This window comes from Bradyrhizobium liaoningense (genome assembly GCF_018130955.1).
Lineage (GTDB): Bacteria > Pseudomonadota > Alphaproteobacteria > Rhizobiales > Xanthobacteraceae > Bradyrhizobium > Bradyrhizobium liaoningense_C.
The window spans coordinates 1-43,694 of record NZ_JAFCJM010000058.1; the positions used below are offsets into that span (position 1 = coordinate 1).

At 64.6% G+C, this 43,694-nt stretch carries 40 protein-coding genes, 1 other RNA gene and 1 pseudogene; 18 read left to right on the forward strand and 24 right to left on the reverse strand.

Annotation, left to right across the window (positions count from 1 at the left end; genetic code table 11):
- The first annotated feature begins 208 nt into the window (after window positions 1-208).
- Entirely contained in the window at window positions 209-913 is a 705-nt protein-coding gene (locus JQ632_RS31220) for a type 1 glutamine amidotransferase (RefSeq protein ID WP_212406497.1), read from the forward strand.
- Here JQ632_RS31220 and JQ632_RS31225 read toward each other — a convergent pair.
- The 11 genes and pseudogenes from JQ632_RS31225 to JQ632_RS31270 form a co-directional block, all read right to left on the reverse strand.
- Window positions 910-1,377, reverse strand: a complete 468-nt coding sequence (locus JQ632_RS31225) for a nuclear transport factor 2 family protein (RefSeq protein ID WP_212406498.1) — start codon at window positions 1,375-1,377, stop codon at window positions 910-912. The two genes, JQ632_RS31220 and JQ632_RS31225, sit on opposite strands and share 4 nt — an antisense overlap.
- 78 nt (window positions 1,378-1,455) lie before the next feature.
- Complete coding sequence (gene ybgC / locus JQ632_RS31230; protein WP_249152668.1) at window positions 1,456-1,860, reverse strand: tol-pal system-associated acyl-CoA thioesterase; 405 nt, start codon at window positions 1,858-1,860, stop codon at window positions 1,456-1,458.
- 114 nt (window positions 1,861-1,974) lie between these two features.
- Window positions 1,975-2,889: a metallophosphoesterase gene (locus JQ632_RS31235; RefSeq protein WP_212406500.1), complete on the reverse strand. Its 915-nt coding sequence runs from the start codon at window positions 2,887-2,889 to the stop codon at window positions 1,975-1,977.
- A gap of 85 nt (window positions 2,890-2,974) precedes the next feature.
- Window positions 2,975-3,328: a DUF6869 domain-containing protein gene (locus tag JQ632_RS39735; RefSeq protein WP_249152663.1), complete on the reverse strand. Its 354-nt coding sequence runs from the start codon at window positions 3,326-3,328 to the stop codon at window positions 2,975-2,977.
- A 139-nt stretch (window positions 3,329-3,467) separates the two neighbouring features.
- A pseudogene (locus JQ632_RS40515) lies at window positions 3,468-3,845 on the reverse strand (DUF6869 domain-containing protein); the annotation flags it as partial.
- A gap of 112 nt (window positions 3,846-3,957) precedes the next feature.
- On the reverse strand, window positions 3,958-5,007 hold the full coding sequence (gene ruvB / locus JQ632_RS31245; RefSeq protein ID WP_212406501.1) for a Holliday junction branch migration DNA helicase RuvB: 1,050 nt from the start codon (window positions 5,005-5,007) through the stop codon (window positions 3,958-3,960).
- Window positions 5,004-5,423, reverse strand: a complete 420-nt coding sequence (locus JQ632_RS31250) for a cytidine deaminase (protein ID WP_212406502.1) — start codon at window positions 5,421-5,423, stop codon at window positions 5,004-5,006. Before JQ632_RS31250 ends, ruvB begins: the two co-directional genes overlap by 4 nt.
- A 56-nt stretch (window positions 5,424-5,479) precedes the next feature.
- On the reverse strand, window positions 5,480-6,010 hold the full coding sequence (locus tag JQ632_RS31255) for a hypothetical protein (protein WP_212406503.1): 531 nt from the start codon (window positions 6,008-6,010) through the stop codon (window positions 5,480-5,482).
- The gene (gene ruvA, locus JQ632_RS31260) at window positions 6,007-6,624 is read right to left on the reverse strand and encodes a Holliday junction branch migration protein RuvA (RefSeq protein ID WP_212406504.1); all 618 of its coding nucleotides are present in this window, start codon (window positions 6,622-6,624) and stop codon (window positions 6,007-6,009) included. Before ruvA ends, JQ632_RS31255 begins: the two co-directional genes overlap by 4 nt.
- Entirely contained in the window at window positions 6,621-7,148 is a 528-nt protein-coding gene (ruvC, locus tag JQ632_RS31265; protein WP_212406505.1) for a crossover junction endodeoxyribonuclease RuvC, read from the reverse strand. Before ruvC ends, ruvA begins: the two co-directional genes overlap by 4 nt.
- A 236-nt stretch (window positions 7,149-7,384) precedes the next feature.
- On the reverse strand, window positions 7,385-8,131 hold the full coding sequence (locus JQ632_RS31270) for a YebC/PmpR family DNA-binding transcriptional regulator (protein WP_212406506.1): 747 nt from the start codon (window positions 8,129-8,131) through the stop codon (window positions 7,385-7,387).
- A 206-nt stretch (window positions 8,132-8,337) separates the two neighbouring features.
- Here JQ632_RS31270 and JQ632_RS31275 point away from each other — a divergent pair, with 206 nt between their 5' ends.
- The 3 genes from JQ632_RS31275 (at window position 8,338) to JQ632_RS31285 (ending at window position 13,449) form a co-directional block, all read left to right on the forward strand.
- Window positions 8,338-10,080 carry a methyl-accepting chemotaxis protein gene (locus JQ632_RS31275; protein ID WP_212406507.1) on the forward strand — a complete coding sequence of 581 codons (1,743 nt, stop codon included), beginning with the start codon at window positions 8,338-8,340 and terminating at the stop codon, window positions 10,078-10,080.
- Window positions 10,081-10,229: 149 nt separating this feature from the next.
- On the forward strand, window positions 10,230-11,654 hold the full coding sequence (locus tag JQ632_RS31280; RefSeq protein ID WP_212406508.1) for a methyl-accepting chemotaxis protein: 1,425 nt from the start codon (window positions 10,230-10,232) through the stop codon (window positions 11,652-11,654).
- A gap of 229 nt (window positions 11,655-11,883) precedes the next feature.
- Window positions 11,884-13,449, forward strand: a complete 1,566-nt coding sequence (locus JQ632_RS31285) for a hypothetical protein (RefSeq protein ID WP_212406509.1) — start codon at window positions 11,884-11,886, stop codon at window positions 13,447-13,449.
- Between the two features lie 46 nt (window positions 13,450-13,495).
- On the opposite strand, the gene JQ632_RS31290 is transcribed toward JQ632_RS31285, so the two are convergent.
- Entirely contained in the window at window positions 13,496-14,419 is a 924-nt protein-coding gene (locus tag JQ632_RS31290) for a glycosyltransferase family 2 protein (protein WP_212406510.1), read from the reverse strand.
- Between the two features lie 707 nt (window positions 14,420-15,126).
- Here JQ632_RS31290 and JQ632_RS31295 point away from each other — a divergent pair.
- Both JQ632_RS31295 and JQ632_RS31300 read left to right on the forward strand, forming a co-directional pair.
- Window positions 15,127-16,809 (forward strand): PQQ-binding-like beta-propeller repeat protein, encoded by a 1,683-nt coding sequence (locus JQ632_RS31295; protein WP_249152664.1) that lies wholly within the window; start codon window positions 15,127-15,129, stop codon window positions 16,807-16,809.
- An 80-nt stretch (window positions 16,810-16,889) separates the two neighbouring features.
- Complete coding sequence (locus JQ632_RS31300) at window positions 16,890-17,471, forward strand: cytochrome c4 (RefSeq protein ID WP_249152672.1); 582 nt, start codon at window positions 16,890-16,892, stop codon at window positions 17,469-17,471.
- 17 nt (window positions 17,472-17,488) lie between these two features.
- Here the strand turns inward: JQ632_RS31300 and JQ632_RS31305 are convergent, their stop codons facing one another.
- The 6 genes from JQ632_RS31305 to JQ632_RS31330 all read right to left on the reverse strand — a co-directional run bounded on the left by JQ632_RS31305 (window position 17,489) and on the right by JQ632_RS31330 (window position 21,328).
- The gene (locus JQ632_RS31305) at window positions 17,489-18,445 is read right to left on the reverse strand and encodes an ankyrin repeat domain-containing protein (RefSeq protein WP_312015680.1); all 957 of its coding nucleotides are present in this window, start codon (window positions 18,443-18,445) and stop codon (window positions 17,489-17,491) included.
- 202 nt (window positions 18,446-18,647) lie between these two features.
- Window positions 18,648-19,472, reverse strand: a complete 825-nt coding sequence (locus JQ632_RS31310) for a TIGR00282 family metallophosphoesterase (RefSeq protein WP_212406513.1) — start codon at window positions 19,470-19,472, stop codon at window positions 18,648-18,650.
- Window positions 19,450-20,046: a 5-formyltetrahydrofolate cyclo-ligase gene (locus JQ632_RS31315; RefSeq protein ID WP_212406514.1), complete on the reverse strand. Its 597-nt coding sequence runs from the start codon at window positions 20,044-20,046 to the stop codon at window positions 19,450-19,452. The genes JQ632_RS31310 and JQ632_RS31315 overlap by 23 nt, the downstream gene beginning before the upstream one ends.
- Before the next feature lie 215 nt (window positions 20,047-20,261).
- Window positions 20,262-20,422, reverse strand: a non-coding RNA gene (ssrS, locus tag JQ632_RS31320) — 6S RNA.
- Between the two features lie 235 nt (window positions 20,423-20,657).
- Window positions 20,658-21,041, reverse strand: a complete 384-nt coding sequence (locus JQ632_RS31325) for a cell division protein ZapA (protein WP_212406515.1) — start codon at window positions 21,039-21,041, stop codon at window positions 20,658-20,660.
- A complete protein-coding gene (locus tag JQ632_RS31330) occupies window positions 21,038-21,328 on the reverse strand; it encodes a DUF4164 domain-containing protein (RefSeq protein WP_249152666.1) in 291 nt (96 codons plus the stop codon). Before JQ632_RS31330 ends, JQ632_RS31325 begins: the two co-directional genes overlap by 4 nt.
- 438 nt (window positions 21,329-21,766) lie before the next feature.
- Between JQ632_RS31330 and tkt the strand changes: the two genes are divergently transcribed.
- From tkt to JQ632_RS31370, 8 genes are all read left to right on the forward strand, one after another.
- Complete coding sequence (gene tkt, locus JQ632_RS31335; RefSeq protein ID WP_212406517.1) at window positions 21,767-23,752, forward strand: transketolase; 1,986 nt, start codon at window positions 21,767-21,769, stop codon at window positions 23,750-23,752.
- 143 nt (window positions 23,753-23,895) lie between these two features.
- A complete protein-coding gene (gap, locus tag JQ632_RS31340; protein WP_212406518.1) occupies window positions 23,896-24,903 on the forward strand; it encodes a type I glyceraldehyde-3-phosphate dehydrogenase in 1,008 nt (335 codons plus the stop codon).
- A gap of 187 nt (window positions 24,904-25,090) precedes the next feature.
- Window positions 25,091-26,287, forward strand: a complete 1,197-nt coding sequence (locus JQ632_RS31345; RefSeq protein ID WP_212406519.1) for a phosphoglycerate kinase — start codon at window positions 25,091-25,093, stop codon at window positions 26,285-26,287.
- A 38-nt stretch (window positions 26,288-26,325) separates the two neighbouring features.
- A complete protein-coding gene (fba, locus tag JQ632_RS31350; protein WP_212406520.1) occupies window positions 26,326-27,393 on the forward strand; it encodes a class II fructose-bisphosphate aldolase in 1,068 nt (355 codons plus the stop codon).
- A 259-nt stretch (window positions 27,394-27,652) separates the two neighbouring features.
- Window positions 27,653-28,678 carry a class I fructose-bisphosphate aldolase gene (locus JQ632_RS31355; RefSeq protein ID WP_212406521.1) on the forward strand — a complete coding sequence of 342 codons (1,026 nt, stop codon included), beginning with the start codon at window positions 27,653-27,655 and terminating at the stop codon, window positions 28,676-28,678.
- Between the two features lie 2 nt (window positions 28,679-28,680).
- Window positions 28,681-29,373 (forward strand): thiamine phosphate synthase, encoded by a 693-nt coding sequence (locus JQ632_RS31360; RefSeq protein WP_249152667.1) that lies wholly within the window; start codon window positions 28,681-28,683, stop codon window positions 29,371-29,373.
- Window positions 29,374-29,382: 9 nt separating this feature from the next.
- On the forward strand, window positions 29,383-30,456 hold the full coding sequence (locus tag JQ632_RS31365; RefSeq protein ID WP_212406523.1) for a tetratricopeptide repeat protein: 1,074 nt from the start codon (window positions 29,383-29,385) through the stop codon (window positions 30,454-30,456).
- 85 nt (window positions 30,457-30,541) lie between these two features.
- On the forward strand, window positions 30,542-31,336 hold the full coding sequence (locus JQ632_RS31370) for an inositol monophosphatase family protein (protein WP_212406524.1): 795 nt from the start codon (window positions 30,542-30,544) through the stop codon (window positions 31,334-31,336).
- Window positions 31,337-31,470: 134 nt separating this feature from the next.
- Here the strand turns inward: JQ632_RS31370 and JQ632_RS31375 are convergent, their stop codons facing one another.
- The 5 genes from JQ632_RS31375 to JQ632_RS31395 all read right to left on the reverse strand — a co-directional run bounded on the left by JQ632_RS31375 (window position 31,471) and on the right by JQ632_RS31395 (window position 38,572).
- A complete protein-coding gene (locus JQ632_RS31375; protein WP_212406525.1) occupies window positions 31,471-34,620 on the reverse strand; it encodes a multidrug efflux RND transporter permease subunit in 3,150 nt (1,049 codons plus the stop codon).
- 6 nt (window positions 34,621-34,626) lie between these two features.
- Window positions 34,627-35,814, reverse strand: coding sequence for an efflux RND transporter periplasmic adaptor subunit (locus tag JQ632_RS31380; RefSeq protein ID WP_212406526.1), 1,188 nt, complete (start codon window positions 35,812-35,814; stop codon window positions 34,627-34,629).
- 318 nt (window positions 35,815-36,132) lie between these two features.
- Complete coding sequence (locus tag JQ632_RS31385; RefSeq protein WP_212406527.1) at window positions 36,133-36,582, reverse strand: GNAT family N-acetyltransferase; 450 nt, start codon at window positions 36,580-36,582, stop codon at window positions 36,133-36,135.
- A gap of 140 nt (window positions 36,583-36,722) precedes the next feature.
- Complete coding sequence (locus JQ632_RS31390; protein WP_212406528.1) at window positions 36,723-37,751, reverse strand: cyclopropane-fatty-acyl-phospholipid synthase family protein; 1,029 nt, start codon at window positions 37,749-37,751, stop codon at window positions 36,723-36,725.
- Window positions 37,748-38,572, reverse strand: a complete 825-nt coding sequence (locus JQ632_RS31395) for a DUF1295 domain-containing protein (protein WP_212406529.1) — start codon at window positions 38,570-38,572, stop codon at window positions 37,748-37,750. Before JQ632_RS31395 ends, JQ632_RS31390 begins: the two co-directional genes overlap by 4 nt.
- Before the next feature lie 188 nt (window positions 38,573-38,760).
- Here JQ632_RS31395 and JQ632_RS31400 point away from each other — a divergent pair, with 188 nt between their 5' ends.
- From JQ632_RS31400 to JQ632_RS31410, 3 genes are read left to right on the forward strand one after another with little or no spacing between them, the layout of a single operon-like run.
- On the forward strand, window positions 38,761-39,774 hold the full coding sequence (locus tag JQ632_RS31400) for a flagellar motor protein MotA (RefSeq protein ID WP_212406530.1): 1,014 nt from the start codon (window positions 38,761-38,763) through the stop codon (window positions 39,772-39,774).
- Window positions 39,775-39,798: 24 nt separating this feature from the next.
- Window positions 39,799-40,827, forward strand: coding sequence for a peptidoglycan -binding protein (locus tag JQ632_RS31405; protein WP_212406531.1), 1,029 nt, complete (start codon window positions 39,799-39,801; stop codon window positions 40,825-40,827).
- Window positions 40,827-41,270 (forward strand): GNAT family N-acetyltransferase, encoded by a 444-nt coding sequence (locus JQ632_RS31410; RefSeq protein ID WP_212406532.1) that lies wholly within the window; start codon window positions 40,827-40,829, stop codon window positions 41,268-41,270. Before JQ632_RS31405 ends, JQ632_RS31410 begins: the two co-directional genes overlap by 1 nt.
- 8 nt (window positions 41,271-41,278) lie before the next feature.
- Here the strand turns inward: JQ632_RS31410 and JQ632_RS31415 are convergent, their stop codons facing one another.
- Window positions 41,279-43,129 (reverse strand): ABC transporter ATP-binding protein/permease, encoded by a 1,851-nt coding sequence (locus tag JQ632_RS31415; protein ID WP_212406533.1) that lies wholly within the window; start codon window positions 43,127-43,129, stop codon window positions 41,279-41,281.
- A gap of 202 nt (window positions 43,130-43,331) precedes the next feature.
- On the opposite strand from JQ632_RS31415, the gene rpmE reads away from it, so the two are divergent.
- Window positions 43,332-43,559 (forward strand): 50S ribosomal protein L31, encoded by a 228-nt coding sequence (rpmE, locus tag JQ632_RS31420; RefSeq protein ID WP_212406534.1) that lies wholly within the window; start codon window positions 43,332-43,334, stop codon window positions 43,557-43,559.
- Window positions 43,560-43,694 lie beyond the last annotated feature (135 nt).

Genomic DNA, 43,694 nt, shown 5'->3' on the forward strand with positions numbered 1-43,694 from the left:
GCGGCGCAAAATCAAGCGCGCCGGCTGGGACAATGCCTTCCTCATGGCAGCCCTCAGCCATATGCGATAGCCCTGCCGCAAGCGGGGCGAGGTGAAGAGACCGGGACGACAGCGAGTGCTTGGCGCATGGCCCGCCTGCGCGCCAGGGCCTTGGAGCCGAACAGCCCCAGTGCTACCTCACCGAAACTGCAGCGGGTTTCGCATCATCATGGCACGCATCACCATCATCGAGACCGGGCACGTTCCCAAAAAGTACCGCGAGCGCCACGGCTCCTTTCCGGACATGTTCGAGCGCATGGTTCGCGCCGCGGATCCCGCTGTAACGTTCGACATCGTCAGCATCCCCAACGGCGGCGCGCTACCGGACCCGGGCCGGGTCGATGCAGTTCTGATCACCGGCGCGGCCGCAGGTGTTTATGATGGCCTCGACTGGATCGCACCGCTCGAAGATTTCGTGCGAGCTGTCCATGCCAGGGGGACGCCGATGGTCGGTGTCTGCTTCGGTCATCAATTGATCGCACAGGCGCTCGGCGGCGTGGTGCGGAAATCCGAGAAAGGCTGGGGGATCGGCCGGCACGTCTATCAGGTGACGCCGGACAACGGCGTCGTCGACGGCGATCAGCTTGCGATTGCCTGCTCGCATCAGGATCAGGTGATCGAGGCTCCTGCCGGCGCGCGCACGATCCTGTCGTCCGACTTCACGCCGCATGCCGGCCTTCTCTACGACAATGGGACCACGCTCTCCGTGCAACCGCACCCGGAATTCGACGCGGACTTTGCAAACGTCTGCTGCGAACTCCGCGAAGGCAAGGCGCCCGACGACGTCGTTGCCACGGCGAAAGCGTCGCTGGCCGAGCCGCTCGACAGCGCCAAGCTCGGCGGCGTCATTACAAGGTTTCTGACGAAGGCCTAGAACGGGCTCTCGCCCAGCCCCGGCACATCCGCCGGCCGCGGGCCCGGTGCGGCCCAATGGAAACGCCGGTCCTTCTCGGCGATCGCGATGTCGTTGATCGAGGCTTCGCGGCGCTTCATCAGGCCGTGCTCGTCGAACTCCCACTGCTCGTTGCCATAGGAGCGGTACCACTGGCCGCTCGCGTCGTGCCATTCGTACTGGAAGCGGACCGCGATGCGGTTGCCGTCAAACGCCCAGAGATCCTTGATCAGGCGGTAGTCGATCTCCTTCGCCCATTTGCGCGTCAAGAATTCCACGATCGCCGCGCGGCCCTGAAACACCTCCGAGCGGTTACGCCAGCGGCTGTCCTCGGTATAGGCAAGCGACACGCGCACCGGATCGCGCGAATTCCAGGCGTCCTCGGCCATGCGGGCCTTTTGTGCGGCGGTCTCTTTCGTGAAGGGTGGAAGCGGTGGACGCGACATGGCTGGCCTCCTCGGTTGATGGCTGCGCAATCTATCGTCTGACTTTGCGGAGTCGAGAGGCTGCTCCCTATCGCCCGATCACGAAATCACATCGGCCTTCATCAGGGTGCGGATCGTTTTCGGGATCGGCTGGGCTCGACCGCCGCTGATGAAGGCGACGCGCACCTCGGCTTTCACAAGCACGTCCTCGCCGCGCCGCACCTCCTGGTTCAGCACGATGGAAGCGCCCTTCACCGCGACCGGCCAGGTGACAATGTCGAGCACGTCATCCATCCGCGCGGGCTTCAGGAAATCCAGATGCATCGAGCGCACGACGAAGGCAAAGCCGGGGGTCTCGGTCTCGGCCTGATCGAACAGCGCATGCTGCTCGGCGCCCATCAGCCGCAGATGGTTGGTGCGCCCGCGCTCCATGAAACGCAGATAATTGGCGTGATAGACGATGCCGGAAAAGTCGGTGTCCTCGTAGTAGACACGAACCTGCATGTGGTGGCGGCCGTCGCGGATCTCGCCGTCGAGATGGTCAGTCACGTCGCGCGCCTCGCTTCACGCCTCGGAAGCGCCCGTTTTGCGCAAAATCCAGCGCTTGCGCAAGCTTGGTTACGACACCGCGGGCGGTGTCCTCCCCAGTGTCACCAGCACGATTTCCGGCGGCACGCCGACGCGGACCGGCAAAATGCTGCAGCCGAGGCCGCCGGAGACGATAACGTCGCATTTCAGCCGCACATGGCCATAGGCGAGCTTGACGACGTCGCCCGGCAAGGCCGGCACCCAGCCGAGCAGGCGCACCTGGCCGCCATGGGTATGGCCGGACAATTGCAGCGCGACGCGCGAAGGCACGCGCGGCGCGATGTTCGGCTCATGCGCGAGCAAAATGACCGGCGCGTCGTCGGTGACTTTGGCGAGCGTCGCGTTGAGATCGTCGATGCCGACGCGTGGCACGGCGCGGAAGCGCCGCGCCGGCATGTAGGCGAGCTGGTCGCCGAGGCCGGCGAGCCAGAACGGACGGCCGTCTTTGGTCATGCGCACCGCGTCGTTCTCGTAGACGGGAATGCCGGCGGCTTCCAGCGCGCGATGGGCGACCGTCGCCCCCTGCCCTGCCCGCTGCACGATCTTGTCGTCCCAGTAATCGTGATTGCCCATGACGGCATGGACGCCGAGCGGCGCCTTGAGCTGCGCGAGCACAGCCGCCCATTCGTTCGCCGGGATGAAGCGCGTGACACGGCGGTGGCCGGCGACGTAATCGCCGAGCAGCACGACGATGTCGGCGTTCAGCGCATTGGTGCGCTCGACGATCCCCTCGATCCGCTCCAGCGACATCCAGGGATCGCAGGCGTGGAGATCGGCGAGCACGACGATCCTGAGGGGGAAATCGGCCGGCCATTGCCGCGGCATCGGATGATAGCGCTTGATGCGGAGCCGCATCGGCTCGACGCCGACACCATAGGCCGCAGTCGAGACGCCGAGGGCGGACAGACCGCCGATTGAGCCAAAGAATTGCCGCCGTGTGAGCATGGAAATCCGAGGGTGAAGCCCTTGTTTGATGATGCCCGATTGAAGCGGAATTAGGATGCGCTCGTGCAGTTCTTCAGCAGACAGATTACCGGCGACGAGGGCCGCCGACCAGCGCGTCCATCCGCAGCTTCAGCTCCTTCGGCGCGCGGTAGTACCAGACGTCGCCGAGCAGCTCGTGAAAGCGCCGGTTGGCGCGGGCCTCGCGCTCGATGCGGTCGATGGTCGCAAGGCTGATCACTTCCTCGAGCGGGCCGGTCGCGAGCATCGACAACAGCACCGGATTGGTCTCGATCTTCAGGATCTCGAGGATCAGGTCGATCAAGCCGTCGGGATCGTCCTCGCGCAAGTCTCGCTCGCACTCCATGAGCGCGAACAGATTGTCGTCCTGATCGCGGTCGGCCTTCGAATACTGCACGACCCAGGCGCGCGAGGTCCGCAAGCGACATCGCGGCGCAATCGAGCGGCTCGCGCGGCGTGCGCTGCGCGGCACGGTCGGCGCGCCAGGCTCCGACGTCAGCGACCTTGGCAATGCGCAACATCAGCGGCTGGTCCGGGGCGAAGTGAACGCCTCCGAGCAGCCAGCGCAGGCGTTCGCTATAGCGCGCCTCGTGCTCGATCCGGCCGATCACCTCGTCGCCATGCAGATAGAGCAGTGCATGCAAAACCTTGTCGCTGAGCTGCATCACGGTCGGCTTGTCGCTTTCGGTCCTCAGCACTTCCAGGATGAGATCGAGCGCGGTCTGTGGCCGCCGCTGCGGCAGACGGTCGAAATAGAGTCGTGTCGCCCAGATGCCGCCGGTCTGGTCGCGACGGCTGAGGCACTGCAGCGCGCACCACATCGACGCCAGCTCGGCGAGCGGCACGGAATCCAGAAACGCCTCGGTCTCGTCGGGCGTGTTCAGCTCCGGCTTGGCCGCGAGGTCTTCCAGCAGTCGTGCGTCTTGGGGCGACACCATGTCTCACACCGGGCATGCGCGAGCAGCGACCATGATCGCCGCAAGTTCGCATTAGTGCTGGAATGGAACCGGTGGGTTCAACGCGCCTGTTGGCTGCGCGTGATCCTGCGCACTAGTCGTCGCTCTCGTCGCCGCCGAACAATCCGAACTGCGCGGGATCGCGCGTCGGCTCGTTGATGCCGAGATGCTTGAAGGCATGCGACGTCAAAAGGCGGCCGCGCGGGGTGCGCTGGAGATAGCCGCACTGGATCAGATAGGGCTCGATGATGTCCTCGATCGCGTCGCGCGGCTCGGACAGCGCGGCCGCCATCGTCTCGACGCCGACGGGACCGCCGCCATAGTTGAGCGCGATGGTCGAGAGGTAGCGCCGGTCCATCGCATCTAAGCCGGCCGCGTCGACCTCGAGCGCACTCAGCGCGTGGTCGGCGATCTTGCGGTCGATGGATTCGGCGTTCGCGGCCGAGGCAAAGTCGCGCACACGGCGCAGCAGGCGGCCGGCAATGCGCGGCGTGCCGCGGGCGCGGCGGGCGATCTCGTTGGCGCCATCGGCGGTCATGCCGACACTGAGCACGCGCGCGCCGCGGGTGACGATCTTTTCCAACTCCTCGATGGTGTAGAAATTCAGCCGGATGGGGATGCCAAAACGGTCGCGCAGGGGATTGGTGAGCAGGCCCGCACGCGTGGTGGCGCCGACGAGCGTGAATTTCGACAGCTCGATCTTCACCGAGCGCGCAGCCGGGCCCTCGCCGATGATGAGGTCGAGTTGAAAATCCTCCATCGCGGGATAGAGCACCTCTTCGACCGCGGGGCTCAGGCGGTGAATTTCATCGATGAAGAGCACGTCACGCTCTTCCAGATTGGTGAGGAGGGCTGCGAGATCGCCGGCCTTGGCGATCACCGGGCCGCTCGTCGCGCGAAAGCCGACGCCGAGCTCTTTTGCAACGATCTGCGCCAGCGTGGTCTTGCCGAGACCGGGCGGGCCGACAAACAGCACGTGGTCCAGCGCCTCGCCGCGCTTGCGCGCGGCCTCGATGAAGACAGAGAGATTCTTGCGCGCCTGCTGCTGGCCGACGAAATCGGTCAGCGTCTGCGGACGCATCGCGGTGTCGCCGACATCGTCGCTGCGGCGCTCAGGCGAGACCATGCGGGAGGGCGTGTTCACTCGTTGCCCCGCTTGTACTTGTTCGGCAGCAGCTCGCCGATGGTCACGACCTTTGGCGTCTTGCCGCTGTTGGGGACGATGACGCGGGCCTTGGCGTCATAGTCGTGGATCAGCTCGCGGCAAATGCCGCAGGGCGAGACCACCGCGATCTTGCCGGGTTCGTCCGGCTTCGGATGACGCACCGCGACGATGGTTTCGATGCCGTGGTCGCCGGACTCGGTGATGGCGCGGCCGATGGCGATCGCTTCGGCGCAGACGGCGATGCGGCCGATATAGGCATCGATGTTCACGCCGGTCACGATGCGGCCGTCGCGGGTGCGCATGGCGGCGCCGACCTCCTGCCAGTCGTTGCGATAACGCTGGCTGATCGCTTCGGTCGCGGCGGCAATGAGTTCCTTGTCTTCTTTACTCAGCATGGCGGAAAATATGGTCCTTCGTCACGCTCGGGCCTGACGATGCGGGAGAGCGTTGTTCATGCGGCGATGCTACCACGATGTAGAGGTTTCGCGAGCCACCAGCACAGGCTGGCCGGAATGACCGCCAGCACGGCGAGCACGGCCGAGAGCGTCAGCGCTTGTTGCGCGGACCGGACGCCCGGCAAGATCACGGCGGACGATTCCGAGGGCACCACGAACGTGCCGAACACGACAAAGCCGGCGATGGCAATGACCGTGGCGATCCACGCCATCCAGATCATGTTGATGCCGGCATAGACCGAGGCCAGCGCGAATATCAACCCTGCTCCGATCGACGGCAGGAACGACGTGAACATCGTCGCGAGTGCAAGCAACCCGACTGCGACCGAGATCAAGGTGCGCAAGGCGTCGAGTTCGAGCAGCGCGAGAAACATTTGCAACAGCGCCGCGCCGAACGCGACAACGATCAGGGAAACCAGCGCCGCGATCGTCAGCGGTCCCACAATCGAGAAAATCAGGACGATGCCGATCGCGCGCAGGAAACGGCCGACAATGGCGCCGGCAGAATAATGGCGCGGCTCCTTCACTTCGCGAGCTCCTTCAAACCCAGGCGGATCAATTGCGCCGTCTCGGCCTTCTCGCCGGCGCTGCGCGAAGCGGCGGCAATCGCGGCCGCCGCCTGCGGCTGGCCGTAGCCGAGATTGACCAGCGCGGAGATCGCATCCGCCACAGGCCGCGGCGCGCTCTGGTCGTCGACCGCACCGGCCAGATGCACGACCGCCGGATCGACATTGGCAAAGGCCGGCGCCTTGTCCTTCAATTCGGTGACGATGCGCTCGGCAACCTTGGGGCCGACGCCGGGCGTGCGCGCCACCGCGGCCTTGTCGCGCAGCGCAATCGCGTTGGCGAGGTCGGACGGGTTGAGCGTGCCGAGCACGGCGAGCGCGACCTTTGCGCCGACACCCTGCACGGTCTGGAGCAGGCGAAACCATTCGCGCTCGGTGTCGCTACGGAAGCCGAACAGCTTGATCTGGTCCTCGCGGACGTAGGTTTCGATCGACAGCACCGCGGCCTCGCCCGGCGACGGCAGATGCTGCAGCGTGCGCGCCGAGCAGTGCACCCGATAGCCGACGCCGCCGACGTCGAGGATGACATAATCCTCGCCGTAGGAATCGATCAGGCCCTTGAGCTTGCCGATCATATTCCCACCACCTTCAGCCGCAGTGCTGCGCTCTGGCGGTGATGGGCGTGGGTGATGGCTATGGCGAGCGCGTCGGCGGCGTCCGCCGAGGGCGGCTCGGCCTTGGGCAGCAGGATTTTGAGCATCATTGCGATCTGGTTCTTGTCGGCATGGCCGGCGCCGACCACCGTCTTCTTGACCTGGTTGGGCGCATATTCGGCGACCGAGATGCCGAACATCGCGGGTGCCAGCATGGCGACGCCGCGGGCCTGCCCGAGCTTCAGCGTCGCGACGCCGTCCTTGTTCACAAAGGTCTGCTCGACGGCGGCTTCCACCGGCTTGTGAGCGGACAGCACGGCGCCGAGCCCCTCATGGATCGCGAGCAGCCGGTTCGACAGCGGCAGATCGTCTGATGGTTCCACCGAACCGCAGGCAATGTAGATCAGCCGGTTGCCGTCGGCCTCGATCACGCCCCAGCCGGTGCGGCGCAGGCCGGGGTCGATGCCGATGATGCGGACGGGGCCGCGAATCGGGAGCGCAGTCATGGGCCAGTGATAGCCGCTGGCCGGCGCGGGGGAAACAGAAACGGAACGAAAGTCCCCGGGATTGCGGTGTGCTCCTGCTTGGGCCGGGCCGCCTGCCACAAGCACAGCGTCGTACCCCGCGAAAGCGGGGTATCCAGTACGCCGCGGCTTTTCCGTATCACGGCGCCGTCTCTGGGATACTGGATCGCCCGCCTACGCGGGCGATGACAGCGGAAGGTGAGGCTAATGGACGGGCGTCAACCGCCCATCTTCGCCATCAGCGCGTCAGAGATCTCAAAATTGGCGTAGACGTTCTGGACGTCGTCGTGCTCGTTGAGCAGGTCCATCAGCTTCAACAGCTTCTCGCCGGTCTCGTCGTCGACCGACACCGTGTTCTGCGGCTTCCAGATCAGTGCGGCCTTGCGCGGCTCGCCGAACTTGGCTTCCAGCGCCTTTGCGACGTCGCGATAGCCTTCGGTCGAGGCGTAGATCTCGTGGCCGTTCTCGCCCGAGATCACGTCGTCGGCGCCGGCCTCGATCGCGGCATCCAGCACCGCGTCGTCGGAGGCGACGCTGCGGTCGTATTCGATGACGCCGGTGCGGTCGAACATGAAGGAGACCGAGCCGGTTTCGCCGAGATTGCCGCCGGACTTGGTGAAGAACGAGCGGATGTCGGAGGCGGCGCGGTTGCGGTTGTCGGTCAGCGCCTCGACGATGACGGCGACGCCGCCGGGGCCGTAACCCTCGTAGCGGATCTCGTCATAGTTCTCGCCCTCATTGCCGAGCGCCTTCTTGATGGCGCGCTCGATATTGTCCTTCGGCATGTTCTCCTGCCGCGCGGCGATCACGGCGGCGCGCAGGCGCGGGTTCATGTTGGGATCGGGCGTGCCGAGCTTGGCGGCGACGGTGATTTCCCGGGCCAGCTTGCCGAACAGCTTTGACTTCTGCGCATCCTGCCGCCCCTTGCGGTGCATGATGTTCTTGAATTGGGAATGTCCGGCCATGCGTGGTCTCTCGGGAATCGTCCGGGGTGTGGAGGTGGGAAAGCGCGGCCTTATAGGCCGCCAAGCCACCGATTTGAAAGAGGCTCTTATACTTTAAGGTAGTACCGTAGGGGCCTCCATGCCCAGATCTCAGGCACCTGTTAACCCTGATTTCATTCCGGACTGCGAAAATACTGCCGTCCCGTCTCCCGACAAGAGTTGACCTGATGGCGTTCGGAATTTTTCGGAAGCGCGTAGCGGATGAAGCTGCGTCCGCGGCACCCCCGCAGACTGCCCAGCCCGCGGTCGAACAGGCCGCCGTCCCGGAAGGCGATTCGGCCAGGGAAATTCTGGAACTGCTGGAACTCGAGCTCGGCGCCATGATCCGCCAGCTCGAGCGCGCGGCCAACTCGGTCGCCGGCGGTGCGGAAGCGACCGCGACCACGCTTGCGACCATCCGCGCGCGCACGGACGCGCTGACCGGGCGCAGCAGTGCCGCGCAGTCGACCGCCACCACCTTTGCCAATGCCGCCGACAAGTTCACCCAGTCGGCGCAGGGTATCGGCGCGCAGGTGCGCGAGGCCGGCAAGCTCGCTGACCAGGCGAGCGCGGCCGCGCAGGAGGCGCGCGCCAATGTCGACCGCTTGCGCGAATCCTCCGCGGCCATCGGCAACGTCGTCAACCTGATCGCGCAGATCGCGCGCCAGACCACACTCCTTGCTCTCAATTCCACCATTGAGGCGGCGCGCGCGGGTGCCGCCGGCAAGGGCTTTGCGGTCGTCGCCACCGAGGTCAAGGCACTGGCGGTGCAGACCCAGAGCGCGACCGAGGAGATCACCAGGAAGATCGAGACGCTGCAGAAGGACGCCGCGGGTTCCGCCGACGCGGTGCATCGCATCTCGCAGGCGATCGAGGCGATCCGCCCCGTGTTCGAGACCGTCGACGGCGCGGTCGCGGAGCAGAACGCCACCACCAGCGAGATCTCCGACAACGCCGCGACCGCCTCGCAGTTCATCGTCTCCGTCGGCGACAGCGCCGCCGAGATCGACGCTGCCACCAAGGCGGCCGAAGCGCATGGCGAGAGCGTCGCCAGCGCCGGCAAGGCCGTCACCACCTTTGCGCAAAAGCTCAAATCGCGTTGCGCCGTGCTCTTGCGGCAGACCGAGCATGACGACCGGCTCAAGACCGAGCGGCTGCCCTGCCATCTCAAGCTCGAGGTCAAGACGACGACCATGCCGGTCTACGAGATTTCGATGGACGGCGCGCTGATCGGCGGCGCGGACGCGGCGAAGCTTGTGCCGCAGGCGATGATCGATGGCACGCTCCAGGACATCGGCACCTGCCGCCTGCGCGTCACCGAGCACACCAAGGCCGGCGCACGGGCGCAGTTCGTAAACCCAAATGCCGAGCTGCGTGAAAAGATCGAGGACAAGCTCTGGTCGATCCACGAGGAGAACACCGAGCTCGTGACTCGCGCCATGGAGGCGGGCGGCGCGCTGACAAAGATCTTCGAGCAGGCAGTGGCGCGCGGCGAGGTCTCGCTCGACGACCTCTTCGACACCGCCTATGCCGAGATCGCAGGCACCAATCCGCAGCAATACCGCACCCGCTATCTCGATTGGGCCGACCGCGCGCTGCCGCCGTTCCAGGAAGCCTTTTTGGCGAAGGAGCCGCGTCTCGCTTTCTCGGCCATGGTCGACCGCAACGGCTATTTGCCGGTGCACAACAAGATCTATTCGCACCCGCAGCGGCCGGGCGATGTCGCCTGGAACACAGCCAACAGTCGCAACCGGCGCATCTTCAACGATCCGGCCGGGCTTGCTGCAGCGCGCAACACCCGCTCCTACCTGGTCCAGAGCTATGCGCGCGACATGGGCAACGGGAACACGGTGATGATGCGCGAGATCGACGTGCCGATCCGCGTGCAGGGCCGGCACTGGGGCGGATTCCGCACCGCCTACAAGCTCTGAAACACGGATCGGACCAACTAAAGTGCGATAAGCACGCTTCCGTGCACGCTCAGGCAAGACCGGCCGCACGAATCGCGCTTTAGAATCGGACAGGGAATGGAACGCCGCGCGGGCCGATCGATCGGCTCCGGCTGGAGGAAACTCGAAATATGTCCGTCGTACAACTTGCAGTATTGGACACCGGATCCAACCGGTCGTTGGCGGAACGGCTCATCGACCAGCTCGCCGACCGCATCGGCGGTCTCGGAGTCGAACTCGCCGACATTGCCGGCAACGTCCAGGAGGTTGCAAGCCGCGTTGCCAACCAGTCGGACCGGTTCCACCATTTGCAGACGACGGCCGAGACGATGGTCTCGGCCAATCGCGACATCGCCAACGCGTCGCAAGCGGTGCAATCGACCACCTCGGCCGCCGTCGGCGAGATCGTGCAGTCGCGCAGCGCCGTCGATGCCGCGGTGCAGCACATCGCCGAGCTCGTCGAAGCCGTCGGGCGGATCGAGGCCCGGCTCGGCGCCGTCGGCGCCGCGTTGTCCCAGGTCGCAAAAGTCTCCGGTTCGATCGAGGCGATTGCAAAGCAGACCAATCTGCTGGCGCTCAACGCCACCATCGAGGCGGCGCGCGCGGGGAGCGCCGGCCGGGGCTTCGCCGTGGTCGCGAGCGAGGTGAAGAGCCTTGCCGAAGGCACCCGCCAGGCCACGCAGCAGATCTCCGACACCGTTCGCGATCTCGACGGCCAGATCGGCAGTCTGATCGGCGAAAGCAGCGACGCCTCGCTGCGCGCCAAGAGCGCGGGTGAAGGCGCCCGAGAGATCAGTGGCATCATCGCGCGGGTGCAGCAGGGCATTGCGTCGGTCGGCCAGGAGATCGACGGCGTCGCTCGCGCTGCGACCTCCAATCTCGGCCATTGCGACACCGTGATCACGGAACTCAGCGAGCTCGCCAAGGGCGTCAATCTTTCCTCGCGCGATCTCAAACATGCCGACGACCGCGTCGCGAAACTGCTGGAGACCTCCGAAGGCCTGATCGCACTGATCGCCGACAGCGGCGTGGAGACCTCGGATGCGCCGCTGATCCGCGTCGTCGTCGAGACCGCCAAACGCATCTCGACCGAGTTCGAGGCCGCTATCGACCGCGGCGAGATCACGCTCGACAAGCTCATGGACCAGAATTATCGGGAAATCCCAGGCACCGATCCGAAGCAGTATCTCACCAACTACGTCGAATTCACCGACCGCGTGCTGCCGGCGATCCAGGATCCGATTCAAAAGTCCGATCCGCGCATCGTGTTCTGCGTCGCCTGGGCCAAGGGCGGCTATCTGCCGACGCACAATCCCAACTACCGCCTGCCGCAGGGCAAGGACCCGGTCTGGAATAACGCCAACTGCCGCAACCGCCGCCTGTTCTCCGATCGCGCGGTGAAGAAGGTCGCCGCCAACACAAAACCGTTCCTGCTGCAAACCTATCGCCGCGACATGGGCGGTGGACAGTTCGTGCTGATGAAGGATCTGTCCTCACCGATCGTGGTGAAGGGCAAGCACTGGGGCGCGTTTCGAATGGGGTTCCGGCAGGGCTGAGCGGTTCAGGCAGAGCCAGCGCAGCTTCGAAGCGCAGTACCCCCCAAGCGACAAGGATCTGCCCTTCTTAGCCTGGTAGACTTCCCACTCCGATCGTCGTCAGGACCCCACGCCGTATCACACTGAAGGGGAGAGGGAGACACGGCGCCTTGCCTCCGATGGTCTTGTAGGGCGTTTTGACCTAGCATGAAGCTGGGGCAGCATTCGAACTTCCCTGTGGACAGCGATCGTGCAGTCCGACCGCGAAGCTCCAGCGCGTACAACAGGCAGAACCGCCTCTCTGGGCGGCGTCGGGTCACCGTGGTCATGGGCCGCGCTGGCGTGGGCCGCGCTGCTGGTAGCGATCGTCCTATCTTTCAGGCCGGCGGTCCCGATCATCTGGGGCGACACGCCGTTCTTCGTGGAATCTGCGCTTCGCACGCTCGAGGCCGGAAGGCCGACCGTGGCGGGTGGGCGCGATCCGGGCTACCCGGCGTTCCTGGCCGGGACGTTCGCGTTCGGAGGCGATCTCGGGACGGTGGTGCGCCTGCAGCAGGCGGCGTGGGCCGTCCTGATGCTGGCGCTTGCAGCAACCGCACATGCAGCGACGCGCAGCGCCGGTGGGCTCGTGCCGATCATCCTCGTGGCAACGTACCCAGGCCTGCTGCTGTTCAGGAACGTCATCACCGCAGAGCTTCTCTTTGCGGTCTTCCTCAATCTGGCAATGGCTGGATTGCTCGTTGCCACCTGCGTCGGCAAATCGGCGCAGTGCTGCGCGGTCGCTGCCTCCGTCCTGTGCGCGGCGCTCGCAGCGTGCTTCAGATCGCAGGGAGTCCTGATCCCAATCGTCGCCGTCCTAGTGGGCACCCGCCTCGCCCGGCCAGACACGTCCGCGCGCCTTGCCGTGATTGCAGTGTCCGTCGCGGCGGCGCTGGCGCTCCTCGTCGCGGGCTCCCGGTTCGGGGCTTCCGACTCCGACCAAGCCTCCACCGTGTTCGTCCCCAAGACACTGTTCTGCAATCACCTGAACATCGTACTTGCAAGCGATGCGGCGCGACGCGAGATCGTGTCGGCGGCAGGCGACCGCGCCGACGCCACGATGGCGCGGCTTGCCGCCGACTTCGCCGCCGAGCCGGAGCGCTGGCCCGTGCTCGGGTTCTTCGGCGACGCGTGCCTGTTCGACACCGCACTGGATCGAGACGTCGCCGACGATACCGGGAATGCTGTCGGCGCGGCCGCTGCCTATCGGCGCATTTTCCTGGCCGCCGTGCGCGACCGGCCGCTAGCCTACGCAGGCAAGTTCGTCCGTCAAATGGCTTATGGGGCCTCGGTCGCATGGCCGCCCTACGGATTCGACCCTGCCATACCGGTGTCGACTGACGACGTGCCGCTTGTGTCCGAGATCATGACGCGGCACGGCCGGGCGGCTCAGCCGATCGATCTGCAAGGCGGACCAGTTCGGATCGGCCTATTGTCCGATCTTCCAAACGTCTCCACTCATCTGTTCGAGGCATTATCCACCGCCTTCGTTATTGCCATCATATTTTGGACGGTGACAGCTGTGCGGCGTCGGCGCCCCCGGTTCTTGACGCGCTCGGGTATCCTGATCGTGATGTGGGCGGCTTCGATCATGACCGCCGCCGGCGCTCACACCCTCGACATCTCGCGATATTTGGTTCCCGCAGTGCCGATGGTGGGCCTCATGCTGTCCCTTTTCGCAGTTGAACTGACCAAAACGATCGCAAGCCTGCGGAGGATCTCATTGCACCACTCGCGAACTCTCGCGCGTAGAAAATGCGAGCGCGCGTCCATATAAAGGAAAAACGTCCTTACGGGACACCGCTCAAATTGGGTGACATCTCTTATTCCGGGACGCGCAGGGCCAGATAAGCAAGCCGCCGCACCTCGCGGCGACCACGCACCACGGTGTCCAGAATCATTCCGCTGAAGAAGCTAAGGAAGGCGAGTATCATGAGTCCTGTCGAAAGGACCGCGGTGGGCAATCGCGGCACTAAGCCGGTCTGAGCATACGTGACGGCAAGAGGCAGCGCGATCGCGATCGAAACCAACCCGAACAACGCGCCAACTATACCGAAGAAGAGCATCGGCTCTTCATTTCGAAACAGGGTCAGTATGGTCAATAAGATGCGCCAGCCGTCGCGGAATGTCGAGAGCTTGGACGTCGAACCTTCCGGCCGTACTTTGTAAGGAGTCACGACCTCGGCCACCGGCATGTGCAACTCCAGAGCATGGATGCTGATCTCCGCCTCCACCTCAAAGCCTTCCGACAGGGCTGGGAAGCTCTTTACGAAGCGGCGCGAGAATACGCGATAACCCGACAGGACATCGCTGAACGAGCGACCGAAGATACGCGACAACATTCCAGTGAGGATCGCATTGCCGAGGCGATGGCCTGGCCTATACGCGGCGTTAGCAACCGAACTTCGTACCCCTACCACCATGTCCAGCTGGCACTCGAGCAACTCCCGTATCATCGTCGGAGCAGCTGAGGCGTCATACGTCGCGTCGCCGTCGGCCATCACATAGACATCGGCATCGATGTCTGCAAACATCCGGCGGACGACGTTACCCTTTCCTGGCGTCAGTTCGGTTCGAACTATCGCGCCGGCCGCGCGAGCTACATTCACAGTGCTATCAGTCGAATTGTTATCGAAGACATAAATGACAGCGTCAGGCAAAGCCGCACGAAATGCCGTTACCGTGGTGCCAACGGCCGCCTCTTCATTGCGACAAGGAAGGATTACTGCCACGCTCCGTTGCTTCATGGCCCGACCATAAGGCCTGCAGTATGCACTCGAACCGACGGTAAACCGAAGCTCCTGTGGGTCAATGCAGGCATCACCACCCAACTCGGGTTGAACGCTGCTTCGTCGCGTGCTTGCCATCCGGCTCGATTTTTTTTCAGCCGAAGATTAGAGGACGCGATACAGTAACACTGGCGACTATACTGGGTTCAGCATACTTAACGGGGACACGTCTGTCCGGCCCAGGAGTACGCTGTGGCCCAGCTTACCTCTGGGCTCTATCCCGTCAGTGAGTGCCGAACGCGCCCCGGCACCTAAGCTTGATATCGGAACCCGTGCGGCGATGGTGACGCGGTGCTCGCCGGAGCGCTCAACGGTAACCCGATCGTCCGCTGCATTATGCCAGTGACTATGACCTAAGAGCGATTGCTAGTTGCCGACATTTCTCTGATCGGTAGCGCATGCTTGTCTGCATCTGTGTCCTGTCGAAATGCATGCGGCATTGCCGCACTCGCGCAGCGAATCAGTCCTGCAACGCATGCAGATTTCGCAGCCGCGAACGCCAAAGGCTTGAGCGCCCGCAGCGCGCGCCCCGATTGCTTTCTGCTTGTCATATAGCTTTCGCAAGATCAGAATTCAGGACCACCGGTGTGCATGAGTGCCGGCTCTATTAATTCGAATAATATGGGGCTGAAGCCATGAATAGATATTCTATTGCATTCGCCACGTTGTTCGGCCTGAGCTGCACGCTCGCAGCATCAAGTCATGCGCAAGAAGTCACGAAGCAGGATCAATGGTCGCCTCCGCGCGAGGCGAAGATTTCTCCAATCACTCAAGAGCAGCTCAACGCAGCAGACAAGAGCGCAACGAACTTTCTGCTGACCAACGGCAATTACGCTCAGACGCGCTTTCACCCAGCAAAGCAGATCAACCGCGACAATGTGAAAAACCTGCACGTCGCCTGGATCTTCCAGACCGAGGTCAAGGAATCGTTGGAAACGTCGCCCATTGTGATCGATGGCGTGATGTACGTGACAACATCATTCAGCCATGTCTACGCGATCGACGCCAAGACGGGCGAACAGCTCTGGCACTATAGCCACAAGATGGGGCCCGTAACGACGTACTGCTGCGGCCCCAATAATCGCGGTGTCCAGGTTCTCGGTGACAAGGTTTACCTCGCCACGCTGGACTCCAAGCTGGTGGCATTGAATGCAAGGACCGGCGATGTCGTCTGGACCACCGATATCGCCGATCCCGAACTCGGCTACAGCGAGACGATGGCGCCGACGGTCGTCAAGGACAAGGTCTTGATCGGCACCAACGGCGGCGAATACGGCATCCGCGGCTTTGTCAGGGCCTATGATGCGAAGAGCGGCAAGCTGGTCTGGAATTTCGACACCATCCCGGAAAATTCAGTCGGCGTCTGGGCAACCAAGGACGCTACTGGGCGTGACATGCATCGGGACATCCAGGCCGAGAAAGACCAACTCGCCAAGATCGGCGACCCCTACAAGAGGCTGGGCGGCGGTGTCTGGCAAAATCCCGCTGTCGATCTCGCCACCAACCGGATCTATTTCGTGGTCGGCAATCCATCTCCCGATCTCGACGGCACGCCGCGCCCCGGCGACAACCTCTACACCGACTCGCTGGTAGCGCTTGACTTGGAGACCGGAAAATTTGTCTGCCACCTTCAGTATATTGCCCACGACGTCTGGGATCTCGATGCCGTGAGCCCGCCGGTGCTGGTGGATGTGAAGGACAAGAGCGGCAAGACCATTCCGGGCGTGATCCATGCCGGCAAGACCGGTCACATCTATGTTCACGACCGGAAAGACTGCAGCCTGATCCGGTTCTCCGAGGCGATGGTGCCGCAGGAGAATATGTGGGTCTTGCCGACCAAGGAAGGCGCGCGCATGCTTCCAGGGGCAAATGGCGGCGTCGAATGGTCCCCGATTGCTACGGACCCCGGACAGGAGCTCGCCTACGCCATCAATCTGCATCAGCCCATGCACTACCGGGTCGAGAACTCGCCCTATCCAAACGGCAAGCTCTGGCTTGGTGGTGCCTTCACGGCCATTCCGGGTGAAAAACAATCGGGAAATATCACTGCCGTCAACTACAACAACGGCAAGATCAGATGGCAGGTGCATACGCCAGAGCCAATGATCGGCGGCATTCTTGCCACCGCGGGCGGTCTGGTCTTTGCTGGTGAAGGCAACGGCAAGTTCGCTGCCTACAACTCGTCCACCGGCAAGGAATTGTGGAGCTTCCGCGCCGGTGCGGGCGTCAATGCCCCGCCGTCCAGCTATTCGGTGGGCGGTAAGCAATACATTGTGGTTGGCGCGGGCGGTAACACCCAGGTGAACTTCAGGCGTGGCAACAACATCATCGCCTTTACGCTCGATTGATCGAACTTGTATCACGCCGTGGTTACCAAAGCGGGGCCGGTTCCGGCCCCGCTTCTCTTAACGTCACTGGAATGAACTTGATGGTCAGCAATTTGAGCCGGATGATTTCGGGCGGGATGATGCTCGGGGCATTATTGACCGCAGCCCCCGCCTTTGCACAAAGCATTGCGGAAAAAGTCGAGGTCTGCGCCGGCTGCCACGGCCACGATGGCAAGCCGAGCGACAAGTCGATTCCCGTCATCTGGGGACAGCAAGCCGGCTACATCTACATCCAACTGCGCGACTTCAAGCGGGGGGACCGCAAGAACGAGATGATGCAGCCGACCGTGTCGCCCTTCGAGAGGGACGACATGCTCGCGATCGCGGAGTATTTCGCGCAAAAGCCGTGGCCTGATCTGGGCCAACCCCGCGCGCCGAAGCATGTGGCCCAGCAGGCACTCAGCGCCGAGCACTCGGTCGGCTGCACCGGCTGCCATCTCGATCGGTTTCAAGGCAGTGGCACCACACCGCGCTTGGCCGGGCAGAGCCGGGAATACCTCGCCAAGACAATCACCGATTTTCGCACCCGTGCGCGCGGCAACAACCCCGGCATGACCGATCTGATGCTCGCCACTCCTGTCGACGGTCTTGCCGCGCTCGCGCAATATCTCGCTGGTCTTTAGACCAGGACGTGCCCTCGCTACGGCGTAGCCAGTCGATCACGCAACAACGATAGTGAGGTGAGATCCGCGGCGCGTTTGCCCGCGTTGTCCTTGAGTGAGGGATTGGCGCCTCGTGCAAGCAGGAGACCGGCGACCTCAGCGCGCCCACCTTCGGCGGCGATCATGAGAGCCGTCCGGCCGCGGGCATCGCGATCATCGATGTGCGCGCCTGAATCCAGTAGATACCTCACAACCTTGACGGCCTCCGTCTCCGGAATTTTTTCATCCGGACCGGCAGCCCACATCAGCAGCGTCAGATCATTCGGATAACGGGCATTGATATCGATGTTTCGCGAAAGCAGGCGCTTCACAATGTCAAACCGGGCGCGGGCCGCCGCGTAGACAATTGGCGGTTTTCCGGTGTCGTCGGGCACGCCTTCATCAGCGCCATGCGCGAGTAGCGTTTCGACGATTGCGTCGCTGCCCGCATAGGCGGCGGCCGCGACAGGTGAAACTCCACTTCGTCCGGTGAGTTTGACGTCGGCGCCGCGTTCAACAAGTCGCTGGGCGACCGCGAAATGGCCGCGCTCTGCCGCGAAGTATAGCGCCGTTGCGCCTGCGAGATTGCGCGCATCAATTGGAGCGCCACGCGCAAGCAAAAGATCGACCATCTCCAGATGGCCAGATCGCGCGGCGTGGCTGAGCGGGCGGGCTCCAAACCGGTCGCGCGCATCCGCTGACGCGCCATAGTCCAGCAACTCGGTCGCCAGCTCGGTACAATTCTCGTCCGCCGCTGAGAATAGAAGTAACGATACCTCCATTGCAGTGATCTGAGATTGCGCGGGTTGAAACCGACGGCCGATTTCCTGACATTTTTTCGAGTCGCCGGCGAGGGCAGCCGACGCAATGCAAAGTACGAGCAATGTGGCCGAGCATAAAGCTCCAACGTGCCGGGACAAGAGACAACACTCCCTCGCCGTTTCTTCATGCAACATGACACAGCGCGTGGTCGATTCCAAGTTGCCCGGCGTCACCAAAGCTGCTGATCTGCCTCGAAGTGCACCAGACTACGGAAGCGCGACCTTCCACTTCTGGCCCATCGCGTCATTTCGCTGCTTCGCAATAAGAGCGACGCTCTAGGAGCAAAGCGGGCATCAGCTTCGGTACGCGACACCACCGCGTTTATAAGTAGACGGCTTAGCTCAACCAAAACCGCGGCGTCGCCGGCTCAAGCCGGCCGCCCGCGCGCACCGGTGCGATGCGCAGCGCCAGCCCCGTGGCGTCGTCCGTTTCCACGGCAACACCACTCAGTGTCGCAACACCCCCAGCCGGCTCGAAGCGGCCGGAGGGGATGCCCGAGGTGAAGCGGCGCAGCGGCTCTTCCTTCTGCATGCCGATGATCGAATCGTAGTCGCCGGTCATGCCGGCGTCGGTCATGTAGGCGGTGCCGCCTGCGAGGATCTGGTGGTCAGCGGTCGGCACGTGTGTGTGCGTGCCGACGACGAGGCTGGCGCGGCCGTCGCAGAAATAGCCGATGCCCTGCTTCTCGCTGGTCGCCTCGCAATGGAAGTCGACGACGATGGCATCGGCCGCGACACCGAGCGGGCAGGCGCCGAGCTCGCGCTCGAGCGCCGCGAAGGGATCGTCGAACGGCGTCATGAAGACGCGGCCGAGCGCGTTGACGATCAGCGCATGCTTGCCGTTCTTGGTCTCGACCAGCGCAGCACCGCGGCCGGGCGTGCCGCGCGGATAGTTGGCCGGCCGCACCAGGCGCTCGGCGCGCTCGATGAACACCAGCGCCTCGCGCTGGTCCCAGGAATGGTTGCCGAGCGTCACCGCGTCGGCGCCGGCATCGAGCAGTTCCTGATAGATCGCCTCGGTGATGCCGAAACCACCGGCCGAATTCTCGCCATTGACGACGACGAGATCGAGCGACCAGTCGCGGATCATGCCGGGCAGATGTTCGGAAATGGCCGCGCGCCCGGCGCGGCCAACGACGTCACCCACGAAGAGAATGCGCAACTTCAGGACTCCGGAAATCGAAAACGTCCGATTCCGTTAGCACATAATCCAGCGCGACGTCGTGCGATAGTGCCGGAACGGCCTCGATCTCTTGCGCCGCAAAAGCGAGCCCGATGCCCACCACGTGCTTGGTCTTGCGCAAATGCGCGAAAGTGAAGTCGTAATGTCCCGCGCCATAGCCGATGCGATGGCCGAGGCGGTCGAAGGCCGCGAGCGGCGTCAGCATGATGTCGGGAATGACTTCGGCGGCGGCCGGCGACGGCTCGGGAATGCCGAGCGGGCCGAGCATCAGGCGGTCGTTCGGATGCCACAGGCGAAAGATCAGCGACTGGCCGCGCGCGGTGACGCAAGGCAGCGCCAGCCGCGCGCCGTCATCGGCGAGCCTGCGCATCAACGGCACCGGGTCGATCTCGTTGCGGATCGGCGAATAGCCCGAGACGATGCTGCCCGGTAAGAGCTCGAATGGCACGCCGCGCTTTGCGAGTTTTGCGGCGGCAGCGACGCGCTTCTTGTCACTGAGCGCGTCGCGCTTAGCGAGAGCTTTGGCACGAAGGTCGGACTTTGAGTTGCTCATGCGCTCATTTCCCTGAGGCAGAGCCTGCTCTGCCGTCATCACCCGCGAAAGCGGGTGATCCAGTATTCCAGAGACGCCAGTGCTAGAACCTCAACAGCGCGGCGTACCGGATGCCCCGCTCCAGTGCGCATCCGCACAAGGCGGGGCATGACACCGAGTCTGGATTGAAGCGCCAGTTTGTCGAGGACGCAATTCGACAGCAAGCAAACAGAAAGTGCGAGGCCGCAATCGCCGTTGAAGCACTCGATCCCGGAGTTCCCTACGAAAGTAGGTGGGCACCATATGTCCGGATCCACGGACCCGGCCAGGGACAGTTCCCTAAAGGATCGATAAGGCCCCGGGGATATATGGCTCCTGACGCGCGTCGCAGCCTCGCCTGGTCAATGTAACAACGAAAGTTCCGAATCGCCAGCCCGGCGAGAAATGCCGAGCTTCTGCACGATGAGATCAGACTTGCGCGGCCACGGTGGAAGTGCGCTCCCTCCCCCGCTCGCGGGGGAGGGTTGGGGAGAGGGTCGCTCCGCGAAGACCACTCCCCGCGTAGAGAACCCTCATCCGGCGCTTCGCGTCGACCTCTCCCGCAAGCGGGAGAGGTGAAAGGGCCGCCCACGCTAACCGATCGCGATCCCGTTGCCGACGGTCCGGTTCAGCACCTGCGTCGACTTCTCGATCCGCTCGGAGGCCGCGTTCAGCGCGTTGACAACGGCGGTCTGCGTGACCCGCGCGCGCTCGGCGGCGGCGTTGCGGAAGTCGCGCAGCTCGTTGACCTCGGCTTCCAGCGTGCGGACGCGATTGCCGGCGTCGACCAGCTCGTCGCAGGCCATCAGCGCAGCCATCACGGTGAGCCTGGCATCGCCGATCTCGCCGAACTTGCCACGCAGCATCTGGATGCGCGTCTCAAAACTTTCGGCCAGCTTCAACAGCCGCACTTCCTGCCCTTCCTCGCAGGCCATGCGGAATTGCCGGCCGTTGATGGTGACGTTGATGTGGCTCATGAGTCCTCTCCGGTATCGAGTACCGAACGTATCGTGACGATCGCGGCATCGAGCCGATCGGAGATGTCGCGGTTGGTGCGTTCGAGCTTGCGCGCCTTCACCAGCGCACCATCGAGTTCATCGGCGAGTCGCGACCGATCGGCACCGAGCGCCTGAATGCGCGTCGCAAGTTCGTTCTCGTCGCGATCCGCATCGCGGCGTCGTTCGACGGCGCTCTCCAGCGCGTCGAGCGCCGCCATGAGCCTGCGGGTCGCGATCTCGATCTCGAGCGCGGACGACTCCGTCATGGCGGAACTGGTGGCAGCGCGATCGCTCATGAAGTCAGCGGCGGACCTTGTTTCGGGGCCTTTGCATCGAAGCCTGCCACCCGGCAAAAGACTCGGTTCGGCAAGCGGTTACACGCAAATATTTACGTTGCGAGGAAGGCCAGCGCAACGCCGCCGCAGAACTATGCACCGATAGATCGGGTGGCCACGGCGTTCCCGATCCATGGTTTTCCCGGGCATGATCTCCGCGCCAACGCGCTTTCCGCGATGTCGCGAGGGAGGCCGTCCGCATTTTTCCGGATCACACCGCGGGCAACTTTTCGGGCGCAGAAGGCGTTTGATTGCCTTGGACTCCCGGAACCGAGATGCTATCCCAGCCCCGACCCGAGAGGCCGCCAGACTCCCTTCCCACGCGGCCCGCACCGCCACCAAGCGCTTCATTTCAGACGGATTTTCATCATGACGCAGGTCGATCACACCCGTATGGCCAACGCGATCCGCGGCCTCTCGATGGACGCCGTCGAGAAGGCGAAATCGGGCCATCCCGGCCTGCCGATGGGCGCCGCCGACATCGCCACCGTGCTGTTCACGCAGTTCCTGAAATACGACGCCACGGCGCCGGCCTGGCCCGACCGCGACCGCTTCGTGCTCTCGGCCGGCCACGGCTCAATGCTGCTCTATTCGCTGCTGTTCCTGACCGGCAATCCGGACATGACGCTGGACCAGATCAAGCAGTTCCGCCAGCTCGATTCGATCACCCCGGGGCACCCTGAGAACTTCCTCACCAAGGGCATCGAGACCACCACCGGCCCGCTCGGCCAGGGCATCTCGACCGCGGTCGGCATGGCGCTGGCGGAGAAGATGCTGGCCGCCGAGTTCGGCAAGAAGATCGTCGACCATCACACCTACGTGCTCGCCTCCGACGGCGACCTGATGGAAGGCGTATCGCAGGAAGCGATCGCGATGGCCGGGCACTGGAAGCTCAACAAGCTGATCGTGCTCTACGACGACAACGGCATCTCGATCGACGGCCCGACCTCGATCGCCGATTCCGTCGACCAGGTGAAGCGCTTCAAGTCCGCCGGCTGGGCCGCCGAGAAGATCGACGGCCAGGATCAGGCCGCCATCGCGGCCGCGATCACGCGCGCGAAAAAATCCAACAAGCCGACGCTGATCGCCTGCCGCACCACCATCGGCTACGGCGCGCCGAACAAGGCCGGTACCGCGAAGGTGCATGGCGAGGCCTTAGGTGCCGACGAACTCAAGGCCGCCAAGGAAAAGCTCGGCATCTCGCTCGAGCCGTTCTCGGTGCCCGACGACGTGCTGAAGGCATGGCGTGCGGCGGGCGCGCGCGGTGCTGCCACGCGCAAGGAATGGGAAGAGCGTCTCGGTCAGCTCGGCAGCCGCAAGCGCGCTGAGTTCGAGCGTCGCCTGCGCCATGAGCGCCCGGCCTCGCTTGCCAAGGCGCTGAAGGCGCACAAGAAGGATCTGCTGGAAAAGCCGATGGTTGCGGCGACCCGCAAATCGTCGGAGGCCGCGATCGAAGCGATCGCCGCCGCGATGCCGATGGAATTTCTGGCAGGCTCCGCCGACCTCACCGGCTCCAACAACAACAAGGCGAAGTCGGCCACCGCGTTCTCGGCCAAGACGCCGAAGGGCCGCTTCATCCATTACGGCATCCGCGAGCACGGCATGGCTGCGGCCATGAACGGCATTTTCCTGCATGGCGGTTTCGCGCCCAACGGCGCGACCTTCCTGGTATTTACGGACTATGCGCGCCCCGCCATGCGGCTCGCCGCGCTGATGGGCGCGGGCGTTGTCTATGTGATGACGCACGATTCCATCGGGCTCGGCGAAGACGGCCCGACCCACCAGCCGGTCGAGCATCTCGCGGCCCTGCGCGCCATTCCGAACATGCGCGTGTTCCGTCCCTGCGACGCGGTCGAGGTCGCCGAGTGCTGGGAGGTGGCGCTCAACCGCGTCGACGGACCGACGGTGCTGGCGCTGACGCGCCAGAACCTGCCGCAGCTGCGCACGTCAGTACGGAACGACAATCCCTGCACGGAAGGCGCCTACGAGCTGGTCCCGGCGCAGGGCGAGGCCAAGGCAACATTCTTCGCCTCGGGCTCCGAGGTCGAGATCGCGGTCGCCGCCCAGCGCCAGCTCGCCGAGCGCGGCATCCCGTCACGGGTGGTCTCGGTGCCGTCGCTGGAGCTGTTGTTAGCGCAACCAGAAGCCAAGCGCGCGGCGATCATCGGCAAGGCCCCGGTCAAGGTTGCGATCGAGGCCGCGGTGCGCTGGGGCTGGGATGCCGTGATCGGCCAGGATGGCGAATTTATCGGCATGCATTCCTTCGGCGCGAGCGCGCCTGCAAAGGATCTTTACAAGCACTTTGGAATTACCGCTGAGGCTGCAGTTAACGCTGTCCTGAAGCGCGTATCCTGAGTGTTGAGCTTGCCGGCAAAAAGGACTACCAAGCTCCCCATATGAACCAGTCCCGCCCGGCCGAACCGGGCGTCCGTCTAAAAACCCTCGCAGGCGCGCTGGCAGCCTTGCGGGATGAAAACGGTCATTGAAGGAGACGAATGATGGCAGTCCGCGTCGGAATCAACGGTTTTGGTCGTATCGGCCGCAACGTTCTGCGGGCCATCGCAGAGTCCGGCCGCAAGGACATCGAGGTGGTCGGCATCAACGACCTCGGTCCGGTCGAGACCAACGCGCACCTGTTGCGCTTCGACTCCGTCCATGGCCGCTTCCCCGGCACCGTCACCGTCGATGGCGACTCGCTCAACCTCGGCTTCGGCAAGATCAAGGTGACCGCCGAGCGCGATCCGTCAAAACTGCCCTGGAAGGATCTCGGCGTCGACATCGCGCTGGAATGCACCGGCATCTTCACCTCGAAGGACAAGGCCTCCGCGCATCTGACCGCGGGCGCCAAGCGCGTGCTGGTCTCCGCCCCTGCTGACGGCGCCGACGCCACTATCGTTTATGGCGTCAACCACGACACGCTGACCAAGGAGCATCTGGTCGTCTCGAACGGCTCCTGCACCACCAACTGCCTCGCGCCGGTCGCCAAGGTGCTGAACGACCTCGTCGGCATCGAGACCGGCTTCATGACCACGATCCACGCTTACACCGGCGACCAGCCGACGCTGGACACGCTGCACAAGGATCTCTACCGCGGCCGCGCGGCTGCGATGTCGATGATCCCGACCTCGACCGGTGCCGCGAAGGCGATCGGCCTCGTGCTCCCCGAGCTCAAGGGCAAGCTCGACGGCGTGGCGATCCGCGTGCCGACCCCGAACGTCTCGGTCGTCGACCTCAAGATCGTCGCCAAGCGCGCCACCGACGCCAAGGAAATCAACGCTGCGATGAAGCGCGCCTCCGAGCAGCAGCTCAAGGGCATCCTCGGCTACACGTCAGCGCCGAACGTCTCGATCGACTTCAACCACGACCCGCACTCGTCCACGTTCCACGAGGACCAGACCAAGGTGCAGAACGGCACGCTGGTGCGCGTGATGTCCTGGTACGACAACGAGTGGGGTTTCTCGAACCGCATGGCCGACACCGCCGTTGCGATGAGCAAGGTGATCTAAGGAGGCCTTCGTGCTTCCGCACTGGATCGGCGTCCCCGGCGTCATCCTGCTGATCGCGTTCATCGCGTATGCGTGGCGTCAGGGGACCAAGATCCATTCACGGGGCGAGGGTAGCAGTGCTGATGCCAGCATCTACCCTCCCTCCAATGATAGCTCCGACGGCTCCTCGCACCACGGATAGTGAACGATGCCCGCAAAGTTCCGCACCCTCGACGACGTCAATGTGAAGGGCAAGCGCGTGCTGCTGCGCGTCGATCTGAACGTGCCCATGGAGAACGGACGCGTCACCGACGCAACGCGGCTCGAGCGCGTCGCACCGACGATTACCGAGCTTGCGGACAAGGGCGGCAAGGTCATCCTGCTCGCGCATTTCGGCCGGCCCAAGGGACGCGATCCCAAGGAGTCGCTGAGGCCCGTTGCCGAAGCGCTGTCGAAGGTCGTGAACAAGCCGGTCGCCTTCGCCGACGATTGCATCGGCGAGGTGGCGGCGAAGGCCGTGGCCGCGATGAGCGATGGCGACATCCTGTGCCTGGAAAACACCCGCTTCCACAAGGAAGAGGAAAAGAACGATCCGGCCTTCGTCGCTGAGCTCGCCAAGCTCGGCGACCTCTGGGTCAGCGACGCGTTCTCCGCGTCGCACCGCGCCCATGCCTCCACCGAGGGCCTCGGCCACAAGCTGCCCGCCTATGCCGGCCGCACCATGCAGGCCGAGCTCGACGCCCTGGAGAAGGCACTGGGCTCGCCGACCAAGCCGGTCATCGCGATCATCGGCGGCGCCAAGGTCTCGACCAAGATCGACCTGTTGGAAAACCTCGTCACCAAGGTCGATGCGCTCGTCATCGGCGGCGGCATGGCCAACACCTTCCTGCACGCCCAGGGCGTCGCGGTCGGCAAGTCGCTCTGCGAGAAGGACCTCGCCGCGACCGCGGTGCGCATCATGGAGAAGGCCGAGGCCGCCAACTGCGCCATCATCCTGCCGGTCGATGCCACCGTCGCCTATCATTTCGCGGCCAATGCGCCGTCGCATGCCTATGGGCTCGACGCGATCCCCGCCGACGGCATGATCCTCGACGTCGGTCCGCAATCGATCGTGCGCATCCATGCCGCGATCGACGATGCCGCGACCCTGGTCTGGAATGGCCCGGTCGGCGCCTTCGAGATGCAGCCCTTCGACCGCGGCACCGTGGCGGCCGCCCGGCACGCGGCCGAGCGCACAAAAGCCAAGAAGCTGATTTCGATCGCCGGCGGCGGCGACACGGTGGCAGCGCTCAACCAGGCCGGTGTGGCTTCCGATTTCACCTATGTTTCGACGGCCGGTGGCGCATTTCTTGAATGGATGGAAGGCAAGCCCCTGCCCGGCGTCGAAGTCTTGCGCATCAAGTAAATAGCGGCCGAACTGGCCCAAACGGGAGAAGGATACAGATGGCTCGGATCACGTTGCGTCAATTGCTCGATCATGCGGCGGAGAACGACTACGGCGTCCCGGCTTTCAACATCAACAACATGGAGCAGGCCTTGGCGATCATGGACGCGGCCAACCAGGTCGATGCCCCCGTGATCATCCAGGCCTCGCGCGGCGCGCGCTCCTACGCCAACGACGTCATGCTCAAGCACATGATGGACGCGGTGACCGAGATCTATCCGCACATCCCGGTCTGCGTGCATCTCGACCACGGCAACGAGCCCGCGACCTGCATGACCGCGATCCAGGCCGGCTTCACCTCGGTCATGATGGACGGCTCGCTGAAGGCCGACGGCAAGACGCCCGGCGACTGGGACTACAATGTCGGCGTCACCAAGACCGTGACCACGATGGCCCATCTCGGCGGCATCTCGGTGGAAGGCGAGCTTGGCGTGCTCGGCTCGCTCGAGACCGGCATGGGCGACAAGGAAGACGGCCACGGCGCCGAAGGCAAGCTGTCGCACGACCAGCTCCTGACCAATCCGGACGAGGCCGTGAAGTTCGTGAGGCAAACCCGGGTCGACGCGCTCGCGATCGCGATGGGCACCTCGCACGGCGCCTACAAGTTCACCCGCAAGCCGGACGGCGACATCCTCGCCATGAACGTGATCGAGGAGATCCACCGCAAGCTGCCGAACACGCATCTTGTGATGCATGGTTCGTCATCGGTGCCGCAGGACCTGCAGGAGATCATCAACGCCAATGGCGGCAAGATGAAGCCGACCTGGGGCGTGCCGGTCGCCGAGATCCAGCGCGGCATCAAGAACGGCGTACGCAAGATCAACATCGACACCGACAACCGCATGGCGATGACCGGCCAGATCCGGAAAGTGCTCAAGGACAGCCCGGAAGAGTTCGATCCGCGCAAATATTTGAAGCCCGCCATGGAAGCCATGACCAAGCTGTGCAAGCAGCGGCTCCAGGAGTTCAATACCGCGGGCCAGGCCTCCAAGTTCAAGCGGGTCCTGACGACAGCCGAAATGGCCAAGCGCTACGCCAAGGGCGAGCTCGACCCGAAGGTGGCTTGATCGCATTCTCCGCACCATCCGCAAGCTCGGTCACCTCTCCCCATCGGGAGAGGTCGATTTGCGCAAGCAAATCGGGTGAGGGGCTCAGGTCCCTCTGTGGAGAAACCCCTCACCCGGCGCTTCGCGCCGACCTCTCCCTCTGGGAGAGGTGTGGTGCCAGCCCAGCCCTCCCTCCCCTGCGACGAACGTTAACTCGGCAATTGCCCGAGAACGGTCTATTTTCCCGGGCAAGGCAGAATCGTTTTGGGAGGACCTCTCGATGAATCTGACTGAGCTCAACAGGATCGCGACCGCCATGGTCAAGCCCGGCAAGGGCATTCTTGCGGCCGACGAATCCTCAGGCACGATCAAGAAGCGTTTTGACGCGATCGGGGTGGAGTCGACCGAGGACAACCGGCGCGACTACCGTGAGATGCTGTTTCGCTCCAAGGAAGCCATGAGCCAACACATCTCCGGCGTCATCCTCTATGACGAGACGATCTGGCAGAACGCGAAGGACGGCACGCCGCTCATCAAGCTGATCGAAGAGAGCGGTGCGATTCCCGGCATCAAGGTCGACGAAGGCACGCAGGCCCTGCCGATGTGCCCGGGAGAGCTCGTCACCATCGGGCTCGACAAGCTCGCCGAGCGCCTGAAAAAATATTTTGAGCGCGGTGCACGCTTCGCCAAATGGCGCGCGGTGATCGATATCGGCAACGGTATCCCGTCGATGACCGCAATCAGCGTCAACGCCCATGCACTGGCGCGCTACGCCGCGCTATGCCAAGCCGCGCAGATCGTGCCGATCGTCGAGCCGGAAGTGCTGATGGACGGCGATCACGACATCGACCGCTGCTATGAGGTGACGAGCCGCGTCCTCAACAAGACCTTCCAGGAATTGCGCGTCCAGCGCGTCGAACTCGAGGGCATGGTGCTGAAACCCAACATGGCGGTCTCAGGCAAGAAGTGCGCAAAGCAGGCGTCGGTTGCCGAGGTCGCGGAGAAGACCGTACGGCTCCTGAAGGCCTGCGTGCCCGCGGCCGTACCCGGCATCGCCTTCCTCTCCGGCGGCCAGTCGGACGAGGAGGCGACCGCCCATCTCGACGCCATGAACAAGCTCGGCCCGCTGCCCTGGGGCCTGACCTTCTCCTATGGGCGTGCCCTGCAGGCCGCGCCACAGAAGGCGTGGTCCGGCAAGGCGGACAATGTCGCCGCCGGCCAGCGCGCGTTCTCCCATCGCGCGCGCATGAACGGGCTTGCGAGCCAGGGCAAATGGGACGTCAGCCTGGAAAAGAAGGCGGCCTAGACTTGTCGAGCAAATCTGCGACCAAGCCCGCTCCTGCGCGCCCCGCACCGCGTCTCTATCTCGCGACGCCGGTGGTCGACGACCCCGCCTCGCTCGTCGCGGAGCTTCCCGCGCTGCTCGCCGCAGCCGATGTCGCGGCCGTGCTGGTGCGGCTCAAGGAGACCGACCAGCGCACCATGATCTCGCGCGTGAAGGCGCTGGCGCCGGCGGTGCAGAGTGCGGGCGCAGCGCTGCTGCTCGACGGTCATGTCGAACTGGTCGCGCGCGGCGGCGCCGATGGCGCACATCTCACCGGCCTTGCCGCGCTGGAAGAGGCGATGCCATCGCTCAAGCCGGACCGCATCGCCGGCGTCAGCGGGCTTGCCACGCGGCACGATTCCATGAGCGCGGGCGAGATGGGCGCGGACTATGTGCTGTTCGGCGAGCCCGACGCGGAAGGCGCGCGCCCGTCGACGTCGGCCATCGCGGAACGACTCGACTGGTGGGCCGAGCTGTTCGAGCCGCCCTGCGTCGGCTTTGCCACCTCGTCGGCGGAGGCTTTTGAGTTCGCGGCGTCAGGCGCGGATTTCGTGCTGGTCGGCGATTTCATCTGGGCCGATCCGCGCGGAGCAAAAGCTGCGCTGGTCGATGTCGACGCGGCGATCAGGAAGGCCTATGCGGATGCGACCGCCTCGACCGGTGCGGGGCACGGATAGCCAGCGACCATGATGCTCCCGCGCTCGATCCCCATCCTGTCCGCACTGCTGCTGCTGACCGCGCCGGCGGCCGCGCAGATCTCACTGACGCCGCCCGCGACGACGCCGAGCCCCGCGCCCGAGAAGCCGAAGGCCGCAAAACCGCCCGCGCCCGCCAAAAAGAAGGAAGCCGCGCCGGCGCCGAAGCCGTCGCCCTCGCCGAGCGCACCGCCAACAGCGACGGTGATCCCGGCGCCGCCGACCGACAGTTCCGGCGTCGACCTCGTGTACGGCGCCTACCAGCGCGGCCAGTACAAGACCGCGTTCGACCTTGCCACCGCGCGCGCGCAAGGAGGCGATCCCAAGGCCATGACCATGCTGGGCCAGCTCTATTCGGGCGCGCTCGGCATCAAGCGCGATTACGCCAAGGCGGCCGAGTGGTACAAGCGCGCCTCCGATGCCGGCGACCGTCAGGCGATGCTCGAGCTCGCGATGCTGCGCATCGCCGGCCGCGGCGGTCCCATCGACAAGGGCGAGGCCGTGAAGCTGCTGGCCTCCGCCTCGAAGCTCGGCGAGCCCAAGGCCGCCTATAATCTCGCGCTGCTCTATCTCGACGGACAGACACTGCCGCAGGACGTCAAGCGCTCCGCAGAGTTGCTGCGCCAGGCGGCTGACGCCGGGCTGCCGGAAGCACAATACGCGCTTGCGACGTTCTACAAGGAAGGCACCGGCGTCGAGAAGGATATCGACAAGGCGGTGCGGCTGCTCCAGGCGGCCACGTTGGCCGACAATGTCGATGCCGAGGTCGAATACGCCATTGCACTGTTCAACGGCACCGGCACGCCGCGCAATCCGCCGGCCGCGGTGGCGTTGCTGCGCAAGGCGGCCCGACAGAACTCGCCGATCGCCCAGAACCGGCTGGCCCGCATCCTCATCACGGGCATGGGCGCGCCGGTCGACAAGGTCGAGGGCTTCAAATGGCATCTGGTCGCCAAAACCGCCGGCAAGGGCGATCCGGACCTCGATGCGCAATTGACCGAGCTCAATCCCGACGACCGGGCCAAGGCGGAGGCCGCAGCGAAGAAATGGCTCGGGACCAAATGACTTGACGCAGGCCCGAGCGCAGGGCACCCCATCTCCTTAAAGCAAGCCGTTTGGCGCCACTTCCCTGAAATCAAGACCGAAAATCATGCTGTATTCCGCAACTATCAACGTCATGGTCAAGGCCGCGCGCCGCGCCGGCCGCAGCCTGAAGCGCGATCTCGGCGAGATCGAGCATCTCCAGGTTTCGCTGAAGGGCCCGGCCAATTTCGTCTCGCTCGCCGACAAGCGCGCCGAGGAGATCCTCTATCAGGACCTCGCAAAAGCCCGCCCCGGCTACGGCTTCATCGGCGAGGAAGGGGGCACGCGCGAAGGCACCGACAAGAGCCACACCTGGATCGTCGATCCCCTGGACGGCACCACCAACTTCCTGCACGGCATCCCGCAATTCGCGATCTCGATCGGGCTCGCGCGCGAGGGCACCGTCATCGCCGGGGTGATCTACAATCCCGCCAATGACGAGCTCTACATCGCCGAACGCGGCAAGGGCGCCTTCCTCAACGACCAGCGCCTGCGCGTCGCCGGCCGCCGCCAGCTCAACGAATGCGTGGTGGCCTGCGGCCTGCCGCATATCGGCCGCGGCGACCACGACCTTTTCCGCCGCGAGATGACCGCGATCCAGGACCAGGTCGCAGGCCTGCGCCGCTTCGGCGCCGCCTCCCTCGACCTCGCCTTCGTCGCTGCCGGCCGCCTCGACGGCTATTGGGAACGCAATCTGCAGCCCTGGGACATCGCAGCCGGCCAGATCATGGTGAAGGAAGCCGGCGGCACCGTGAGCGACATCGACACGTCAGGCGACGCGCTGGTCACGGGCCACGTCGTGTGCGGCAACGAGTTCGTGCACGGGGAATTGGTGAAGACGCTGCGGCCGCTGGCGAAGTAAGGCGCGCCTTCCTCCACACTGTCATTCCGGGACGCACCTCTTTTGGCGCGGGCCCGGAATCCATTCATCCGCGGTGATCGCGGCCCAATGGATTCCGGGCTCGCGCTATCGCGCGCCCCGGAATGACGAGGAGATTACGTCGGCTTCACCGGCGCCGGCGGGCCATGCATCTCCGCTTCCGCCTTCGGCTCCCGGTCTCCCGCCAGCACGCGCTGCACGGAGACGAAGAACACCGGCACCATCAGCAGCGCCAGGATGACGACCGCGATCATGCCGCCCATCACGGTGGTGCCGAGCGATTGCTGGCTGGCGCCGCCGGCGCCATGCGCGATCGCCATCGGCAGCACGCCGCAGATGAAGGCGAGGCCGGTCATCAGGATCGGACGGAAGCGCAGGCGGCAGGCTTCGATGGTGGCCTCCAGCAGCGGCTTGCCTTCTTTGCGCAGGTCCTTGGCGAACTCGATGATCAAAATCGCGTCCTTGGCCGCAAGGCCGATGATGGTGATGAGGCCGACAGTGAAATAGACGTCGTTCGGCAAGCCGCGCAGCATCGCCGCGATGACCGCGCCGGTGACGCCGAGCGGCACGGTGAGCAGCACCGCGAGCGGAATGGTCCAGCTCTCGTAGAGCGCGGCCAGGCACAGGAATACGACGAAGATCGACAGCGCCAGCAGGAACGGCGCCTGCGAGCCCGACAATTTTTCCTGCAGCGACTGCCCGGTCCATTCATAGCCGAACCCGCGCGGCAGGCGGCCGGCGAGCCGCTCCATCTCGGCGATCGCGTCGCCCGAAGTGTAGCCGGGCTTGGCCTCGCCAGAGATGCGCACCGCCGGATAATAGTTGAAGCCGGCGATCTGCGTCGGACCGCGCGACCATTCGACGGTTGCGAAGGACGAAAACGGCACGAGCTGGCCGCGGCTGTTCTTGACGTTGTAGTTGAGGATGTCCTCGGTGCGCATGCGGTCGGCGCGGTCGGCCTGCACCACCACGCGCTGCATGCGCCCGCGGTTCGGGAAGTCGTTGATGTAGTTCGAGCCGAGATTGGTCGAGATCGTGTTGTTGATGTCCTCGAAGGTGACGCCGAAGGCGCCGGCCTTTTCGCGGTCGATCATGAGATTGACCTGCGGCGCCTCGGGCAGGCCTTCGATGTAGACTTTCTGCAGCACCGGGCTCGCATTCGCTTGCGAAATCAACTGGTCGGCGGCACGCATCAAGGCGGGATAGCCCTTCTGGCCGCGGTCCTGCAGGCGGAAGCTGAAGCCGGAGGAGTTGCCGAGATTGTCGATCGGCGGCGGCTGCAGCGCCGTGATCTTGGCATCGCGGATCGAGGCGAGGTCGCGGTTGATGTCATTGACGATCGCGGCTGCCGATTCTTTCGGGCCGCGCTCCGACCAGTCCTTCAGCGTGATGAAGGCCTGCGCGGTGTTCATGCCCTGGCCGGAGAAGCTGAAGCCGGTGAGGAAGGTGACCTCGTCGACTCCCGGCTTCTGCAACAGATATTTCTCGACCTTCTCGATCACGGCTTCGGTGCGCGGATAGGACGAATCCGATGGCGTCTGCACGTCGGTGGTGATGAAGCCCTGGTCGTCGATCGGCAGGAAGCCACCGGGCAGGCTGACAAAGCCCCAGGAGAGGCCGACCAGCAGCGCCGCATAGACCAGCATCAGGCGTCCCGTGCGCTTCAGCGAGAAGCCGACGGTTTTGGAATAGCCCTCCTTGCCGCCTTCGAGCATGCGGTTGAACCAGCCGAACACGCCCCTCTTGGCGTGGCCGTGACCGGCCGCGACCGGCTTGAGCAGCGTCGCGCACAGCGCAGGGGTCAGCGACAGCGCGAGGAACGCGGAGAAGCCGATCGCGGCAACCATGGTGACGGAGAACTGGCGATAGATGATGCCGACCGAGCCGGGGAAGAACGCCATCGGCACGAACACCGCCATCAGCACCAGCGTGATGCCGATGATGGCGCCGGTGATCTGCGACATCGCCTTGCGCGTCGCCTCCTTCGGCGGCAGGCCCTCCTCCGCCATGATGCGCTCGACGTTCTCGACCACGACGATGGCGTCGTCGACGAGGATGCCGACCGCGAGCACCATGCCGAACATGGAGAGCATGTTGATGGAGTAGCCGGCGAGCAGCAGCGTGCTGCAGGCGCCCAAGAGCGCCACCGGCACGACGATGGTCGGGATGATGGTGTAGCGGATGTTCTGCAGGAACAGGAACATCACCACGAACACCAGCACGACGGCCTCGACCAGCGTCATCAGCACCTTCTTGATCGACGCTTCCACCACCGGCGTGATGTTGTAGGGGATCTCGTAGGTGATGTTGGCCGGGAAGAAGCGCGACAGCTCCTTCATCTTGGCTTCCACCGCGCTCGCAGTCGCAAGCGCGTTGCCGGTCGGAGACATCAGCACCGACAGGCCCGCGGTCGGCTTGCCGTTGAGGCGCGTGTTGAACTGATAGCTGAGGCCGCCGACCTCGACGCGCGCGACGTCGCGCAGGCGAACGGTCGAACCGTCGGCGTTGGCGCGCAGGGTGATGGCTCCGAACTCGTCCGGCGAGGCAAGCTGCCCCTTGACCAGCACAAGTGCCGAGACGCGCTGGTCCTTGGTCGACGGCTCCGCGCCGATGCTGCCGGAGGCGACCTGCGCGTTCTGGGCGGTGATCGCTTTGTTGACGTCGTCGACCGTCATCCCGTAGCCGACAAGCTTTGCGGGATCGATCCAGACGCGCAAAGATCGTTCGGTCGAATACAGCGTGGCGCGGCCGACGCCGGGAATGCGGCGGATCTCGCCGAGCACGTTGCGGATCATGAAGTCGCCGAGCCCGACCTCATCGAGGCTGCCGTCGGTCGAATTCAGGGTGATGATCTGGAGCACTGCGCTCGAGGCTTCCTCGATCAGGATGCCCTGCTGGATCACCGCGCGCGGCAGGCGCGCCTCGACGCGCTTGATGCGGTTCTGCACCTCGACGGAGGCGTCGTTGGTGGAGGTGCCCGGCACGAAATTGGCGATGATCTCGACCTGGCCGAGCGAATCGCTGGTCGATTCGAAGTTGAGGATGCCGGAGGCGCCGTTCAACTCCTCCTCGATCAGCCGCGTCACGCTGTTGTAGAGGTTTTCCGGCGAGGCGCCGGGGTAGCTGGTCGAGATCGAGATCGAGGGCGGCGCGATGATCGGATATTGCGCGATCGGCAGCAGCGGAACCGAGATCGCGCCGATCAAGCAGATGAACAGCGCGACGACCCAGGCGAAGATCGGCCTGTCGATGAAGAAGCTCGGCATGGCCTGTTACCGCACTGCTTGCGCGTGCTGAGTATCAGCTGCGTCGGCCTCAGCCCAGGACTGCGGCTTGACCCTGTCGCCGGCCGCGAACTTCTGGAACCCTTCGACCACGACCTTGTCGCCGGCCTTCAGGCCGTCGGTGACGAACCAATAGCCATCCTGCACCTGGCCGGTGCGCACCGGCTGCACGGCGATGCGGTTGTCGTCCTTGACGACGAACACCTCGCTGCCGCCGCCGCCATTGCGCTGGATCGCCTGCTGCGGCACCGCGATAGCGTCGGAATCGAGGCCCTGGTCGATGCGGACACGGACATACATGCCCGGCAGCAGTTCGCGCTTCGGGTTACGGAACTCGCCGCGCAGAGTCACTTGGCCCGTATGGGCGTCGACCTTGGCCTCGGAGAACAGGAGCTTGCCGTTGAGCGAATAGAGCGAGTTGTCGTCGAGCACGAGGCGCACTTTTGCGGCATCGGCATCGATGCGTTCGAGATCGCCGCTCTCGAAGGCGCGGCGGAGCTGATTCATCTCGTTCACCGACTGGGTGAAGTCGGCGTAGATCGGATCAAGTTGCTGGACGGTGGCGAGGTTGGTCTCGTTCTGCACGACCAGCGCGCCTTCGCTGACCAGCGCGGCGCCGACCACGCCGTCGATCGGCGCCCGCACGGTCGCGTAATCGAGATTGAGCTTTGCGCGCGCGAGGTCCGCCTTGCGGCCCTCGACCTCGGCATGGGCCTGGCGCTCGCCCGCGACCGCCTTCTCGTTCTCGGCTTCGGGCGCGGCGCGCTGGCTGGTGAGCAGGGCGACGCGGCGCGCCTGCTGCTGGGCCTGCTGAAGCACGGCCTCGGCCTTGGCGACCGCGGCCTCGTTCGCCATCACCTCGACTTCGAACGGACGCGGATCGATGCGATAGAGCGGCTCGCCGGCCTTGACCTCGCTGCCCTGGCGGAACAGGCGCTCGACCACGATCCCGGACACGCGCGGCCGCACATCGGCAACGCGCGTCGGCGCGATGCGGCCGGGCAATTCGCGCACCACGGCGCGCGGCTGCGGTTTGACGACGACGATGCTGACATCGGGCTCGGGGGCTTGCGCGGCTGATGTTGCGGAAATGGATTCGTCACAGCCCGCAAGGAGCGGCGCAAAGGCCGCGAGCATCACTGCGACGCATGCCAATCGCGCACGAAGTCCTGACATGGAGTGGATTGCCCCCGATGGTTGTTGCAAACAGAATAACACTCCCCACGGCATGCCTTTCCAGGCGATTCCGTGCGGCCCACAGCGCCAAAATAGGTCGGTACTATTGCGATGCAACGCGCAACGTGGGCGGCCCAATGTCACAGAAGCTATCGCACTGAGTGTAGGACCTTTTTCCGGACTCACCGGATTGTGAGTCCGGTTCCATCTGGGGTGCTGCGACAGAACAACGCAATTGGGAGAGCATGCCTTCATGAAGGCCGGCAGATGAATTCAGCTTCCGAGGACGTTTATGAAACTCCTTCGGAGCATTTCTTCCTATTCGTTCATGAAACTCGGTTGGCGCATGTAGTAAATGTCCCACTCCGCTTCGTCCATCTGCTGGAAGCCGTGTCGTTGATAGAAGCGGTTCGATTCGCTGCCACGCAATGCACCTAGCCGGATAGACATGCGTTGCGAATCCGCTTCTGCGAATATCTGTCGAAGCACCGCTGCTCCGATTCCCTTTCCCTGATGTTCGGGCACGATGTACAGGTGGTCCAGATGCCAGTGGTCCGGCTGGGGACGAACCAAGACAAAGCCTACTCGGACACTATCGGCTTCGATGAAGCGGCACAGCACCGGGTCAAAGGACGCCAAGAAACGATCCCGCGCACGCTGTGGATCAAAGCGTCCGACACGCTCCAAGCTCTCGCGCATCGCGGCAATGCGAATGGCCACCAGAAGATCAGCGTCGGACTGCGTGGTGGGAGAGAAAGTCAGATTCATTGGAAAAGCCCGTCATGTCGCGCCCGTAGGGCATCGAGCATAGCGGCCCTCCCGATTCAGGTCGATCCGCTGGCCCGGACGCGTACCAGGAGCCTTTCGCGAAAAGTGAACAGCGTCTGGTGTCGCGCCAATCGGCGCCTCTAGCCCGCAGCCTTCATCCGGTAGTGGCTGACGCTCCACTCGGTTCCGTCGGCGTAGCCGAACAGGCCCGACGTGGCGAGGAAGAACCAGCGCCAGCGCCGCATCCATAGCGCGGTGTCGTTGCCATAGACCTCGCGCAAGGTGGCCTCGATGCGGTCGCGGCGCGCGTCGAAATTGGCGAGCCAGTCGTTTGCGGTGCGCTGGTAATGCGTGCCGCTCCAGCACCATTCCTTCTCGATCTCGAAGAGATCGGCATATTGCCGGACGAGATGATGGCTCGGCATCACGCCGCCGGTGAAGAAATGTTGCGCGATCCAGTCTTCGCGGTCGGCCCGGTCGAACAGATAGGAGCCGGCGCGATGGGTAAAAATGTGCATGAAGAAGCGGCCGTCCGGATTGAGCCATGAACGCACGCGCGTCATCAGCTTGCGCCAGTTCATCATGTGCTCGAACATCTCCACCGACACGATGCGGTCGAACTGGCCGTCTGGCGCGAACACGTTCATGTCTGCGGTGACGACCCGCAGATTCTTCAGGCCGCGCAGCCGCGCCTCCTCCTCGACATAGTCGCGCTGCGAATGCGAGTTCGACACCGCGAGGATCTGCGCCTGCGGGAACAGCCGCGCCATCCACAGCGACAACGAGCCCCAGCCGCAGCCAAGCTCGAGAATGCTCTGCCCGTCGGCCAGGTCAGCGTGCTCGACGGTCTGGCGCAGCGCCTCCTCCTCGGCCTCCTGGAGCGTGGTCGCATCCGTCCGGTAGAAGCAGGACGAGTATTTGCGGTTGGGACCGAGCACGTCGGCGAAGAAGGAAGCGGGCACCTCGTAGTGCTGGGTGTTGGCGTCATCGGCATGCTCGGCGATCGGCCGCAGCATCATCGCGCCCGCGAAGGTGGCGTCACCGGCCGCACTGCCGGCCGACAGGCGCGTCGCGGTGCGCGAGCACAGACGCTGGATCGCCGCGCGGATCACCAGATCCGGCAACGGCACGCGTTCGGCAGTCCCGATGATCGTGGAGACGACGCTCATACGGCTACTCCCTCCTTGGGTGGTAAGGTTCTGGGTGGCAAAGGAAAGAACATGCTGGTTTGCGCCTGATAGGCGCGGTAGCGCTCGCCGCGCGAGCGCAGCATATGCGCCTCCAGCGGCGGGATGCCCGTCACGTGCACCAGGATCCAGTACATGAAGATTGGCGCCAGCCAGCTCGCCCAGCCCCAGGCATACCCGGCCGACAGCGCGATGACGGGATAGGCGAGCCAGGACAGCCATTCGAAGAAGTAGTTGGGGTGCCGCGACCAGCGCCACAGGCCGACATCGCAGACGCGGCCCTTGTTGGAGGGTTCGTGCCTGAAGCGCGCGAGCTGCGCGTCCGCCACCGCCTCACCAAAAATGCCGGTGAGCAGGATCGCAGCGCCCAAGAAATCCTGAACGCGCAAGGCGGGCTCTGGGACGTGCGCGGCGACGAAGATCGCAAACACTGGCGGCACCGAGCCGAGCGCCTGGTTCTGCAGGAAGATGAACATCCGCCGCGGCGCATTGAGGCCCCACTCGCTGGCGAAGGCAGCATAACGCGGGTCGTCGGTGATGCCTGAGGTGCGGATCGCGATGTGGGTGCCGAGCCGGAGCGACCACAGCGCCACCAGGCTCGCGACCAGCCATTGCCGCGCATTGGGCCCCTCACCCGCGATCGGCCACAGGGCGCTGCCCGCGCCGACCAGGCCGACCGCGAAGGTCCAGATGGTGTCCACCCAGCCCGAATTGCCGGTCCGCTCCCGCACGACCCAGGCGACCGCCATCAAGGCGGCCAGTGACACCGCGATCAAGGCGAGAGCACCGAGATACGTCGTCATGCAAAAATTCCGACCTAAGCCTGTGAAACGCCGAAGTTTTGCAAAATACGTAAGCTTCAAAAGCCCGGTTTCAGCTTTGGGTTCCCCGCCCTCCCGGGAATTCGGTAACCTCGCCGCTTTTTTCCGGCTGGCGCTGTGCCATAGTGCCAAAACGCCCGCCTGACGCTTCGCAATGGATGATATCGGCCATGCCGCCTGGGACTTCGCCCCGCTCCACCATGGAGATCGAGCTCACAAAATTGTCGTCGCCCAGTGTGTTCCTGGTCCGGATGCTGGTCTTCCTGGTGCTCTGCTCGCTGGTGGGGGTGGTGCTCTACAAGCAGATCATCGTCGCCTTCTTCGCCAATCCGGGCCTCAACGCCCTGATCGGGGGCGTGCTGTTCATCGGCATCATCCTGGCCTTCCGGCAGGTGATCCGGCTCTATCCCGAGGTCTCCTGGGTCAATAATTTCCGCATTGCCGATCCCGGCCTGGCGCCGGCCCGCCACCCAAAGCTGCTGGCGCCGATGGCGGCGATCCTCGGCGGCGAGCGCTCGGGACGGATGTCGATCTCGCAGACGACCATGCGGCACCTGCTCGATTCCATCGCGACCCGCCTCGATGAGGCCCGCGACATCTCGCGCTACATGACGGGGCTGCTGGTCTTTCTCGGCCTGCTCGGCACGTTCTGGGGCCTGATCGAGACGGTCGGCTCGGTCGGCAAGGTGATCGACGGATTGAAGGTCGGCGGCGATGCCGGCGCGCTGTTCGACACACTGAAGGAAGGCCTCGCCGCCCCACTCGGCGGCATGGGCATTTCGTTCTCGAGCTCGCTGTTCGGCCTCGCCGGCTCGCTGATCCTCGGCTTCCTCGACCTGCAGTCGAGCCAGGCGCAAAACCGCTTCTACACCGACCTCGAGGACTGGCTCGCCACCACCGTGCGCGAATATGGCCGCGGCGAGGCGACCGGTGGCGGGGCCGGCGTCGCCAGCGGCGAGCTGCAGGCGGCGGTCGAACGGCTGCGCGGGGTGCTCGAAGAGGGCAGCGCCAGCCGCGGCACGACGGCGGCGATGGCGAACCTTGCGGAAGCCATCCAGGCCCTGGTCCAGCACATGCGGACCGAGCAGCAGATGATCCGCGAATGGGCCGACGGCCAGGGCGAGCAGAACCGGGAGATCCGGCGCCTGCTGGAGCGCCTCGCGCGCCAGCCCGAGAAGAGTTGAACAGCTAGAATTTGAGAGGCCACCATGGCTCTTGCCCGCACCCGCCGCAGCGATGGCCCCTTCAACTACTGGCCCGGATTCGTCGACGCGCTGTCGACGCTGGTGCTGTCGATCGTGTTCCTGCTCTCGGTGTTCCTGGTCGTGCAGTTCTTCCTGTCGCAGGAAGTCACCGGCAAGGACAAGGCACTGGAGGCGCTCAACGCCAGGATCGCGCAGCTCACCGAAATGCTGTCGCTGGAAAAGCTCGGCAAGCTCTCGCTCGACGACCAGGTCTCGCAACTCAAGGCCGGACTCGTTACGGCTGAAAGCGAGCGCGACCGCCTGAAGGGCCTCTACGAAGGACTTGCGAGCGCCGGCAACGACGCGCAAGGCAAGGCAAGCGAGCTGAACAAGGCGCTGGATTCCGAGAAGGCGGTGTCGGCGCGGGCGCTGGCGCAGATCGAGGTGCTGAACCAGCAGATCAGCGCGCTGCGGCGGCAACTCGCAGCGCTGGAAGAGGCGCTCAATGCGTCGGAGAAGCGCGACAAGGAATCGCAGAGCCGGATCGCCGATCTGGGTTCTCGCCTCAATGTTGCTCTGGCGCAGCGGGTGCAGGAATTGTCGCGCTATCGCTCGGAGTTCTTCGGCCGCCTGCGCGCCATCCTCGGCAACCGGCCGGACATCCGCATCGTCGGCGACCGCTTCGTGTTCCAGTCCGAAGTGTTCTTCGACACGGGGCAGGCCACGCTGTTGCCCGAGGGCCGCGCCGAGCTCGACACGCTCGCCACCGCCCTGATCGAGCTCGACAAGAAGATCCCGGCCGAGATCGCCTGGGTGCTGCGCGTCGACGGCCACACCGATGTCCGCCCCGTCACCGGCATAAACTTCAAGTCGAACTGGGACCTGTCGGCGGCGCGCGCGATCTCGGTGGTGCAGTACCTGGTCTCGCTCGGCGTGCCCGCGCAGCGCCTGGTCGCCGCCGGCTTTGGTGAATTCCAGCCGCTCGATACCGGCAACACCGAAGAAGCCTACAAGCGCAACCGCCGCATCGAGCTGAAGCTGACGGAACGGTAGTGCCCCCAACCATCCGCCCCTACGCGGCTTCCGACGAGGCGGCTGCAATCGACGTCTGGCATCGCACCTGGCAGCAGGCCTATCCGCAGATCGATTTCGCGGCGCGGCTCGACTGGTGGCGCGAGCGCTGGCGCAAGGAGCTGGTGCCGAAGGCCGAGATCGCGGTCGCGGAGCTGGACGGCGCGCTGATCGGCTTCGTCACCATCGATGGCGAAGGCTATCTCGACCAGCTCGTGGTTTCGCCGGACCATTGGGGCTCCGACGCCGCGCGGCTGCTGGTGGACGAGGCAAAACGCCTCTCGCCCAGCGGCGTCACGCTGCTCGTCAACAAGGACAACGCCCGCGCCATCCGCTTCTACGAGCGCAACGGCTTTGTGCATGCGGGTGATGACGTCAATCCGACGTCGGGGCGGCCGGTGCTGAAGATGGCGTGGAAGCCGTAGCGGCGCCCTCACGCCCCCTCGAACTGCAGCCTTGCCAGCCGCGCATAGAGGCCGTTGGCCGCAACCAGCTCCGCATGCGTGCCCTGCTCGACGATTTTGCCCTGGTCCATCACCAGGATGCGGTCGCAGGAGAGAACCGTGGCGAGGCGGTGGGCGATCACGATAGTGGTGCGATGACTCATCAGCTCTTCCAGCGCGGTCTGCACCAGCGTCTCGCTTTCTGCATCCAGCGACGAGGTCGCCTCGTCGAGCAGCAGGAGCGGCGCGTCGCGCAAAATCGCCCGCGCGATCGCGATGCGCTGGCGCTGGCCGCCGGACAGCGTCACGCCGCGCTCGCCGAGCGGGGCTTCAAAACCTTCGGGCAGGCGGCGGATGAACTCGGCGGCGTGCGCGAGCTCGGCGGCGCGCTCGACCTCGGCATCGGTCGCATCGGGCCGGCCAAAGCGGATGTTTTCGCGCGCGGTCGCGGCGAACACCACGGATTCCTGCGGCACCAGCGCGATGCGGGCGCGCAAGTCCCGCGGATCGACTGACTTGACCGGAACGCCGTCGAGCGAGACCGCCCCCGTCTTCGGATCGTAGAAGCGCAACAGCAGATGGAACAGCGTGCTCTTGCCGGCGCCGGAGGGGCCGACGATCGCGAGCTTCTCGCCGGGGCGCACCGCGAGCGAGACGGCATCGAGCACGTTGACGTCGGGCCGCGCCGGATAGGCAAAACTCACCTTGTCAAAGCCGACCTCGCCGCGCGCAGGCGTCGGCAATGCAAGCGGCGCCGCCGGCGTGGTGATCTCGGGCTGCACGTGCAGAATCTCGAACAGCCGTTCGGCTGCGCCTGAAGCCGCCGAGACCTCGCCCCAGACTTCGCTGAGCTGGCCGAGCCCGGCGGCCGCAAACGCTGCGTAGAGCACGAACTGGCCGAGCCGGCCCGGAGTGATCGAGCCGATCAACACGTCATGCGAACCGATCCAGAGAATTGCGACCACGCTGGAGAACACGATGAAGATGATGATCGCGGTCAGCACCGCGCGCGCCTGCGTCGAGGTGCGCGCCGCTTCATAGGCCTGCTCGACCTCGCCGCCGAAACGGCGCTGCGCAAAGGCTTCGCTGGTATAGGCCTGCACGGTGCGGATCGCACCGACCAGCTCGGAGGCATAGGCGGAAGCGTCGGCGAGCGTGTCCTGGGCGTTGCGCGACAGCCGCCGCACCCAGCGCCCGAACGCGACCAGCGGCAGCACGATCAGGGGAATGGCGAGCAGCACGAACCCGGACAGGCGCGGGCTCGTGATCACCATCATCGCCACCGCGCCGAAAAACATCATCAGATTGCGCAGCGCGATCGAGACGGAGGCGCCGACCGCGGATTTGATCTGCGTGGTGTCGGCGGTGAGCCGCGAGACCAGTTCGCCGCTGCGCGCGGAATCGAAGAATCTTGGCGACAGCGACAACAGATGGCTGAAGACGTCGCGCCTGAGATCGGCGACGATGCGCTCGCCGATCGTCATCACGAGGTAGTAACGCGCGGCGCTCGCCAGCGCGAGCACCGCGACGACCGCGATCATGACGGAGAAGTAGCTGTTGATCAGTTCGATGCCTTCCGGCGTCAGGCCGAAATCGATCATGCGGCGGACCGCGACCGGCACCAGCAGCGTCGTCAGCGCTGCGATCGTCAGCGCAACGAAGGCGAGCATGGCGCGGCCGCGATAGCGGGCGACATAGGGCGCAAGCGCGAGCAGCGGACGCAGCCGCGCCCGGCCTTTCGCCGGCTGCTCGATCAGTTCGGCTTCGATCGACGGGATTTCGGCGGGCTTGGTCGCGTCCTGGTCGCGAAACCCTTCGTCAAGCCGTTCCACAGCGCTCATGAACTCCGACCCCAAAGGACTAGGTCCGAACCCAATAGGCCGGTGCAACATTAGTGGCAAATCCGGGATGTCCCTTAGGGGCTGCCCCGGTTTTAGCGGCCGCCAACGGCTTGTTTTGGGGGGCTTCGTGGGGTATAGAGCCGCCCAAATCCGTCATTCGATAGCCACTCAAGATGAGGCGCCGGGGCGCCGAGGAATTGCCATGAAAGCCGAAATTCACCCGAATTATCATACGATTACGGTCGTGATGACCGACGGCACCGAGTACCAGACCCGGTCCACCTGGGGCAAGGAAGGCGACAAGCTGCACCTCGACATCGACCCGAAGTCGCACCCGGCCTGGACCGGCGGCACCCAGCAGCTCATGGACCGCGGCGGCCGCGTCTCCCGCTTCCAGAAGAAGTTCTCGGGCTTCCTCAAGAAGGATTGATCGGCCCTATCAGGCCGAGACGAAAAACGCCCCTGGCTCGGCCGGGGGCGTTTTTGTGTGTGCCGAGCATGATCGACAGCTTGGAGGTGGAAGTCTTCTATCCAGCCTGATGGCGGCGAAGGATTAGCAAAGCGC

Excerpts from the sequence above, each read along its gene's own strand:
- JQ632_RS31220 (WP_212406497.1), top strand. The coding sequence starts at position 209 with ATGGCACGCATCACCATCATCGAGACCGGGCACGTTCCCAAAAAGTAC.
- JQ632_RS31225 (WP_212406498.1), bottom strand. The coding sequence starts at position 1,377 with ATGTCGCGTCCACCGCTTCCACCCTTCACGAAAGAGACCGCCGCACAA.
- ybgC (WP_249152668.1), bottom strand. The coding sequence starts at position 1,860 with ATGCAGGTTCGTGTCTACTACGAGGACACCGACTTTTCCGGCATCGTC.
- JQ632_RS31235 (WP_212406500.1), bottom strand. The coding sequence starts at position 2,889 with ATGCTCACACGGCGGCAATTCTTTGGCTCAATCGGCGGTCTGTCCGCC.
- JQ632_RS31250 (WP_212406502.1), bottom strand. The coding sequence starts at position 5,423 with ATGCTGAGTAAAGAAGACAAGGAACTCATTGCCGCCGCGACCGAAGCG.
- ruvA (WP_212406504.1), bottom strand. The coding sequence starts at position 6,624 with ATGATCGGCAAGCTCAAGGGCCTGATCGATTCCTACGGCGAGGATTAT.
- ruvC (WP_212406505.1), bottom strand. The coding sequence starts at position 7,148 with ATGACTGCGCTCCCGATTCGCGGCCCCGTCCGCATCATCGGCATCGAC.
- JQ632_RS31270 (WP_212406506.1), bottom strand. The coding sequence starts at position 8,131 with ATGGCCGGACATTCCCAATTCAAGAACATCATGCACCGCAAGGGGCGG.
- JQ632_RS31275 (WP_212406507.1), top strand. The coding sequence starts at position 8,338 with ATGGCGTTCGGAATTTTTCGGAAGCGCGTAGCGGATGAAGCTGCGTCC.
- JQ632_RS31280 (WP_212406508.1), top strand. The coding sequence starts at position 10,230 with ATGTCCGTCGTACAACTTGCAGTATTGGACACCGGATCCAACCGGTCG.
- JQ632_RS31290 (WP_212406510.1), bottom strand. The coding sequence starts at position 14,419 with ATGAAGCAACGGAGCGTGGCAGTAATCCTTCCTTGTCGCAATGAAGAG.
- JQ632_RS31300 (WP_249152672.1), top strand. The coding sequence starts at position 16,890 with ATGGTCAGCAATTTGAGCCGGATGATTTCGGGCGGGATGATGCTCGGG.
- JQ632_RS31305 (WP_312015680.1), bottom strand. The coding sequence starts at position 18,445 with ATGTTGCATGAAGAAACGGCGAGGGAGTGTTGTCTCTTGTCCCGGCAC.
- JQ632_RS31315 (WP_212406514.1), bottom strand. The coding sequence starts at position 20,046 with ATGAGCAACTCAAAGTCCGACCTTCGTGCCAAAGCTCTCGCTAAGCGC.
- JQ632_RS31325 (WP_212406515.1), bottom strand. The coding sequence starts at position 21,041 with ATGAGCCACATCAACGTCACCATCAACGGCCGGCAATTCCGCATGGCC.
- JQ632_RS31330 (WP_249152666.1), bottom strand. The coding sequence starts at position 21,328 with ATGACGGAGTCGTCCGCGCTCGAGATCGAGATCGCGACCCGCAGGCTC.
- tkt (WP_212406517.1), top strand. The coding sequence starts at position 21,767 with ATGACGCAGGTCGATCACACCCGTATGGCCAACGCGATCCGCGGCCTC.
- gap (WP_212406518.1), top strand. The coding sequence starts at position 23,896 with ATGGCAGTCCGCGTCGGAATCAACGGTTTTGGTCGTATCGGCCGCAAC.
- JQ632_RS31345 (WP_212406519.1), top strand. The coding sequence starts at position 25,091 with ATGCCCGCAAAGTTCCGCACCCTCGACGACGTCAATGTGAAGGGCAAG.
- fba (WP_212406520.1), top strand. The coding sequence starts at position 26,326 with ATGGCTCGGATCACGTTGCGTCAATTGCTCGATCATGCGGCGGAGAAC.
- JQ632_RS31355 (WP_212406521.1), top strand. The coding sequence starts at position 27,653 with ATGAATCTGACTGAGCTCAACAGGATCGCGACCGCCATGGTCAAGCCC.
- JQ632_RS31365 (WP_212406523.1), top strand. The coding sequence starts at position 29,383 with ATGATGCTCCCGCGCTCGATCCCCATCCTGTCCGCACTGCTGCTGCTG.
- JQ632_RS31370 (WP_212406524.1), top strand. The coding sequence starts at position 30,542 with ATGCTGTATTCCGCAACTATCAACGTCATGGTCAAGGCCGCGCGCCGC.
- JQ632_RS31375 (WP_212406525.1), bottom strand. The coding sequence starts at position 34,620 with ATGCCGAGCTTCTTCATCGACAGGCCGATCTTCGCCTGGGTCGTCGCG.
- JQ632_RS31380 (WP_212406526.1), bottom strand. The coding sequence starts at position 35,814 with ATGTCAGGACTTCGTGCGCGATTGGCATGCGTCGCAGTGATGCTCGCG.
- JQ632_RS31385 (WP_212406527.1), bottom strand. The coding sequence starts at position 36,582 with ATGAATCTGACTTTCTCTCCCACCACGCAGTCCGACGCTGATCTTCTG.
- JQ632_RS31390 (WP_212406528.1), bottom strand. The coding sequence starts at position 37,751 with ATGAGCGTCGTCTCCACGATCATCGGGACTGCCGAACGCGTGCCGTTG.
- JQ632_RS31395 (WP_212406529.1), bottom strand. The coding sequence starts at position 38,572 with ATGACGACGTATCTCGGTGCTCTCGCCTTGATCGCGGTGTCACTGGCC.
- JQ632_RS31400 (WP_212406530.1), top strand. The coding sequence starts at position 38,761 with ATGCCGCCTGGGACTTCGCCCCGCTCCACCATGGAGATCGAGCTCACA.
- JQ632_RS31405 (WP_212406531.1), top strand. The coding sequence starts at position 39,799 with ATGGCTCTTGCCCGCACCCGCCGCAGCGATGGCCCCTTCAACTACTGG.
- JQ632_RS31415 (WP_212406533.1), bottom strand. The coding sequence starts at position 43,129 with ATGAGCGCTGTGGAACGGCTTGACGAAGGGTTTCGCGACCAGGACGCG.
- rpmE (WP_212406534.1), top strand. The coding sequence starts at position 43,332 with ATGAAAGCCGAAATTCACCCGAATTATCATACGATTACGGTCGTGATG.